Annotated in this window: 54 protein-coding genes, 1 other RNA gene and 4 pseudogenes (2 of these 59 cut by a window edge); 34 read left to right on the top strand and 25 right to left on the bottom strand. The window is 67.4% G+C overall.

Features of this window, described 5'->3' with window-relative positions; all coding sequences use genetic code 11:
* The 9 genes from F627_RS0103005 to F627_RS0102965 all read right to left on the bottom strand — a co-directional run.
* A protein-coding gene (locus tag F627_RS0103005) for an efflux RND transporter periplasmic adaptor subunit (RefSeq protein ID WP_018881619.1) crosses the window boundary here: on the bottom strand, positions 1 to 1,105 show its 5' portion. The gene continues 5 nt to the left of window position 1, outside the view; 1,105 of the gene's 1,110 nt are visible here — the first part of the coding sequence; its start codon is at positions 1,103 to 1,105; its stop codon lies off the left edge, out of view.
* A 59-nt stretch (positions 1,106 to 1,164) separates the two neighbouring features.
* Positions 1,165 to 1,938: a TetR/AcrR family transcriptional regulator gene (locus F627_RS0103000; RefSeq protein ID WP_018881620.1), complete on the bottom strand. Its 774-nt coding sequence runs from the start codon at positions 1,936 to 1,938 to the stop codon at positions 1,165 to 1,167.
* Between the two features lie 86 nt (positions 1,939 to 2,024).
* Entirely contained in the window at positions 2,025 to 2,699 is a 675-nt protein-coding gene (locus F627_RS0102995) for a type 1 glutamine amidotransferase domain-containing protein (RefSeq protein WP_026332007.1), read from the bottom strand.
* A gap of 156 nt (positions 2,700 to 2,855) precedes the next feature.
* Positions 2,856 to 3,863 carry an NAD-dependent epimerase gene (locus F627_RS0102990; RefSeq protein WP_018876244.1) on the bottom strand — a complete coding sequence of 336 codons (1,008 nt, stop codon included), beginning with the start codon at positions 3,861 to 3,863 and terminating at the stop codon, positions 2,856 to 2,858.
* 4 nt (positions 3,864 to 3,867) lie between these two features.
* Positions 3,868 to 4,125, bottom strand: a complete 258-nt coding sequence (gene minE / locus F627_RS0102985; RefSeq protein ID WP_026142882.1) for a cell division topological specificity factor MinE — start codon at positions 4,123 to 4,125, stop codon at positions 3,868 to 3,870.
* 2 nt (positions 4,126 to 4,127) lie between these two features.
* Positions 4,128 to 4,937, bottom strand: a complete 810-nt coding sequence (gene minD / locus F627_RS0102980; RefSeq protein WP_018876243.1) for a septum site-determining protein MinD — start codon at positions 4,935 to 4,937, stop codon at positions 4,128 to 4,130.
* A gap of 101 nt (positions 4,938 to 5,038) precedes the next feature.
* The gene (minC, locus tag F627_RS0102975) at positions 5,039 to 5,809 is read right to left on the bottom strand and encodes a septum site-determining protein MinC (protein ID WP_018866568.1); all 771 of its coding nucleotides are present in this window, start codon (positions 5,807 to 5,809) and stop codon (positions 5,039 to 5,041) included.
* Positions 5,810 to 5,946: 137 nt separating this feature from the next.
* Positions 5,947 to 6,708, bottom strand: a complete 762-nt coding sequence (locus tag F627_RS0102970; protein WP_196801152.1) for a DUF1295 domain-containing protein — start codon at positions 6,706 to 6,708, stop codon at positions 5,947 to 5,949.
* A gap of 15 nt (positions 6,709 to 6,723) precedes the next feature.
* Positions 6,724 to 7,761, bottom strand: coding sequence for a cyclopropane-fatty-acyl-phospholipid synthase family protein (locus F627_RS0102965; protein ID WP_019583233.1), 1,038 nt, complete (start codon positions 7,759 to 7,761; stop codon positions 6,724 to 6,726).
* Positions 7,762 to 7,906: 145 nt separating this feature from the next.
* Here F627_RS0102965 and F627_RS0102960 point away from each other — a divergent pair, with 145 nt between their 5' ends.
* Positions 7,907 to 10,063, top strand: a complete 2,157-nt coding sequence (locus F627_RS0102960; RefSeq protein WP_019583232.1) for a DUF1631 family protein — start codon at positions 7,907 to 7,909, stop codon at positions 10,061 to 10,063.
* A gap of 88 nt (positions 10,064 to 10,151) precedes the next feature.
* Positions 10,152 to 10,682 carry a lipocalin family protein gene (locus F627_RS0102955; protein WP_019583231.1) on the top strand — a complete coding sequence of 177 codons (531 nt, stop codon included), beginning with the start codon at positions 10,152 to 10,154 and terminating at the stop codon, positions 10,680 to 10,682.
* Positions 10,683 to 10,840: 158 nt separating this feature from the next.
* Here the strand turns inward: F627_RS0102955 and F627_RS0102950 are convergent, their stop codons facing one another.
* Entirely contained in the window at positions 10,841 to 14,509 is a 3,669-nt protein-coding gene (locus F627_RS0102950; protein WP_026332006.1) for a hydantoinase B/oxoprolinase family protein, read from the bottom strand.
* A gap of 95 nt (positions 14,510 to 14,604) precedes the next feature.
* Here F627_RS0102950 and F627_RS0102945 point away from each other — a divergent pair, with 95 nt between their 5' ends.
* Together F627_RS0102945 and F627_RS0102940 are read left to right on the top strand one after the other, a co-directional pair.
* On the top strand, positions 14,605 to 15,693 hold the full coding sequence (locus F627_RS0102945; protein WP_019583229.1) for a metal-dependent hydrolase: 1,089 nt from the start codon (positions 14,605 to 14,607) through the stop codon (positions 15,691 to 15,693).
* A 59-nt stretch (positions 15,694 to 15,752) separates the two neighbouring features.
* A complete protein-coding gene (locus F627_RS0102940; protein ID WP_019583228.1) occupies positions 15,753 to 16,016 on the top strand; it encodes a hypothetical protein in 264 nt (87 codons plus the stop codon).
* A gap of 281 nt (positions 16,017 to 16,297) precedes the next feature.
* On the opposite strand, the pseudogene F627_RS17195 reads toward F627_RS0102940, so the two are convergent.
* A pseudogene (locus F627_RS17195) lies at positions 16,298 to 16,522 on the bottom strand (hypothetical protein).
* A 367-nt stretch (positions 16,523 to 16,889) separates the two neighbouring features.
* Positions 16,890 to 17,453, bottom strand: a complete 564-nt coding sequence (orn, locus tag F627_RS0102930; RefSeq protein ID WP_019583227.1) for an oligoribonuclease — start codon at positions 17,451 to 17,453, stop codon at positions 16,890 to 16,892.
* Positions 17,454 to 17,580: 127 nt separating this feature from the next.
* On the opposite strand from orn, the gene F627_RS0102925 reads away from it, so the two are divergent.
* Genes F627_RS0102925 through rsgA form a run of 3 tightly spaced genes read left to right on the top strand, consistent with a single transcriptional unit; the run spans position 17,581 to position 19,147 of the window.
* Positions 17,581 to 17,901: a cytochrome c gene (locus tag F627_RS0102925; RefSeq protein ID WP_018866558.1), complete on the top strand. Its 321-nt coding sequence runs from the start codon at positions 17,581 to 17,583 to the stop codon at positions 17,899 to 17,901.
* Entirely contained in the window at positions 17,894 to 18,229 is a 336-nt protein-coding gene (locus F627_RS0102920) for a 4a-hydroxytetrahydrobiopterin dehydratase (protein ID WP_018866557.1), read from the top strand. Before F627_RS0102925 ends, F627_RS0102920 begins: the two co-directional genes overlap by 8 nt.
* 21 nt (positions 18,230 to 18,250) lie before the next feature.
* Entirely contained in the window at positions 18,251 to 19,147 is an 897-nt protein-coding gene (gene rsgA / locus F627_RS0102915; protein WP_019583226.1) for a ribosome small subunit-dependent GTPase A, read from the top strand.
* Between the two features lie 367 nt (positions 19,148 to 19,514).
* Here the strand turns inward: rsgA and F627_RS0102910 are convergent, their stop codons facing one another.
* The 6 genes from F627_RS0102910 to ffs all read right to left on the bottom strand — a co-directional run bounded on the left by F627_RS0102910 (position 19,515) and on the right by ffs (position 23,728).
* Positions 19,515 to 20,321 carry a hypothetical protein gene (locus F627_RS0102910; RefSeq protein ID WP_369771469.1) on the bottom strand — a complete coding sequence of 269 codons (807 nt, stop codon included), beginning with the start codon at positions 20,319 to 20,321 and terminating at the stop codon, positions 19,515 to 19,517.
* 30 nt (positions 20,322 to 20,351) lie between these two features.
* Complete coding sequence (locus tag F627_RS0102905; RefSeq protein WP_018866554.1) at positions 20,352 to 20,696, bottom strand: histidine triad nucleotide-binding protein; 345 nt, start codon at positions 20,694 to 20,696, stop codon at positions 20,352 to 20,354.
* Between the two features lie 37 nt (positions 20,697 to 20,733).
* Complete coding sequence (gene recR / locus F627_RS0102900; protein WP_018876232.1) at positions 20,734 to 21,324, bottom strand: recombination mediator RecR; 591 nt, start codon at positions 21,322 to 21,324, stop codon at positions 20,734 to 20,736.
* Between the two features lie 22 nt (positions 21,325 to 21,346).
* Positions 21,347 to 21,673 carry a YbaB/EbfC family nucleoid-associated protein gene (locus F627_RS0102895; RefSeq protein WP_018866552.1) on the bottom strand — a complete coding sequence of 109 codons (327 nt, stop codon included), beginning with the start codon at positions 21,671 to 21,673 and terminating at the stop codon, positions 21,347 to 21,349.
* 43 nt (positions 21,674 to 21,716) lie between these two features.
* On the bottom strand, positions 21,717 to 23,546 hold the full coding sequence (gene dnaX / locus F627_RS0102890; RefSeq protein WP_019583225.1) for a DNA polymerase III subunit gamma/tau: 1,830 nt from the start codon (positions 23,544 to 23,546) through the stop codon (positions 21,717 to 21,719).
* 85 nt (positions 23,547 to 23,631) lie between these two features.
* Positions 23,632 to 23,728, bottom strand: an RNA gene (gene ffs / locus F627_RS16190) — signal recognition particle sRNA small type.
* Positions 23,729 to 24,007: 279 nt separating this feature from the next.
* Here ffs and F627_RS0102880 point away from each other — a divergent pair.
* Positions 24,008 to 24,757 (top strand): glutathione peroxidase, encoded by a 750-nt coding sequence (locus F627_RS0102880; RefSeq protein ID WP_019583224.1) that lies wholly within the window; start codon positions 24,008 to 24,010, stop codon positions 24,755 to 24,757.
* A 180-nt stretch (positions 24,758 to 24,937) separates the two neighbouring features.
* Positions 24,938 to 26,332, top strand: a complete 1,395-nt coding sequence (gorA, locus tag F627_RS0102875; protein WP_019583223.1) for a glutathione-disulfide reductase — start codon at positions 24,938 to 24,940, stop codon at positions 26,330 to 26,332.
* A 103-nt stretch (positions 26,333 to 26,435) separates the two neighbouring features.
* On the opposite strand, the pseudogene F627_RS15530 reads toward gorA, so the two are convergent.
* The 3 genes and pseudogenes from F627_RS15530 to F627_RS0102865 all read right to left on the bottom strand — a co-directional run.
* A pseudogene (locus F627_RS15530) lies at positions 26,436 to 26,648 on the bottom strand (porin family protein); the annotation flags it as partial.
* A gap of 267 nt (positions 26,649 to 26,915) precedes the next feature.
* Positions 26,916 to 27,312, bottom strand: a pseudogene (locus F627_RS15525) (outer membrane beta-barrel protein); the annotation flags it as partial.
* A gap of 243 nt (positions 27,313 to 27,555) precedes the next feature.
* Positions 27,556 to 27,846 (bottom strand): hypothetical protein, encoded by a 291-nt coding sequence (locus F627_RS0102865; protein WP_231370126.1) that lies wholly within the window; start codon positions 27,844 to 27,846, stop codon positions 27,556 to 27,558.
* 298 nt (positions 27,847 to 28,144) lie between these two features.
* On the opposite strand from F627_RS0102865, the gene F627_RS16180 reads away from it, so the two are divergent.
* The 14 genes and pseudogenes from F627_RS16180 to F627_RS15520 all read left to right on the top strand — a co-directional run.
* Complete coding sequence (locus tag F627_RS16180) at positions 28,145 to 28,309, top strand: DUF1328 domain-containing protein (RefSeq protein WP_018866545.1); 165 nt, start codon at positions 28,145 to 28,147, stop codon at positions 28,307 to 28,309.
* Between the two features lie 188 nt (positions 28,310 to 28,497).
* Positions 28,498 to 30,375 (top strand): DUF294 nucleotidyltransferase-like domain-containing protein, encoded by a 1,878-nt coding sequence (locus F627_RS0102855; RefSeq protein ID WP_019583221.1) that lies wholly within the window; start codon positions 28,498 to 28,500, stop codon positions 30,373 to 30,375.
* Between the two features lie 43 nt (positions 30,376 to 30,418).
* Positions 30,419 to 30,682, top strand: a complete 264-nt coding sequence (locus tag F627_RS0102850) for a DUF4212 domain-containing protein (RefSeq protein WP_018866543.1) — start codon at positions 30,419 to 30,421, stop codon at positions 30,680 to 30,682.
* A gap of 7 nt (positions 30,683 to 30,689) precedes the next feature.
* Positions 30,690 to 32,459, top strand: coding sequence for a sodium:solute symporter family protein (locus F627_RS0102845; RefSeq protein WP_019583220.1), 1,770 nt, complete (start codon positions 30,690 to 30,692; stop codon positions 32,457 to 32,459).
* 249 nt (positions 32,460 to 32,708) lie between these two features.
* The gene (locus F627_RS0102840) at positions 32,709 to 34,559 is read left to right on the top strand and encodes a putative nucleotidyltransferase substrate binding domain-containing protein (protein ID WP_019583219.1); all 1,851 of its coding nucleotides are present in this window, start codon (positions 32,709 to 32,711) and stop codon (positions 34,557 to 34,559) included.
* 163 nt (positions 34,560 to 34,722) lie between these two features.
* Positions 34,723 to 35,334, top strand: a complete 612-nt coding sequence (locus tag F627_RS0102835; protein WP_026332005.1) for a 3'-5' exonuclease — start codon at positions 34,723 to 34,725, stop codon at positions 35,332 to 35,334.
* 113 nt (positions 35,335 to 35,447) lie between these two features.
* The gene (gene acs / locus F627_RS0102830) at positions 35,448 to 37,406 is read left to right on the top strand and encodes an acetate--CoA ligase (protein ID WP_018882329.1); all 1,959 of its coding nucleotides are present in this window, start codon (positions 35,448 to 35,450) and stop codon (positions 37,404 to 37,406) included.
* Between the two features lie 183 nt (positions 37,407 to 37,589).
* On the top strand, positions 37,590 to 37,976 hold the full coding sequence (locus F627_RS0102825) for a winged helix-turn-helix domain-containing protein (RefSeq protein ID WP_019583217.1): 387 nt from the start codon (positions 37,590 to 37,592) through the stop codon (positions 37,974 to 37,976).
* Between the two features lie 188 nt (positions 37,977 to 38,164).
* Entirely contained in the window at positions 38,165 to 38,965 is an 801-nt protein-coding gene (gene modA, locus F627_RS0102820; protein WP_019583216.1) for a molybdate ABC transporter substrate-binding protein, read from the top strand.
* Positions 38,966 to 38,971: 6 nt separating this feature from the next.
* Positions 38,972 to 39,664, top strand: coding sequence for a molybdate ABC transporter permease subunit (gene modB / locus F627_RS0102815; RefSeq protein ID WP_018876220.1), 693 nt, complete (start codon positions 38,972 to 38,974; stop codon positions 39,662 to 39,664).
* Entirely contained in the window at positions 39,661 to 40,767 is a 1,107-nt protein-coding gene (gene modC / locus F627_RS0102810; RefSeq protein ID WP_019583215.1) for a molybdenum ABC transporter ATP-binding protein, read from the top strand. The genes modB and modC overlap by 4 nt, the downstream gene beginning before the upstream one ends.
* Before the next feature lie 310 nt (positions 40,768 to 41,077).
* Positions 41,078 to 41,815: a hypothetical protein gene (locus F627_RS16850; protein WP_155987089.1), complete on the top strand. Its 738-nt coding sequence runs from the start codon at positions 41,078 to 41,080 to the stop codon at positions 41,813 to 41,815.
* Positions 41,816 to 41,908: 93 nt separating this feature from the next.
* Positions 41,909 to 42,592 carry a DUF5677 domain-containing protein gene (locus F627_RS16845; RefSeq protein ID WP_155987088.1) on the top strand — a complete coding sequence of 228 codons (684 nt, stop codon included), beginning with the start codon at positions 41,909 to 41,911 and terminating at the stop codon, positions 42,590 to 42,592.
* A 443-nt stretch (positions 42,593 to 43,035) separates the two neighbouring features.
* Positions 43,036 to 43,530, top strand: a pseudogene (locus tag F627_RS15520) (SEL1-like repeat protein); the annotation flags it as partial.
* A gap of 228 nt (positions 43,531 to 43,758) precedes the next feature.
* Here F627_RS15520 and F627_RS0102800 read toward each other — a convergent pair.
* Positions 43,759 to 44,814, bottom strand: coding sequence for a GlxA family transcriptional regulator (locus F627_RS0102800; protein ID WP_019583213.1), 1,056 nt, complete (start codon positions 44,812 to 44,814; stop codon positions 43,759 to 43,761).
* 134 nt (positions 44,815 to 44,948) lie between these two features.
* On the opposite strand from F627_RS0102800, the gene F627_RS0102795 reads away from it, so the two are divergent.
* Together F627_RS0102795 and F627_RS0102790 are read left to right on the top strand one after the other, a co-directional pair.
* Positions 44,949 to 45,530, top strand: a complete 582-nt coding sequence (locus F627_RS0102795; RefSeq protein WP_019583212.1) for an OsmC family protein — start codon at positions 44,949 to 44,951, stop codon at positions 45,528 to 45,530.
* A gap of 607 nt (positions 45,531 to 46,137) precedes the next feature.
* The gene (locus F627_RS0102790; protein WP_018876208.1) at positions 46,138 to 46,617 is read left to right on the top strand and encodes a cupin domain-containing protein; all 480 of its coding nucleotides are present in this window, start codon (positions 46,138 to 46,140) and stop codon (positions 46,615 to 46,617) included.
* A 134-nt stretch (positions 46,618 to 46,751) separates the two neighbouring features.
* Here the strand turns inward: F627_RS0102790 and F627_RS0102785 are convergent, their stop codons facing one another.
* Complete coding sequence (locus F627_RS0102785; protein ID WP_018866527.1) at positions 46,752 to 47,174, bottom strand: rhodanese-like domain-containing protein; 423 nt, start codon at positions 47,172 to 47,174, stop codon at positions 46,752 to 46,754.
* A 275-nt stretch (positions 47,175 to 47,449) separates the two neighbouring features.
* Between F627_RS0102785 and F627_RS0102780 the strand changes: the two genes are divergently transcribed.
* The 4 genes from F627_RS0102780 to F627_RS0102765 all read left to right on the top strand — a co-directional run bounded on the left by F627_RS0102780 (position 47,450) and on the right by F627_RS0102765 (position 50,804).
* On the top strand, positions 47,450 to 48,076 hold the full coding sequence (locus F627_RS0102780) for a hypothetical protein (protein ID WP_018876206.1): 627 nt from the start codon (positions 47,450 to 47,452) through the stop codon (positions 48,074 to 48,076).
* Between the two features lie 313 nt (positions 48,077 to 48,389).
* Positions 48,390 to 50,024 carry a methyl-accepting chemotaxis protein gene (locus F627_RS0102775; protein ID WP_019583211.1) on the top strand — a complete coding sequence of 545 codons (1,635 nt, stop codon included), beginning with the start codon at positions 48,390 to 48,392 and terminating at the stop codon, positions 50,022 to 50,024.
* 111 nt (positions 50,025 to 50,135) lie between these two features.
* Entirely contained in the window at positions 50,136 to 50,414 is a 279-nt protein-coding gene (locus tag F627_RS0102770) for a hypothetical protein (protein ID WP_019583210.1), read from the top strand.
* A gap of 87 nt (positions 50,415 to 50,501) precedes the next feature.
* Positions 50,502 to 50,804, top strand: a complete 303-nt coding sequence (locus tag F627_RS0102765; RefSeq protein ID WP_019583209.1) for a DUF3817 domain-containing protein — start codon at positions 50,502 to 50,504, stop codon at positions 50,802 to 50,804.
* Positions 50,805 to 51,091: 287 nt separating this feature from the next.
* Here the strand turns inward: F627_RS0102765 and F627_RS0102760 are convergent, their stop codons facing one another.
* Entirely contained in the window at positions 51,092 to 52,423 is a 1,332-nt protein-coding gene (locus F627_RS0102760; protein ID WP_019583208.1) for an ethylbenzene dehydrogenase-related protein, read from the bottom strand.
* A 177-nt stretch (positions 52,424 to 52,600) separates the two neighbouring features.
* Here F627_RS0102760 and F627_RS0102755 point away from each other — a divergent pair, with 177 nt between their 5' ends.
* From F627_RS0102755 to F627_RS0102735, 5 genes are all read left to right on the top strand, one after another.
* Positions 52,601 to 52,966, top strand: coding sequence for a rhodanese-like domain-containing protein (locus F627_RS0102755; protein ID WP_019558316.1), 366 nt, complete (start codon positions 52,601 to 52,603; stop codon positions 52,964 to 52,966).
* Between the two features lie 119 nt (positions 52,967 to 53,085).
* Complete coding sequence (locus F627_RS0102750; protein ID WP_019583207.1) at positions 53,086 to 53,433, top strand: antibiotic biosynthesis monooxygenase; 348 nt, start codon at positions 53,086 to 53,088, stop codon at positions 53,431 to 53,433.
* An 80-nt stretch (positions 53,434 to 53,513) separates the two neighbouring features.
* On the top strand, positions 53,514 to 53,924 hold the full coding sequence (gene mscL, locus F627_RS0102745) for a large-conductance mechanosensitive channel protein MscL (RefSeq protein ID WP_018880792.1): 411 nt from the start codon (positions 53,514 to 53,516) through the stop codon (positions 53,922 to 53,924).
* A 95-nt stretch (positions 53,925 to 54,019) separates the two neighbouring features.
* A complete protein-coding gene (locus F627_RS0102740) occupies positions 54,020 to 54,988 on the top strand; it encodes a daunorubicin resistance protein DrrA family ABC transporter ATP-binding protein (protein ID WP_019583206.1) in 969 nt (322 codons plus the stop codon).
* A complete protein-coding gene (locus F627_RS0102735) occupies positions 54,985 to 55,752 on the top strand; it encodes an ABC transporter permease (RefSeq protein WP_018866517.1) in 768 nt (255 codons plus the stop codon). Before F627_RS0102740 ends, F627_RS0102735 begins: the two co-directional genes overlap by 4 nt.
* Before the next feature lie 83 nt (positions 55,753 to 55,835).
* On the opposite strand, the gene F627_RS0102730 is transcribed toward F627_RS0102735, so the two are convergent.
* On the bottom strand, positions 55,836 to 55,954 hold the 3' end of the coding sequence (locus F627_RS0102730) for a DsrE family protein (protein ID WP_026329802.1). The gene runs 382 nt beyond the window's last position; only the last 119 of its 501 coding nucleotides appear in the window; its start codon lies beyond the right edge, outside the window — the gene reads right to left on this strand; it ends in the stop codon at positions 55,836 to 55,838.

Genomic DNA, 55,954 nt, shown 5'->3' with positions numbered 1-55,954 from the left:
GATTCGCCGGACGCGGATCGCGCTCGGCGTCGGGCTGGGCGTCCTCGGTGATCTCCACCGGCGTGTCGTTCTGCAGTTTCAGCAGCCCGCTGGCGGCAATGCGTTCGCCCGGCTCCAGTCCGTCCAGCACGCGCACGAGGTCACCCCGGCGCTCGCCGGTCTCGATCAGACGCTGCTCCACCCGCAGCTGGCCCTCGTCATCCTCCTCGATCACGAACACCGACTGTCCCCAGGGGGCGAAGCGGATCGCGGTCTGCGGCGCCACCACGGCCTCCTCCGCCTCGCCGCGATCCAGCGTGACGCGGGCGAACTGGCCGGAACGCAGACGCCCCTCCTCGTTCGCGAGTACGGCCTGCACGCGGAACATGCGCGAGGCCGCGCGAACCCGCGGCTCGATGGCCGTCACCTCGCCGGTGAAGGCATCACCGAAGGCATCCACCTCCACCTCGACCTGCTGCCCCAGGGCGACCTCGCCCAGACGCCGCTCGGGCAGGGTGAAATTCACGTACAGCGGCTGCAGGGCCTCCAGGACCACGATCGGTTCGCCGGGACCCACGAACTGGCCGACGTTCACCTCGCGTATGCCCAGCTCCCCGGCAAAGGGCGCGCGCAGGCTCTTCTGGCGAATGCGGGCCTCCTGAGCCTTCACCGAGGCGGCGGCCTGCTCGGCCTCCGCCACGCGCCGCTGGAACTCGGAGTCCGAGATGTCGTTGCGCTCGATCAATCCGCGCGCTCGCTGCAGCTCGCGCTGCGCCAGGCGCTCGGCCGCGCGCAGATTCTCCAGCTCGGCCTCGTCCAGGGTGGTGTCGAGATCCACCAGGGGATCGCCAGCCTCGACGCGGGCACCGTTCTCGAAATGAATGGCCTGCACGATGCCCTGCGCCTCGAAGCTCAGGGTCGCGCCCTGGACCGCCTCCAGGCTGCCGATCGCGCGCACCCGCGGGGTCCAGGTATCGGTCGCGACCTCGGCGGCATTAATGGTGACCACCGGCTCCGGCATGTCCTCGAAGTACTCCGCGATCTGCTGATCCACGAAGGTCTTGAAGCCGAAGATACCGCCCAGCACGATGGCGACCGCCACCAGCATCAGGATGAAACGCTTCATCGAAGTCTCCCGGGCCGGCGGGGCGACCCCCGTCGGCATCATGAATATACGCGGTCGGGTCAGTCCGCCGCGCTCAAGCCGTCCTCGGCGATCTGCTCGCCGATCCCGGCCGCGCGCAGCGACGCCCGCACACGGTCGGTCTCGGCGCGCACCACCGCGGGCTCGTCCGGATCCAGTCGCGGCTCCCAGCGCCAGCCGGTCATCAGGGCGTGGAAATGGCGGATCAGGTGGTCATAAGGCCGATGGATGTCATAGGCATCCAGCAGGCCCCGGGCATTGGCCAGGCTTTGCATCCCCACGTTCAGCGCCCAGGGCCCCAGCCCCATCTCCTCCTCGGAGATCTCCCGCGCCGGCGGCAGGTCGCCACGCTCGCGGGCCTCGGCCACTACCGCGTGGACCGCCTCGCTGATCGGACGCCCCGCCTCCAGCAACGCCTCGCGCCGGGCCACCGAGACATTCGCCCACACCACCTCGGTCACCAGGTACTGGGTAAGCCGGTAGTAGTCCGGATTCTGCGCGGCGAAATCGATATCGGTCAGAACGATCGCCAGCATCCGCGACCGCGTGCCCAGCGTCAGCCCCGGGATGACCCGGAATCGCCCGGCCCGCTCCCGGGTCGTGCGCGCCGCCACGGCCGCCAGCAGGTCCTCGCGGGACTCGAAGTGCTGGTACAGGGTCCCGGTGGCGTACTCGCAATCCGCCGCCAGCTTCGACATCTGCAGGCCCAGCAGCCCGTCCTCGCGGATCCGTTCATGGGCCCGTTCGATAAACAGCGCCTCGCGCGCCTCGCGCTCGCGCCTTCTGCGATCCTCGGTGCTCATGGCAGGCAGCATATCGAACCCAAGCCGATTTTTGAACCGGATTCACAAATCGGCACAGTAAAGGCCGGGGACCTGGCCCCGGCCCCATTGGCGGAGGGTCAGCCCGCCTCGCGCAGCAGGCGTACGATCGCGTCGGCCACACTCTTGCTGGACTGCGGGTTCTGGCCCGTCACCAGCTTCCCGTCAACCACCACGTGATCCGCCCAGTCATCGGCGGTCTCGGCCTCGCCACCCAGCTCCTGGAGCTTGTCCTGCAGCAGGAACGGCATCGCGCTGTCCAGCTGCACCGCCTTCTCCTCGCTGTTGGTAAAGGCAGCCACCTTGCGCCCCTTCACCGCCGAACTCCCGTCGGCCAGCATCGCGCCGACCAGGCAGGCCGGGCCGTGGCAGACCGCACCCACGACCTTGTCGTTCTCCAGGAACTCCGCGACCAGGCGCTGCACATGCGGGTTGTCCGGCAGATCGAACATGGTCCCGTGCCCGCCGGGGAAGAAGATCGCGGCATAGGCCCCGTGATGCATATCCTCATCAAGCGCGATCGTATCGTCCAGGGCCTCTTGGGCGGCCACGGCGGCCGCCCCCGGATGGCTGGCCTCCAGGCTCTTCGGATCCAGCGGCACCGGCCCGCCCTTCGGGCTCGCCACCTTGACCTCGAAACCGGCCTTGCGAAAGCGATCATAGGGCTCGGCGAACTCGTCGAACCACACGCCGGTCGCCTGGCCCGGGCCGATCTCGCCGTGGCTGGTGACGACCATCAGTATTGTCTGGCTCATCCCGATACCTCCTTTGCGTCCATGTCTGTGGTGGACTCACCGGAAGGTCACAGGTTCCTGGCACCCACCCGCTGCATGGGTGCGCGAAGGCTTAGGAAAGGTCCGGCGCAGGAAGGCCCTGGCGGGGCTCGCCATCCGGCAGGCCCCGCCCGGGAATCAGACCCGGTAGTACTCGCGATACCAGTCCACGAACCGGGCGATGCCGTCTTCCACGCGGGTGGCCGGGGCATAGCCCACATCCTCGCGCAGGGCCTCGACATCGGCATAGGTGTCCGGCACATCCCCCGGCTGCAGCGGCAGGAGGTTCTTTTCGGCCTTCCGGCCCAGACAGTCCTCCAGCACCTCGATGTAGCGCATCAGCTCCACCGGCTCGTGGTTGCCGATGTTGTAGAGCCGATAGGGCGCGGCACTGGTGGCGGAATCCGGCTCGGCCCCGCTCCACTCGGGGTTGCGCGGCGCCACGTGATCCAGGGTGCGGATCACGCCCTCGACGATGTCGTCGATATAGGTGAAGTCGCGCCGGTGGTGCCCGTAGTTGAAGACGTCGATCGGCTCGCCCGCCAGGATCTTCTTCGTGAACAGGAACAGCGCCATGTCCGGGCGGCCCCAGGGACCGTAGACGGTGAAGAAGCGCAGGCCCGTGACCGGCAGGTCGTAGAGGTGGCTGTAGGTGTGCGCCATCAGCTCGTTGGCCTTCTTGCTCGCGGCGTAGAGCGACAGCGGGTGGTCGACGTTGTCGTGCACCGAGAACGGCATGGTGGTGTTGGCGCCGTAGACCGAGCTGGAGCTGGCGTAGACCAGGTGCTCCACGCCGTTGTGGCGGCAGCCCTCCAGGATGTTGCCGAAGCCGACCAGGTTGGTGTCGACATAGGCCGCCGGGTTCTCCAGCGAGTAGCGCACCCCGGCCTGGGCCGCCAGGTTCACCACCCGCTGCGGACGGTGCTCGCGGAATACCCGCTCCATCGCGGCACGGTCGGCGATGTCCTCGCGCACCTCGGTATAGTTCGGGTGGTCCTGGGTGCGCGCCAGGCGCGCCTCCTTGAGCGAGACGTCGTAGTAGTCGTTCAGGTTGTCGACGCCGATCACCTCGTCGCCGCGCTCCAGCAGGCGCAGGCTCAGCGCGCTGCCGATGAATCCGGCCGAGCCGGTGATGAGCACTTTCATCGTGCTATTCCTTGTCGTCCGGCAGGGTGATGTTCAGCTCGAGGACCTCGCAGTCCCCCTCGCGATCCACGTTCATCTGCACCGCGTCGTCGTCGACCTGCACATACTTGCGGATCACCTGGAGCAGTTCCTGCTGCATCGCCGGGAGGTAATCGGGCCCGGAACGCGCCGCGCGCTCGCGCGCCACGATGATCTGCAGGCGTTCCTTGGCGACGCTGGCACTCTTCTGCCGCGGCTGGCGGAAGTAATCGAAGATCCCCATGATCACCCCTTGAACAGGCGCCCGAAGAAGCCCTTCTTCGGTACGTCGACAAAGCGCAGCGGACGTTCCTCGCCCAGGAACCGATCCACGGCGTCCTGGTAGGCCTGCCCGGCATCGGATTCCTCGTCCAGCACCACCGGCTGCCCGGCGTTGGAGGCATTCAGCACCGCCTGGGATTCCGGGATCACGCCGAGCAGTTCGATCGCGAGGATCTCGCCGACGTCCTCGATGCTCAGCATCTCGCCGCGCTCGGCACGCTCGGCCGAATAGCGCGTCAGCAGCAGCTTGCCCTCGATCGGTTCGCCGCCCTGCTCCACCCGGCGCGTCTTGCTCGCCAGGATCCCCAGGATACGGTCGGAGTCGCGCACCGAGGAGACCTCGGGGTTGGTCACCACGATCGCCTCGTCGGCGAAGTACGCAGCCATCAGGGCGCCACGCTCGATGCCGGCCGGGCTGTCACAGACGATGTACTCGAAATCCTCGGACAATTCGTTCAGCACCCGCTCCACGCCGTCCTGGGTCAGGGCGTCCTTGTCGCGGGTCTGGGAGGCCGGGAGGATGTACAGGTTGTCCACCCGCTTGTCGCGAATGAGGGCCTGCTTCAGGTTGGCGTCGCCGTTGATCACGTTGACGAAGTCGTACACCACGCGCCGCTCGCACCCCATGATCAGGTCGAGGTTGCGCAGACCCACGTCAAAGTCGATCACGGCGGTCTTGTGGCCGCGCAGGGCCAGGCCGGTGGCAATCGCGGCCGAGGTGGTGGTCTTGCCCACCCCGCCCTTGCCCGAGGTAATCACTACGATACGTGCCATGTTGGCTGCAGCTCCTTGTCGTCTTGCCGGTACCCGGCGGTGCCGGGGACAGGCGGACGGGTTCCTGTCATGTCGTGGCCGGCCGCCCTTCGGGCCGCCGTTCAGATCTCCGCGATCTTGAGGCTTTCGCCGTCCAGTGTCACCAGCCGATTCTCGCCACGCTCGGCTTCCGTGATGTCCTCGGCGATCCGGTAGTGCCCGGCGATGGACAGCAGCTCGGCATCCAGACGCCGGCAGAAGATACGCGCCGTCACCAGGCCACGCACCCCGGCCAGCGCACGCCCTCTTAACGGCCCCAGCACATGGATGTGCCCGTCGGCCAGCAACTCGGCCCCCGGCGACACCGCGCCGGTCACGATCAGGTCGCCGCCACGGGCATAGATCTGCTGCCCGGAGCGCACCGGCTGATCGACGATACGGGTCGCGCTGTGGACGGCCGCGACCTCGGCCGGCGCGCTCTTCTCCTGCGCCTCGTCGGCCCGCTCGGGCGCCGGGGTCTCGTCCTCCAGCGACACCTCGCCGGTGGGCGCACCGCCGCGCCCGCCCAGTTGCAGCACCGGCAGGACATCGAACAGTTCCGCATAGCTCTGCAGCCGCTCGGCGACCTCGCCGGCCTGCAGCCCGATCAGCTTGAAGCCCTCGGCGCGCACGCGCTCGATGGTCGCCTGCAGATCCGACTCCGGGCTCTCGGCCACCGCCTCCAGATCGAGCACGATCGGCATGTCGCGCATCAACTCCGGGGCCTGCTCGCGCCGCGCCGCCAGCACCTCGCCCAGGACCTGCGGATCGGTCTGGTACACGCGCAGCACGGAGACCAGCATCATGCGCCCTTTCAGCTCAATGGCCTGGACGGAACTCGGGGTCGCACTCATTGGATCGATCGACTCGCTCGCGGTTGGCTGCATCAATGAAGGCTGCGCCCGGCGGCGAAACCGCCCGGCGGGACGTGCGCTTTATAGCGCGGAGGGGAAAGCACGGCAAGGGATCCGGGCCCGTTGCCACCCGCAGTTCAGGGGCGTGGCGGACCCGGGATCAGCGTGTTGGTGCGCCGCACGTAGTCCGCGTACCCGGGACGCGATTTGTGCAGGCGTCGTTCCAGCAACGTGACGCCGGACACACGCAGGATCAGCAGGATCATCACCACCGCCGACGGGACGGCCCACCAGCCCCCGGCGGCCAGGGCCAGCAGGCCGAACCCGACCCAGACCACGATCTCGCCGAAGTAGTTGGGATGGCGGCTGTAGCGCCAAAGCCCGCGATCCATCACCTGCCCACGGTTACCCGGATCGCGGCGAAAGCGCGCCATCTGGGCATCGGCCACCGCCTCGAACCACAACCCGACGGCCCAGGCCAGAAGCCCGGCGACAGCCAGCGGCCACCACAGGCCATCCGCCTGTATCACCGCCAGCATCGGCAGGCCGATCACGGCCACCAGGCCCCCCTGCAGCCAGAAGATCGTCACCAGGCTGCGGGCGGCGAAGGCCGTGTCGCTGCGACCGGCGCGCATGTCGGTGTAGCGCCCGTCCTCGCCATGACCCCAGTTGCGCCAGGTGATGAAGGCGGACAGACGCACACCCCACAGCAGCACCGGGATCACGATCCACAGCCCCTGCGGCGGCCAGCCGGACAGCCCCCACCACACCAGCGTGACCAGCACGAAGCCCAGCCCCCAGTAGCGATCCACCAGGCTGGCATCGCGGCGGGCGACACTTGCCGCCCAGACCCCCGTCATCAGGAGCAGCGCCGCGACCAGCCCGGCGACGAACAGCATCCAGCCCGCCACGGGTCAGGCCTCGGGCCGCCGGAAGAGGACGTGCGACACGAACCACTCGTTGCCGCCGCGATAATCGAACAATTCGGCGCAGGCCATGTAGAACATGCGCCAGCGCTGGAACCACAGCGCCGCGTCCTGCTTCCCGTAGGTCTGTTCGAACAGCGGCATCAGCGCGTCACGCGCGGCATCCTGGCGGCTCAGCCAGGCATTCAGGGTGCGCGCGTAGTGCTGGCCGTTCACCCGCCACTGGCGGACCACCCGCAGGTCGTCCTGGAAGTGCCGCGCCAGGTCATCCGCCGGCATCAGCCCGTCGCGGAAGAAGTACTGCCCCATCCAGTCATGGGCGCCCTCGCTCTCGAAGAGGTAGGCAAACTCGCGATGGGCGAATACATGCATGAAGAACTGTCCGCCCGGTCGCAGCCAGGTCGAAATGCGCCGCAGCAGCTCCGGCCAGTTGCGCATGTGCTCGAACATCTCCACCGAGACCACCCGGTCGAACCCCGTCTGCTCCGGGGCAAAGTCATTCATGTCGGCGGTCACGATCGTCAGGTTGTCCAGTCCGCGTGCATCCCGGCGCGCCTCGATGGAGGCCCGCTGGGTCGCGGAATTGGACACCGACACAATGCGGGACTGCGGATACTGCTCCGCCATCCACAGGGACAGCGACCCCCAGCCACAACCAAGCTCCAGCACCTGCTGACCGTTCTCCAGACCGGCCCGCTCGCAGGTCAGTTGCAGCATGCCCGCCTCGGCCGCACGCAGGTCATTCACACCGTCGGGCCACCAGGCACAGGAGTATTTCAGCCACGGCCCCAGACAGCGCTCGAAATACTCGGTGGGCACCTCGTAGTGCTGCTCGTTCGCCACCTCGGTCGACAACGCCACGGGCGCCTTGCGCATCGCCTCGATCAGCGCATAGCGCCGTTCCATCGCCTCCTCGGCCGGCGCACCGCTTTCGCGCAAGCGTTCGGCCAGCAGGCGACGAATGCCCGCGCGCACAAACGTATCCGGCAGTCGTCCCTGCTCCGCCCACTCGATCATCTGCTGCATGAATGAAGGTCCCCCGCGTCGATGCAAGGTTGACCCGGGTATCCGCGGGCGGTTCCACGACCGACACACATCGAGACACCAAGGACGGTCACACCCGAAGCCGCAGGGGTGCTAGATTGGGGCCTGGACCAGATACACAGCGATCATGGCGCAACGTCACCGGATTCCGGCCCGAACCCTGCATCGCGTCTGGGGCCCCTTCTCCAAGGGCGTCCAGACGCGCCTCGAGACCTTTCTGGGCGAACTCGACGACCGCCTGATGGAGGCCTCCGAGCGCGCGATCGACTCCCAGCGCGCGGCCCAGAACCTCGCCCTGTCGCGCCAGATCCGCATGGCCAGCGCCGCCATCCTCCAGCATTTTCGTGACCGACTTCACAATGCAGTTACACCCGAGGATGCCGACAACACCGAGGCGGCGGGCGAGCACGAACTGAGCCTGATGGACGCCGCCGATACCGAGCGCGAGGTGGCCCTGCGCAAGCTGGTCACCGGCGCGCGCTCGGTGATGGCGGCGGAGATCGATGCCCTGGAGACCGTCACTCGGGATTACCACCTGGCGCCCGCGCCCGAGGACGCCCCGTGGCACCCGCATGCCCTGGGCGAGGCCTTCCTGGAAGCGCTCGAGGCCGTGCCCCTGCCGCCGGAAGACTGCCTGCTCCTGCTGCACTGGTTCGACCGCGACGTGGTCCGGGAACTGCAGCCGGAAATGCAGGCGCTGCTGCAGGCCTTCCGCGATGCGGGTTTCACGGTGCCCGAGGCACGGGCCGGCACCCGCCCCCATCCGGGCGCGGCCACGGCGACGGGTCCCGTGCCGCAGGGTGCTCCCGGCGGTGGCGGACCGCCACCTGCGGGTGCGGGTGCGGGTGCGGGTGCGACTGCGCCCGCCGCCGGCGCCGCGGGCAACTGGGCGCAGTTCGGCTACCAGGTCCCGGTCGCCGGCCAGGTCGTCGCGGCCGCCGGAGGGGCGCCAGCGGCCGGGGCTGGTTACGGCTCGCCGGCGGATGCGGTCACCACCGTGCTGAACAGTGCCTCGCCCAGCACCCTGGAACCCTTCGTGATGGACCTGCTTCAGGGCCTGTTCGACATGATCCTGAAGCGCGACGACCTCAATCCCGCGTTGCGCGAACCGCTGTCGGATCTCCAGCTCCCGCTGGTACGGATCGCCATGCGCGAGACGCACTTCTTCCGTGACCGCGGCCACCCCGCGCGGCAAATGACCGGGCTGCTGCTGAACATCGCCCTGCGCATCGACCCCGATCTGCCACTGGACGAGGCCCGCCAGTTGCCGCTCAGCCGTCTGGTCTTCGAGAACGTGGAACGCGTCCGCAACGAGGGCCTTGGCGACAGCGATGCCTACGACCAGGCGCTGGCCCGACTGCAGGACGATCTGGCCGAAGTCGAGGAACAGATCGCCCATCAGGCGGCCAGCGAACAGGCCGAGGCGCAACAGGAAGAACGCACGCTGGAGATCACCTACAGCGTGGAATCCACGGTCGAGCGCACCGTGATCTCCATGGGGCAGGACATCCCGGACGAGGCCCGCGAGCAGCTGATGGATGCCTGGGTCCCGCTGATGACCGCGCAAAAGACGGCGGAGGCAGATGCCGGGGTTGGGAGCGAAAACACCGGAGCCGAAGCCGCGGGCGACACGGAGGCCGACAACGACGGCATGGCCCTGCTGCACGAACTCCTGGCCCTGATGCAGGCCGAGCCGGATTTTCAGGCCTCGGCCCCCCTCCTGGCCCGCATCCGGGCCTTCCTCGACAAGGCTCCTCTGTCCAAGGAGGAACGGGCCCGCATCAAGCAGGACCTGGTCAGTGCCCACCTGGTGGCCGCCGGAAAACGCCGCTCCACGCCCGCCGAGTCGACCAAGCCCGACACCAGTCCCGCGACCGGGTCGCCCGATGAAACGGCGGCCGCAGACGAGCGCATGGAACAGGCCCGCAAACGGGCCGGCAGCCGGTCGAGCTCGGTGTTCGGCACCTCGCCGCGTCATGCCGACGACGACCCGTCCCTGATGCGCGATCACGACGACGAGCACGTCGAATACGCCGACAACCTGGTTTCCGGCACCTGGATCCAGTTCACCTCGCCTGCGGGCACCAAGGTCACCCGGATGAAGCTGGTCTGGCGCGGCAGTCACGCCGGTCGGTTGCTGTTCACCGACGCCGCCGGCCGCGCCAAGCGCCAGCACAGCATCCAGGGCCTGGCCCACGAGTTCCGCAGCGGGCGCGCGCAGATCATCCCCGAAGAATCCCTGTTCGACCACCTGATGGACCAGCGCCTCGGCCAGACCGCCTAAGGGCCGGCCCTCCGGGGAATCCGAACCCCAGCCGGACCTTTTTCACGCCCCCGCGGTCCATTTCCCGACGCCACCCGGGAAAATTTTGATGACACGCTCACTGGCGGCCCTTTGCGCGGGCCTGGTACTGGGGATCCTGATGACCGGATGCAGCACCCCGCAGAAGATGCCCACCGTGGATTACGTGGACCTCGATCGCTACATGGGCGACTGGTACGTGATCGCCAACATCCCGACCTTCCTCGAGCGCGACGCCTATAACGCCCTGGAGCAGTACGCCCTCAACGAGGACGGCACCATTGCCACCACCTTCTCGTTCAACAAGGGCGGCTTCGACGGCCCGCGCCGCGAATACAACCCCACCGGCTTCGTGAAGAGCGAGGACAACGCCGAATGGGGCATGCGCTTTCTGTGGCCATTCAAGGCCGAGTTCCTGATCGTCTACCTCGACGAGGATTACAGCCAGACCGTGATCGGCCGCAGCAAGCGCGACTACGTCTGGATCATGGCACGCGAACCGGAGATGGCCGAGGAGGACTACCAGGCCATCCTCGCCCGCCTCGACGAACTGGGCTACGACACCGACGAGATCCAGCGCGTACCCCAGCGCTGGGATTGAACGTGCGCTGACGCCGGGCGAGAAACGGGAGATTGCCACGGCGCCTGCGGCGCCTCGCAATGACCGACCGGACGGTTCCCTGTCATCGCACGGCCCGCCGCGTCGATCTCCAAGGGCCCGAAGGCCGAGCACCGGACGCCAAGGGCGGTGGCCGGACCCTACCCGCGACCGTAGCCGCCCCCGCCAGGCGTATGGATCTCCACTGCATCCCCCGGGCCCACCTCGCGACGGTCGCAGCCCGCCAGCGGCTCGCGGCCGCCATCCGCACGCAGGATCACATCCTCGCCCGGCGCCCCCGGCTCGCCCCCGGCCAGTCCGAACGGTGGCACGCGGCGCCGGTTGGCCAGCAGCACCACCTCCATCGGCGCATCGAAGCCCAGTCGGCGGATCACGCCATCGCCACCGCGGTACTGCCCGGCGCCACCGGAGCCCCGGCGATAGCCGAATCGCTCCACCCGCACCGGGAAACGACTCTCCAGCACCTCGGGGTCGGTCAGGCGGGAGTTGGTCATGTGCGTCTGTACGGCGCTGGCCCCTTCGTACCCGGGACCGGCCCCGGCACCGCCGGCGATCGTCTCGTAGTACTGCCGCCCGGCATCGCCAAAGGTCAGGTTGTTCATCGTGCCCTGGGCCGCGGCCTGCACGCCCAGGGCCCCGAAAAGCGCATCGGTCACCACCTGCGAGGTCTCGACGTTCCCGGCGACCACGGCGGCGGGCGGCACCGGATTCAGCAGGCAGCCCTCCGGGATCGCCAGGTCTACCGGCGCCAGGCAGCCATCATTCAGCGGGATCTCGTCTTCCAGCAACGTGCGCAGCACGTACAGCACCGCCGCCCGCACGATGGAGCCCGGGGCATTGAAATTGTCCTCGCGGGCCGGCGAGGTCCCCGCGAAGTCGATCCGCAGGCGGCGCGCCCCCGGATCACACGTGACGGCCACCCGAATCTCGGCGCCGTTGTCCAGCGCATATTGGAACGTACCGCCCTCCAGACTCGGGATCAGCCGCTCGACCGCCTCGGTGGCATTGTCCTGTACGTGCTGCATGTAGGCCGTGACGGTCGGCACGCCATACTCGTCCAGCAGCCGGCCCAGCTCCTCCAACCCCTTGCGATTGGCCGCCACCTGGGCCTCCAGATCCGCCAGGTTCTGATCCGGGTTGCGGGCCGGCCAGTCACCCGACCCCAGCAGTGTCCGGATACGCGATGTGGCAAAACGCCCGTCACGGACCAGGCGGGTCGGGGCAATCAGCACGCCCTCCTCCTCCAGCCGGTGCGAGAACGCCGGCATCGACCCCGGGGTGATGCCGCCGACATCCGCATGGTGCCCGCGCGAGGCCACGAAAAATGCCGGGGCCGCCACCTCGGCCTTCGAATCCTCGGTCACCGCGCCGCCCGGCCCGACAAACACCGGCGTGACCACCGTGATGTCCGGCAGATGGGTCCCGCCGTTGTAGGGGTCGTTCAGCACCCACGCATCCCCCGGCTGCAGGTCGTCGCCCGCGGCCGCGACCACCGCGCGCACGCTGGCCCCCATCGACCCCAGATGCACCGGCATGTGCGGGGCATTGGCCACCAGCTGGCCGTGGGCGTCGAACAGCGCGCAGGAGAAATCCAGGCGCTCCTTGATGTTCACCGAGTGCGCGGTGTTGCGCAGCGTAAAGCCCATCTGATCGGCGATCGCCATGAAGCGGTGGTTGAAGACCTCCAGCAGGACGGGATCGCGCGGGATCGTATCCGGGTCCTCGACGGCCGGTTGCCCGCGCCGCTCGGCACCGCCCTCGCGCACGAGCCGCAGCGTCCCTTCGTGCTCGACCCGGCCGTGCCAGCCCGGCTCCAGCACCAGTGTCGCGGTGGTCTCGATCACCAGCGCGGGACCCGCCAGGGTCATCCCCGGGCTCAAGTCCTCGCGCCGGTACAGCGGTACGTCGCGCCGCTCGCCCGCCACCACCATCGTGATCGTATCCGTCTCCGGGGCGGGCGCCTCGCGCGCCCCCTGTAGCGGGATCGACGTATCCGCCGGCTCACCCCCGGTCGCGATCGCCTCGGCCGCCGCAACCGCCACCACCAGTGGACGATCCGGCGGCGCGAACCCGTACCGCCCGCGCCAGGCCGTGGCGAAGGCCTCCATCAGTGCTGCGGGCGAACCGGCCGGCACCTCCAGCGCGGTATCCGACCCCGCCAGCCGCAGATGCAGACGCCGCTCGATGCGCATGGCGTCCGCGGCCACGTCCTGCTCCGTCAGAGCCGCGATCGCCGCGCCGGCCTGATCCTCCAGCGCCGCATCGATCGCCTCGGCATGCGCCTCGTCCAGCGGCCATTCCAGGCTGCGCTCGCGCAGGGCGCGCAGCTCGCCCAGCCCCATGCCGTAGGCCGACAGCACCCCGCCCAGTGGATGGAACAGGATGTGTTCCATGCCCAGCTGCTCCGCCACCCGGCAGGCATGCTGCCCGCCCGCGCCGCCGAAACAGACCAGGGCGTAGCGCGACACATCGTGGCCGCGCTGCACCGAGATGGTCTTGATGGCCTGGGCCATGTGCTCCACCGCAATCTGCAACAGCCCCTCGGCCAGCCCTTCCGGCGTCGCCGCCTCCCCGGTCGCGGAACGGACGGCCTCCACCAGCGCATCGAACTGTCGGCGGACCGGTTCCGGATCCAGCGGCCGGTCGCGCCCGGGGCCGAACACCGCCGGAAAATACTCGGGACGCAGGCGCCCCAGCAGAACGTTGCAGTCGGTCACCGTCAGCGGCCCGTCCTGGCCATAGCAGGCCGGCCCCGGCTGCGCCCCGGCCGACTCCGGCCCGACCCGCAGGCGGATGCCGTCGAAGCGACAAACCGAGCCGCCGCCCGCCGCGACGGTGTGGATGTCCAGCATCGGCACGCGCAGGCGGGCACCGGCCACCTCGCTCTCCTGGCGGCGTTCGAGCTCGCCGGCCAGATGCGCGACGTCCGTGGAAGTCCCGCCCATATCGAAAGTAATCAGGCGCTCGAAGCCGAGCGGCGCGGCGGTCTTCAGCGCCCCGACGATCCCGCCGGCCGGCCCCGAAAGGATCGCGTCTCGCCCGCGAAACCGCGCCGCATCCACCAGCCCGCCATGCGACTGCATGAAGCGCAGGGGCACATCGCCCAGTTCCGTGCTGACCTGTTCCACATAGCGGCCCAGCACCGGCGACAGATAGGCATCCACCACCGTGGTCTCGCCACGGGGTACCAGCTTGATCAGCGGGCTGGTCGCGTGGCTGGCAGCCACCTCGGCGAACCCCATCTCGCGGGCGAGTGCCGCGATAGCCTGTTCATGCGCCGGATAGCGATAGCCGTGCATGCACACAATCGCCAGCGCGCGAATCCCGTCGTCCAGGGCCGCCTGCAGGCGCGGGCGCAGGGCCTCCAGGTCCACCGGCTGGAGGATCTCCCCGGCCGCGTTCACCCGCTCGCGCACCGGTTCCACGCGGGCGTACACCGGCGACGGCAGCCGAATGGCGCGCGCGAACAGCTCCGGCCGCGCCTGGTGCCCGATCGCCAGCGCGTCCTCCAGACCCTCGGTGATCACCAGCAGAGTGCGCTCCCCCTTGCGCTCGAGCAAAGCGTTGGTGGCCACCGTGGTCCCCATGCGCACCTCGTGGATCACCCCCTCGGGGATCGGCGCGCCAGGATCGACGCCGAGCAGGTCGCGCATCCCCTGTACCGCCGCATCGGCATACGCCTGCGGGTTATCGGACAGCAACTTGCGGGTATGCAGACGCCCCGTCGGATCACGCGCGACCAGGTCGGTGAACGTCCCGCCCCGGTCCACCCAGAAATGCCAGTCTTTCGCCCCTGTGGCTTGAGTCATGTCCACCGCTCTGGTTTGATCGCCCGAACTCGCGCCCCGCGGCCCGGTCGCAGGCTCGGTAATCGTCGAGCCTCTGAATGAAGGAATGATCACGCATGGATCCCGTTACCCACGCCAGTCTCGGTGCCGTGATCGGCGGCCTCGTCCTCGGCTCCCGCCTGGGGCGCAAGGCCGTAGTGCTGGGGGCCGGCGTTGCGCTGCTGCCCGACCTGGATGCGTTCATAGCTTACGGGGACGCGGTATCCGAGTTCATCCACCACCGGGGCTTTACCCACTCCTGGCTGGTACAGCTGCTGGTGGCCACCGGTGTCGCGGGGCTGCTGGCGAAGGTCCCGGCGACGCGGGAGATCGGCTTTGGCCGCTGGTGGCTGTTCTTCTTCCTGATCTGGGCCACACACTCGCTGAACGACCTGCTGACCACCTACGGCACCCAGGTGTTCTGGCCGCTGCCGGTCGGCCCCCTGTCCACGGGCTCGATCTTCGTGATCGACCCGCTATACACCCTGCCGCTGCTGGTCGCGGCCATCGGTGCCCTGTTCTACCGTTTCGCGCCACGCCTGCTGGTCGCCGGACTCGTGCTGTCCACCGCCTACGCCGGTTCCGGTCTCGCGCTGAAGGCCTGGCTCGACCATCGCATCCAGCCCACGCTGATCGCAATGGACCTGCAGGACCAGCCGCGCATGATCCAGCCCACCCCGTTCAACCTGCTCCTGTGGCGCGTCACCGTCATCGACGACGGCCACTTCCTGGAGGCCTGGGTCGGCATCCTCGATCAGCCCATCCGGCCGGACTTCGAGGTCTTCGAGCGTGGCGCCCATCTGGAGGATGCCGCGCTGGCCCTGGAGGACGGGCAACGCCTGCAGTGGTTCGCCGGCGACTTCCTGCGTTTCCATCGTGCGGAGCGTGACGACGAACCCGACCGGCTGGTCGTCACCGACCTGCGCCTGGGCGCCCCCGGCTACTTCCCCTTCGGCTTCGAGATCGCCGAGGAACGCGATGGAGAATGGCAGCCCGTCGCCAGCCGCCAGGTCCGCGAGGCCGGCTTGCGTGGCGATGCGATCCGCGCCATCGCCACGCGCATTGTCGACCCGGAGGGTGCACCCTGTCTGATGGACCTGGCCGAGCCCGACTATGCCATCGCCCAGCCGCCGCCGCGCTGCCGCCTCCGCCAGCAGACGCCGTGAACGGATCCGGCCCTCCCGACGGCAGCCCACCGCACGGATGCGAGCTGTGCGGGCGCCGGATGGATACGCTGACACGCCACCATCTGATTCCGCGCAAGCAGCACCGGCGTAAGCGCATCCGGCGGCGCTTCAGCCGCGCGGAGCGCGAGGGTCGCATTCTCTGGGTCTGTCGTCCCTGCCACGATCACATTCACAAGCACTTCGACGAGCAAATCCTGGCCGAGCGCCTGAACACGCGCGACGCGCTGCTGAGCGAGCCGGTGATCCGCGACTTTGTCGCCTGGATCGCGCGCCATCCGCCCGGCTTCAAGCCGCGCGGCTAATCCGCCAAGCGCGAGACCTCACGGCGATCCCGGCCTGGCCAACGTCGACGTCAGGCTTCGTCTGGCCGCCTGCCTTGTAGTGACTGGTCCTGGTTCAGCATCGGGTGTGTACGGTGGCTTCGGTCCGCATACTGCCAGGCGCTGACTCGCCAGCGCGCCCCGAGGTCCTTTCTTGCTTGCCCAAGAAAGTACCCAAAGAAGGGCACCCGGATTCCGCCCGGGAACCTCGCTCCGGGCGTGCTGGGCCGGCGGCGCTGAACTCGCTGCGCCTTCGGCTCCGCTCAGACATCCAGCGCCCCGAATTTATGGAAAACGGGCCGGCCCATCACGCCCTCCGCGAGGGGCTCCATACGGGAGGCGAAGGTCAAAACCGAACGCATCACCATGTTTGCGCCTAACCATAGGCAATGCCGCTCGAAAGCCCCTGGCGCCCGCTACGCGGGCGCGGCACGCAACGGCCGCAGGCCGAGCGTGCCCAGGTGTCGGCAGACCCAGCCCCCATCCATTGGCACAAAGGTCAGAACCGCCGTTGTCTTGACCTTGACCCCCCGTTGTCGTCGCGCCGAGTGGAGAGGGTTTTCGCGGGAGAAAAGGCGCTGGATGTCTGAGCGGAGCGCAGCGTAGCGAGTTCAGCGCCGCCCGCGAAAACCCTCGGAGCGAGGGCAGCCCCGGCCCGCACAGCGGGCCGGGGTCGCGGCAGTCGGGCGTGTTTCTTGGGTACTTCTTTGCACGAGCAAAGAAGTACCTCGCGGCGCGCTGGCGAGTCAGCGCCGGGCAGGCGGCGGACCGAAGCCACCGTAAACACCCGATGCCGAACCAGGCCCAGCCACTACAAGGCAGGCGGCCGAACGAAGCCCCCGCAAACGTCGCAGATCAGTGCTGCGAGGCCGGCGGCAGCTGGATAAAGCGCTCGCGATACAGGCGGAGTTCGTCGATCGAGTCGCGGATATCCTGCAGCGCCTGATGCGAAGCATTCTTGCGCAACTGCGCGATCACATCCGGCGCCCAGCGCCGCGCGAGCTCCTTCAGCGTCGAGACATCCAGGTTGCGGTAGTGGAAGTACTGCTCCAGCTCCGGCATCAACCGCGCCATGAAGCGCCGATCCTGGCAAATCGAATTGCCACACATCGGCGAGGCCCCCTTCGGCACGTACTGCGCCAGAAACTCCAGAGTCTCCTGTTCCGCATCCCGGGTCTCCGACGAACTGTTGCGCACACGCTCGATCAGCCCCGAGGTCCCGTGGGTGCGCTGGTTCCACTCGTCCATCGCCTCCAGGACCGCCGCCGGCTGGTAGATCGCGATGACCGGCCCCTCGGCGAGGATGTTCAGTTCCTTGTCGGTGACAATGGTGGCCACCTCCAGGATGCGGTCGGTCTGCGGCTCCAGCCCCGTCATTTCGAGGTCGATCCAGACCAGGTTCTCGGCATTCACGGCCATCTTGTGCCTCCTTGGCGGACAGCCCACGCCTGCATGCTGGCTGCCCTTTCATCTGTCGCAGGAGTCTATCATCATGGTTGCAAGGCTCGTGACCACGGGCCCAAACCCCCGCCACAAGGAGGGAAGCATGCGACATACCCATACCAGCATTGCCACCGCCGCGACCGTGCTCGCGCTGAGCCTGGGCGGCGCGAGCACGGCCCTGGCCGACGACATCCGCGTAGGACAGGACCTGCACAGCGACAACTGCATCAGTTGCCATGCCGACATGGTCGGAGGCGACGGCTCCGGGCTGTACACCCGCGACAACCGCATGGTCGGCTCGCACGACGAACTGGTCGCCCAGGTCAACAACTGCAACGTCAACCTTGGCACCAACTGGTTCGACGACGAAGTCAACGCCGTGGTCGCCTATCTCAACGCGGAGTACTACCAGTTCGATGAGTGATCTCAAGAGCAAGCACTGCCAGTCCTGCGAGGGCTTCACCGACCCGATGCCGCGGGAGGACGCGGAGCGCGCCCTTAAGCAACTGCATGACGGCTGGGGCATCGACGAGGCCGGCAAGAGCATCCAGCGCAGTTTCAAGTTCAAGAACTTCCACGAGACCATGGCCTTCGTGAACGCCGTGGCCTGGATTGCCCATGTCGAGGATCACCATCCCGACATGGCCGTCGGCTTCAACCGCTGCGCGGTGGAATTCTCGACCCATGCCATCGGCGGCCTGAGCGAGAACGACTTCATCTGTGCCGCGCGTATCGATGCCCTGTTCGAGTAACCCCCGCCCGGGAGTCCCGGCTTGAGCCGGGTCGCCCGGGTCTTCGCCCGCCACAACCAGATGGCCGACATCGCGGTGGACCACGAGCCGCCGCGACGCCTGCGGCTGCACCGGCGCTTCCGCGACCTCGCCTGTGGCGACCGCGTGGAGCTGGACGCCGCGGGAGAACAGGTTGCGCGCCAGCTCGATCGCGACAACGTCCTGGTCCGGCGGGACGGGTTCGGGCGACGCAAGGTGATTGCCGCCAACATCGACTGCGTATGGATCGTGATCGCGCCGGAACCCGCCCCGTCGCGTAACTTGATCGACCGCTTTCTGGTCGCGATCCTGAACCTCCCCGCGCGCCCGCGCCTGCTGGTGAACAAGCAGGACACCGGCCCCGCCGAGCCCCCCGAGTGGCTGGCCGCCTATCGCGAACTGGATCTCGATCCGCTGTACGTCTCCGCCAGGACGGGGTATGGGCTGGACGAACTGGCGGCGGCCGCCGCCGGGCACACCAACATCCTGGTTGGTCAGTCCGGCGTCGGAAAGTCCTCGCTGGTGGCCGCCCTGCTCGATCAATACGGGATCGCCGACGCCATAGCGCCGGCCACCGGCGATCTCGCCGCCTCCGGCGAGGGCCGCCATACCACGGTCACCGCGCAGTGGTACCCGCTCGCCAACGGGGGTGCCTGGATCGACTCGCCCGGCGTGCGCGACTTCACGCCCGAGATCCCGTCACTGGATACCCTGGAGCGCGGCTTCCCGGACATCGCGGAACGGGCGGTGGCCTGCCGCTTTCGCGACTGTCGCCACCAGACCGAACCGGGCTGTGCGGTTCGCGCCGCCATCGACGCCGGCGAACTCCCCGCGGAGCGCCTGCAGGCCTGGCACGAACTCGCCACCGAAATCCCCGCCCAGACCCGCGCCCGTGGCTAAAGGCCGTTTGTTTTCACCACGAAGCGCACGAAGGCACGAAGAAGATCAAGGGCAAGGGCAAGGGCAAGGGCAAGGGCGTTTTACCACGGAGAACACAGAGGGCGCGGAGTGGACCTTGGGGACGGTAACAGCGAAAACCTAATGTCCAGGTTTCTGGGGCGTTTCACCCGGCCTTCGAGGATTCCGGCAATCGTCTTGCCATACTCCGTGTCCTTTGTGATCTCTGTGGTTACACGGTTTTGCCCTTCTTCGTGCCTTCGTGCGCTTCGTGGTGACAATCAGAGGAACGCAGGGAGGCCGCACCGTGGGTTGCGTGCAGTGAGAGTTGCGGGGGAATGGCTGGCAGGTGTCGCGGCGGGGGCCGGGATCAGAAGGTCAGGCCCATCTCGACGCCGATGACGGAGGAGGTCGGCTCGCGGCTTGCACCCTCGAACTCGAGGCGATCGGCCAGCCAGTTGTCCGCCGAGTTCAGCGAATAGTCGTCGTAGTACAGGCTCAGGGAGAGCTCGGACTGGTTCTGCAGGCGCAGGCGGCCGTCCAGGCTCAGGTAACCGGCAGTACGGCCCGTCTCGCGATAGCGCGTGCCATAGCCAAAGCCCAGGTCACGGGCCTCGCTGGACAGGGGCTGGCGCACCCCCACCCGGAACTGGCTGTCGAAGCGACCGGAGGCAAAGGTCGGACCGAAGCTGAAGTCGGTGAAATACGCGGTGGACTCGCTGGCGGGGCCGAGGTCGTTCCAGTCCGGCCGGGTCTCCATGCCCAGCCCCAGATTCAGGCCGTAGCCAAAACCACCACCCAGCTCCTGGTGGTAACCGCCCACCGCCTCGAACTGGCGCGTGCTGGCGAAGGCATTGTCGGTATCGTCGAGGATCGAGGCATCCCCGGTACTGCGGACCGACAGCCGGTAGCGCGAATCGCTGTCGCGACCGGTCTCCGGTTCGCCGCGCAGCGTGGTGATCGCCGCATCCGGACCCGCGAACCCCTGCGTCTGAGGCGACGCGAGCAGCGAATAGCGGTCGTCCGCGCTGGCCGGCGCCGCTGCGACCGCGAACCCGCTGACCAGCAGCACTCCAGCGACCAGCGAAGAACGGGGCCCACGCAGACGAACCCGCCCCAGGCCTTGCACCTGAGGCGGGTTCGTCGGGGCTGCACCGTTCAGTCCGTGTCGCGTCACAACAGTGATCCGTATTGTTGTTCTTCTTGCCTAGCCCGGGGGCCAGCTCAGCGCACGCCCGGCCAGGACATGCATGTGTATATGGTAGACCGTCTGGCCCCCGTGTTCGTTGCAATTCATCACGGTTCGATAACCGTTTTCCGCAAATCCGCGATCGCGTGCAATCTGCGCGGCCACCCGGGTCATCTGCCCGATGATCGGGGCGTCGGCCGCGTCCAGATCATTGAGCGTGGCGATGTGCTTTTTCGGGATCACCAGCACATGTTCGGGGGCCTGCGGATTCAGGTCTTCGAAGGCCAGCACCGCGTCGTCCTCGAAGACCACCTTCGCCGGGATCTCCCCCGCCACGATCCTGCAGAACACACAATCGGTCATGCCGCCACTCCCGTATCGGTCAAAATATTATCACGTATCAATATTCACGCCGACCCGACAGCGCATGCGCCAGGGTCCCGGCATCGATGTACTCCAGTTCGCCACCACTGGGAATACCCTGGGCAATCCGGGTGGTGCGCACCCCGTGGCGCGCCGCCATCTCCGCGAGGTAATGGGCGGTCACCTCGCCCTCCACCGACGTGTTTGTCGCCAGGATCAGTTCTTCCACGCCCTCGGCCTGCAGGCGCGCCTCCAGCCGGTTCAGCCCCAGCTCTTCCGGGCCGATGCCGTCCAGCGGGGACAGTCGCCCGAGGAGCACATGAAAGCGCCCGCCGAAATCGGTCGCCGACTCGATCGCCAGCACGTCCCCGGGGCTTTCCACCACGCAGATCACCCGCGAATCGCGTTCCGGATCGGCACACCGGCTGCAGGTTTCGGCCGCGGTGAGCGTGCGGCAGACGGAACAGTGCCCGATACGCTGGACCGCCTCGTCGACCGCCCGCGACAGGCGCCGCGCGCCCTCGCGGTCGCGCTCCAGCAGGTGCAGGGCCATGCGCCGTGCCGATTTCGCCCCGACCCCGGGGAGACAGCGCAGCGCCTGGACCAGTTCGTCCAGTTCCGCATCCATCAGACGCGTCCGACCCGGCCGGTCAGAACGGCAGCTTCATGCCCGCCGGCAGGCCCATGCCCTCGGTCAGGCTGCCCATGCGCTCCTGCGTGGTCGACTCGACCTTCTGCACCGCGTCGTTGATGGCCGCGGCCACCAGATCCTCGATCATGTCGCGGTCATCCTCGAACAGGCTGGGGTCGATCTTGACCCGGCGCGCCGCGTACTTGCCGGTCAGGACCACGCTGACCAGCCCGCCACCGGCCTGGCCCTCGATCTCCATCTCGGCCAGCTCGGCCTGCACCTTCTGCATGTCTTCCTGCATCTTCTGGGCCTGCTTCATCAGGCCGCCCATACCACCTTTCATCATCGGTTCGATCTCCTGCCCCGCAACGCGGCGGTTTCTGGTTCAGTTACTTGTCTGGCGTGGCGCCGCCGGTCGAGGGGGCCTCGCCGGGTTCGCGAATCCGCACGGCCCCCAGTTCGGCGCCAAATTCCTCGCCCAGCGCCTGGACCACCGGGTCCTCGCGCATGGCCGTCTCGGCGCTAGCCTGACGCTCCGCCGAGGCCGCCGCAAGCCGGGCCGCGGGGGTCTCCCCGGAAGGCTCGGACTGGTTGACGATCTCCAGGCGCAGGCTGTGGCCCAGGGCGTTCTCCAGCGCATCCTTCAGCCGGCCCTTGGCACGATCGGTACACAGTGTGCCCGGGGCCACCGCGATCACCACGCGTTCCGCGTCATGCTCGCGCAGCTCGGCGTGCCGGGCGAGTTCGCGCACCGTGCCCATGGGCAGCCCCTCGGCGAAGCGGTACCAGTCGAAAGCGCCATCCGCCGCGACGGGCGGCGCAGCCGCCTCCGGCGCGTAAGGGCCGGCCGTGGAAGGCGACGCCTCGCGCGCCTGACGCGGCGCGGTGTGACCGGCCGGTGCTTCGGCCTGCGGTACCGGCGGTGCCGGCTCGTTCACCTGTTCACGGGGGCGTGACGGCGGCGCGCTGGCGGCGCCGGCACCCCCGGTCGGGCCGGCGGCAGTTGCCGGGGGACTGGCGGAAGCCGCCGATGCCCGGGATGCGGTGCGCGTGGACGGCGCCGACGCGGTCCCGTCGGTACTGGCCGGCCGACGCGGCGGGGTATCACCGGACGCGCCCCCAGGCCCCGGAACCGGCTCCGGCCGGAAGGCCAGCAGCCGCAACAGGGTCATCTCCACGCCCATGCGCGCGTCCGGGGCATAGGGCAGATCGCGTACACCGTGCACCAGGATCTGATAGGCCAGCTGGATCGTCTCCGGGTCGACCCGGTCGGCGGCCTCCCGGGCCCAGACGAGCGCCTCCTCGCCCGCCCCGGGAGCCGTGCCGGCCACCTGCTGGACGGCCACCTGATGCACCAGCGCGGCCAGTTCATCCAGCAGCCGCGACCAGTCGGGGCCCAGGGCATCCAGCTCCGCCAGTCCCGCCAGCAGGCCGGGGCCGTCCCCGGCAAACACGGCATCCAGCAAGCCGGCCAGGCGCGTGCGCGGGAGCAGCCCGAGCATGTCGCAGGCATCGGATTCGCTCAGGCGTTCACCGCCATAGGCAATCGCCTGGTCGGTCAGGCTCAGGGCATCGCGCATCGAGCCCTCGGCCGCCTCGCCCAGGCGCAGCAGCGCGCCCGGCTCCGCCTCCACGCCCTCGGCGGCGAGGATGCGCGTCAGGTGCTCGGCGATCATCGCCGGCGGCATCGGCTTCAGATTGAACTGCAGGCAGCGCGACAGCACGGTGACCGGAAGCTTCTGCGGATCGGTCGTCGCCAGCAGGAACTTCACATGGTCCGGCGGCTCTTCCAGCGTCTTCAACAGGGCGTTGAAGCTCTTTTCGGAGAGCATGTGTACCTCGTCGATCAGGTACACCTTGAAACGCCCGGTGGTCGGCGCATAGGAGACGTTGTCCAGCAGCTCGCGGGTGTCGTCCACCCGGGTGCGCGAGGCGGCATCCACCTCGATCAGGTCCAGATGGCGACCCTCGGCAATCTCGACGCAGGAGCGGCACTCGCCGCAGGGCGTGGCGGTCACGCCGGTCTCGCAATTCAGGCAGCGCGCGAGGATGCGGGCGATGGTGGTCTTGCCCACCCCACGGGTCCCGGCAAACAGGTAGGCATGGTGCAGCCGGTCGCCGCTGAGGGCATTGGCCAGGGCGCGCACCACATGCGGCTGCCCGACCAGGTCCTCGAAGCGCGAGGGACGCCACTTGCGGGCCAGAACCTGGTGACTCATGCCTCCCCCGTCGATCGAGTCATGTGCACGCCCGGGTGCGGGCATCACCGCAGGGGTCCGGGCCGCAGGGAAATAGGGTGGTGGCCCGCACCCGCCACACCCCGGCGCCCGACGCAGCTGCTACCGTTGCTCCCTTCCGGGCCTGGCGGGGTTCACAGCCTGTCGTCGCGAGGGGACTGATACGGACCACCATAACGCGGTCCGCGATTCGGCGTTTCCGAATCGGGGCGGCAAGCTTCCGCATTTCCGGCGAACGCGTCAACCTTAGGACCAGGCAATGGAATCGCTGCAACCACCGCGACCGGCAGAACGATAGTCAGAAGCTAACGATCAAATAGAAAAGAAACACTGGATCAATCATTAGCCAGGCCTTATCTTGAGTCCCGTAGTCGGGCATCGACCCGGCCGAAAACAAAATCTTCTCTCTGGCAATCAACACTCAACTGTAAGGAGTACAACTCATGGAACTCGAAAATCGCGAAGGTCAGCGCGTACCGGAAGTCACCTTCCGCTGCCGCAAGGACAACGACTGGCACGACGTGCGCTCGGCCGACCTGTTCAATGGCCGCAACGTGGTCGTGTTCGCCCTGCCGGGGGCCTTCACCCCGACCTGCTCCTCGGCCCACGTGCCGCGTTACAACGAACTGGCGCCGGTGCTCAAGGAGCACGGCATCGACGAGATCGTCTGCATCTCGGTCAACGACGGCTTCGTGATGGAGGCCTGGCAGGCCGACCAGCAGGCCGACCGCGTGACCTTCATCGCCGACGGCAACGGTGAGTTCACCGAGCAGATGGGCATGCTGGTCGACAAGAGCGACCTCGGCTTCGGCCACCGCTCCTGGCGCTACTCCATGCTGGTGCGCGATGGCGTGATCGAGAAGCAGTTCATCGAGCCGGACGAGCCGGGCGACCCCTTCGTGGTCTCCGACGCCGACACCATGCTCGCCCACGTCGCCCCGGATGCGGCCTGCCCCGAAGACGTGGTCGTCTTCACCAAGCCGGGCTGCCCGTACTGCGCCAGCGCCAAGGAGATGCTGGAGAGCGCCGGCCTGGATTACGAAGAGATCATCCTGGGCCGCGACGCCAGCCTGCGCAGCCTGCGCGCCGCCACCGGCGCGATGACCGTCCCTCAGGTGTTCGTGGGCGGCCACCGCATCGGCGGCTCGGAAGATCTGCAGGAATGGATCTCCCGCGAGAAGAAGGCGGCGTAAGTCGTCTCTGCCCCTCGGGGCGGGTGCTGTCCCGCCCCGGGTGGTCACCCGGAACATGGGTGGCCATCCGTGTCCGGATGCCCGCACGGGCGGACGTCCGGACACGGATGGCAGATCCTGGCGCCCGCGCGCAACGCGGTCGTTATGTAACACTTTCACCGAACCCTTCGAGGAATCGACATGGAACACTACGACATCATCGTGATTGGCGGCGGCAGCGGCGGTCTGGCCGTGGCGGAACGCGCCGCCCCGCACGGCGCGCGCGTCGCCGTGTTCGATCCCAAGCCGCTGGGCGGCACCTGCGTGAACGAGGGCTGTGTGCCCAAGAAACTCACCTGGTACGCCGCGGAGCATATGTCGCACGCCCGCGAAGCCGGCGAGTTCGGCGTGGATGTCGAGATCAAGGGCATCCGTTACGCCGACCTGGCGAACAAGCGCCAGGCCATGCTGAAGGACCTGAACCAGTTCTGGTCCGGACACCTGGAAAAGCTGGGTGTGACCCACATCCCGGAACGCGCCCGCCTGACCGGCAAGAACCAGGTCGTCAGCGACAGCGGCACCGAATACACCGCCGAGCGCATCGTACTGGCGATGGGCGGCGCCCCGATCGTGCCGCCGCTGGAGGGTGCCGAGCTGGGCGCGACCTCCGACGACTTCTTCGAATGGACCGAGCTGCCGGAATCCATCGCCGTGATTGGCGCCGGCTACATCGGCCTGGAGATGGCTGGCATGCTGCGTTCCATGGGCGTGAAGACCGACGTGGTCGCCATGGAGGACCGCGTGCTGGAGATGTTCGACCCGATGGTCTCGCAGGCGCTGGAGCAGCACATGGAGTACCAGGGCATCGACCGCCACCTGGGCGTGAAGGTCGCCGGCCTGGGCGGCAAGCCCGGCGCCGTGACCGTCCAGCTCGAGGGCGGCCAGGAGCTGGGCCCCTATGAGAAGGTCCTGTGGGCTGTCGGCCGCAAGCCGGCCACCAGCGACATGGGCCTGGAAGAGGCCGGCGTCGAGATCGCCCGCGGCGGCATCATCCCGGTGGACGAGTGGCAGGCCACCAATGTCGAGGGCATCTACGCCCTGGGCGATATCATCGGCAAAGGGCCGCTGACCCCGGTGGCGATCGCCGCCGGCCGGCGCCTGGCCGCCCACTGGTATGCCCCGGAGACGAAGCCGGTACCGGTGGACTACGACCAGATCCCCACGGTCACCTTCACCCACCCAACCGCGGGCATGGTGGGTCTGACCGAGCCGCAGGCGGTGGAGAAGCACGGCGACTCGGTACGCGTCTACGAGACCCAGTTTGGCGGCCTGAACCGCGCGTTCGCCGAGGGCGAGGTGCCGCCGGTGGCCATGAAGCTGGTCTGCGCCGGGGAGGATGAAAAGGTCGTCGGCATCCACATGATCGGCGCGAATGTCGACGAGATGCTGCAGGGCTTTGCCGTGGCGGTGCGCATGGGCGCGACCAAGCGCGACCTGGACCTGACCATCCCGCTGCACCCCACCAGTGCCGAGGAGCTGGTCACCCTGAAGGAAGGCCGCCCCGGGCGCCAGGAAGGCCTGGCCCAGGCCGCCTGACCCCCGCCCCGCCCTCCCTCACGCAAAACGCCGCCCCGGAACACATCCCGGGGCGGCGTCTTTTCTTGCGCGTGCGGTCTGCCGAAGCCCGCGCGGTCGGTTGTCAGAATCGCCAGCCCAACGACGCGGTGAAGGCGTCGATCTTGTAGTCGCTGTCGAAGTCGTAGCGCTCAAACTCGGCGCGAATCAGGAAGCGGTCAAGATTCACCTGCGCACCCACTCCGTAGACCGGGTCCACGCCATCGTTGTTACGCAGCGTGAGGCTCTCATCCCCCAGGTTCCCGCGCACATCCGCATCCCACTTGGCGAGACCCGCCAAGGGAAACACTGGATAATGTACGCGTTCGCGCTCGAGTCGCTTTCGCGTGCGAACAAGGCGCGGTGACTGCCGTGCAGTCATTCTGCACAAGGGAACCGCAACGCCGTGCGCGCGCAAAAGCGGCCGAGCCCCAAGGGTTGGCACCCCAGGTTCCCCGATCCTGCGTTGCACCGCTTGCGGGTAGAACCACTACCCGCTGCACGGCGCGCCTTGCCTCGGAGAACCTGGGGTGTCAACGCGAGCGTGTACATTATCCAGTGTTTCCCTCGGCAAAGAACTCGAAGTGCTGCCCGATCGGCAGCTTGCCGAGCACGCTCGCGCCGTAGGCACTCGACTTGATGTCGGTGTGCGCACCCTGCTCGTCACCGCGCAGCTTCACCTTCCCGAGGTCCGAGTAGAACCCCTCCACCCCTACGTAGGGATTGAAGTTGTATCCAACGAACCCGCGCCAGACGTTGTCATCATCATCCAGGCGGTAGTCGGAGGCACCAGAACCAATAAAATCGGCGACCTCGTCCCGATCATTCTTCAGCGAGCTGAAACCGGTTCCCAGGCCCATGTACAGCCCCTCGCTCCGGTCGGATGGATCCGCCATCACTCCCTGCGGTACCAGAAGACCCGAGGCTGCCACTGCAACGGTTGCTAGCAGGAATTTTTTCATTTGCGCGTCTCCTTGAAACATTGTTTATCACCAAAGGCGCGCCGATTCTCCCGAACCGTCATATAACGAAAAAGACCGAACCTGTGATGGCCTCCGGATAACCGCAAGAACCCCAAAAGCGCTCCACTCACAACGCGAAGCCGCCCACAATCGGCACCGCAAAAATGCGCCGGGACGACGCTGATCCACCGACACGCGCCCCCGGATCCCGCAGGACCCGTGCCGGGTTAAGGACACCCGGTGTCAGTCCAGTTCGCGCAGCGGGTCCTCGTTCGTAGGCGCCTGCTCGCCATCGGCTTCGTCCTGCTGGCGTTCTTCCTCGCGCAGATCCTCGACCCAGCCACGCAGGTCCTCCTCCACCTCCTCGACCGTTTCGTCCACAGTCTCGCCGGCCTCCTGTGCCGGGCCGGAGTCGGAACACCCCGCCAGCAGGCCGGCAAGGCCCAGGACCAAGCCCACTGCATATACCGGATGCCGGGTCCAATACGCACCGGGGCCCACGCCCGCGTCTTTTACTCGCACGTCATTGTTCATCTCGCACCTGCCCGTGAATTCAATACTCAAGGTGTCGTCCGGCCAACCCGGGTCCTGTCGTTCACCGAACCATTCTCATGGAAACGCTGCACGCGCCGCGGGAACGGATTCACATTCGAGGACTCGCTCTTACTGCACCGCGTACCAGTTTGCAAAATGCGTCCTCAACATGCGCGCCGCGTCGCGATTCGAAAAACCGAAATGAGAACGGGTGCGCCAAGCCGGACACAAACCCCACACTGAATCAAAATTTCTGCCCTACACTGATATTTTCAGATGATCCGAAAGGAGAAAACCGATGCTGGGATGGGCCCTGTTGTTTCTGATTGTCGCGATCGTGGCGGGCGCGCTCGGCCTCAGCGGCATCGCCGGAGCCGCCACGCAGATCGCCTGGATCCTGTTTGTCGTGGGGCTGATCCTGGCCGTGGTCTTCTTCATCACCGGGCGCCGGCCCCCGCTTTAGCGAAACGCCCGTCTCCATCACCCCGGAGGCGGGTGTAACGGTAAGAAACACCGGTGTTACGCGACGTAACACGCTGACGCACCGGTCGTGCGCAAGTCACTGTTCCGCCCGGGCGGCCTGATTGGCGCGCAATTTGCAGTGGATTCCCGAAACGTGAACACGATCACCTTGGGGATGCCGCCCACGCCATGTCCGACGCGCTCGACAGCACCCGGGAGTTCCTCGGCGCCCACGCCCCGTTCGACCAGCTCGAGGCGGACGCGCTGGAATTCCTCCTTCCGCGCCTGGAGAGCCGCTTCTATGCCCGGGGTGCCCGCATCACCGACCCCGAGGCCGGCCCCGCACAGCGTTTCCACATCATCCGCCAGGGCCGCATCCGGGGCGAGACGCCCAGCGAAGACGAGCAACTCTCCGGCAAGGCCTGGGAGCTGATCCCCGGCGAGTGCTTCCCGATCGGGGCCCTGCTCGGCCGCCGCGCCGTGCACACCGTGCACCGCGCGGCGGAGGACACCGTCTGTCTGGAACTGAACCTGGAGGACTTCGACCGCCTGCGGGCACGCTCGAAGGTCTTCAACGACTTCTGCACCCGCCGCCTGGCCAATCTCCTCGACCGCCTGCAGCAGGGCCTGGACACCCTGTCCGCCCGCGACGGCGGGTCCGCAGGTCAGCTCAACACGCCCCTGGCGCTGCGCATTGCGCGCGAGCCCGTCACCTGCCGCCCGGAATCGCGCCTGCGCGAGGTCCTCGCCTCGATGCGCGACGAACGCGTGGGTTCGATCGTCGCGGTCGACGAGGAACAGCGACCGGTGGGGATCTTCACCCTGCACGACCTGCTGGCGCGCGTGGCGCTGGCGGATGTGGATCTGGACACGCCGATCGCCGCCGTGATGACGCCGGACCCGGTCGCCCTGGCCGAAGGCGCCCCCGGGTTCGAGGGCATCGAGGCGATGACCGAACACGGCATGACGCACCTGTGCGTGGTGCGTGACGGACGCCTGGTCGGGGTGCTGGGCGAGCGCGACCTGCTGACCAGCCAGCCCCTGACCCTGGACGGCCTGGTCCGCGAGATCCGCCGCGCGGACTCGGTGACGAGCATTGCCGAGCGCCTGCGCCAAGTGCCGCGCCTGATCGAGGCGGTAGTCGGCCAGGGCGCGGAGGCGGACCAGGTCCTGCGCCTGATCACCCGCCTCAACGAACACGCCACCCGCCGCGTGCTGGCGTTGCTGCGCAGCGATTACCCGGCCATCGAGGGCATCGACTTCACCTGGCTGGCGTTTGGCTCCCAGGCCCGCGAGGAACAGGCCCTGGTCACCGACCAGGACAACGGCATCCTGTTCGATGCGGAGGCCGGGGACGCCGACGCCATCCGCGAGCGTCTGCTGCCCTATGCGAAGGCCGTGAACCAGGCCCTGGCGGAATGCGGCTTCACCCTGTGCCCCGGCAACATCATGGCCGGCAATCCGGAGTGCTGCCTGAGCGCTCCGGAGTGGGACCAGCGCTTCACCCGCTGGATCGAGCAGGGCACCCCGGAGCATCTGCTCAAGAGCACGATCTTCTTCGACCTGCGCGCGGTCGACGGTGAAGCCGGGCCGGTCGAGGCCCTGCGCACCCGGCTGCTGCAGAAGACCGCGTTCAACAGCCGCTTCCGCCGGCAGATGGCGGCCAACCAGCAGATGTTCCGGCCGCCGCTGGGCCTGTTCGGCGAGATCAAGAGCGGCGCCGAGGGCGTCGACATCAAGAAGCAGGGGCTCACGCCCTTCGTCGACGCCGCGCGCGTCATCGCGCTGGCCGCCGAGCTGCCGGCGACGCGCACCCACGACCGCCTGGACCAGGCGGTCACCGCGGACGTGATGCGCGAGACCGATGCCCGCGACTACCACGCGGCACTGCGCTATCTGCAGATGCTGCGCCTGCGCGCGCAGCAGAAGGCCCTGCGCGAGGGGCGCGACGACGACAACCGAATCCGGCCGGAAGAACTGGGCGCCCTGGAGGGACGGGTGCTCAAGGAGAGTTTCCGGCAGGCCCGCAAGCTGCAGGGACAGCTTGAGGTGCAGTACCAGCTGTGAAGGATCACGGCAAACAACAAAACCTTACGAGAGGAGCATCGTCATGTCACAAGAAGACCTGAGCCGGCAGGCGTACTGGCGGGCGCACCTGCGTCTGCTGGGCATCTGCCTGGCCATCTGGTTCCTGGTGTCGTTCGTGCTGGGCATCCTGGTGGCCCAGCCCCTGAACGCGTTCCAGCTGGGGGGCTATCCGCTGGGCTTCTGGTTCGCACAACAGGGGTCGATCTACACCTTCATCATCCTGATCTTCGTTTATGCCTGGCGCATGAACGTCCTGGATCGCAAGTTCAACGTCCACGAGGAGTAAGCCTGTCATGGATCAACAGACTCTAAGCCTGCTCGTGGTCGGGGCGACCTTCGCCCTGTACATCGGCATCGCCATCTGGGCGCGTGCCGGTTCGACCAGCGAGTTCTATGTCGCCGGGCGCGGCATCAACCCGATCGCCAACGGCATGGCCACGGCCGCGGACTGGATGTCCGCCGCGTCGTTCATCTCCATGGCCGGCCTGATCGCGTTCCTCGGCTTCACCGGGGGCGCCTACCTGATGGGCTGGACCGGCGGCTACGTGCTGATGGCACTGCTGCTGGCCCCGTACCTGCGCAAGTTCGGGAAGTTCACGGTGCCGGAATTCATCGGTGACCGTTTCTACTCGAAGACCGCGCGCATCATCGCGGTGATCTCCCTGATCGTGATGTCCGTCACCTACGTGATCGGGCAGATGCGCGGGGTCGGGATCGCCTTCTCCAACATCCTGGAGGTGCCGCTGGCTACCGGCCTGATCGCCGGGATGGCGGTGGTGTTCATCTACGCCGTGCTCGGCGGGATGAAGGGCATCACCTACACCCAGATCGCGCAGTACGTGATCATGATCTTTGCCTATACGGTGCCGGCGATCTTCATCGCCATCACCCTGACCGGCAACCCGCTGCCACAGCTGGGCCTCGGCTCCACCCTGCAGGGTACGGATACCTACCTGCTGGAGGCGCTGGATCAGACCATGATCGAGCTGGGCTTCCATGCCTACACCGCAGTGGGCGGCATGAGCCTGATGAACATGTTCCTGCTGACCCTGGCGCTGATGATCGGTACCGCGGGGCTGCCGCACGTGATCATCCGCTTCTTCACCGTTCCGCGCGTGCGGGATGCCCGCAAGTCCGCCGGCTGGGCGCTGGTGTTCATCGGCATCCTCTACACCACCGCCCCGGCGGTCGGTGCGATGGCCATCTGGAACCTGGTCAACACCGTGCATCCGGGCGAGATCGGCACCGAGGAGGGCCACCTGGCCCACGCGGACCGACCGGCCTGGATGGAGCGCTGGGAGCAGACCGGCCTGCTGGCGTTCGAGGACAAGAACGACGACGGCGTGATCCAGTACTACAACGACGGCAACGAAGAGTTCGCCGCGATGGCGGAAGAGGAATACGGCTGGGAAGGCTCCGAGATCGTGACCCTCGACCGCGACATCATGGTGCTGGCCAACCCCGAGATCGCCGGTCTACCGGGCTGGGTGATCGCACTGGTCGCAGCGGGCGGTATCGCCGCCGCACTGTCGACTGCGGCGGGGCTGTTGCTTGCCATATCGTCGGCCATCTCGCACGACTTGCTGAAGGGCGTATTCATGCCCAGGATCAGCGAGAAGAACGAGCTGATGGCCGGACGTATCGCCATGGCGGTGGCCATCCTGTTCGCGGGGTATCTGGGGCTTAATCCACCCGGCTTCGCGGCCGAGGTGGTGGCACTGGCCTTCGGTCTGGCCGCGGCCTCGCTGTTCCCGGCCCTGATGATGGGCATCTTCATGAAGAAGATGAACAAGGAAGGCGCGATCGCCGGCATGCTGGTCGGTCTCGGGACCACCCTGCTGTACATCTTCACGTACAAGGGCTGGTTCTTCTTCTCCGGCACCGCCATGCTCCCGGACAACCCGGACGGCTGGCTGCTGGGCGTGAACCCGACCGGCTTCGGCGCCATCGGCGCGGCCTTCAACTTCATCACCGCCTACATTGTGATGAAGATGACCAAGGAACCGCCGAAGGACATCCAGGACCTGGTCGAAAGCGTGCGCGTACCGCGTACCGAAAGCTGATGGTCGGCCCCGTCATGCCTGGCAGCATCGGCATGGCGGGGCTCCCGTCACCATGACTGGATGGAGTTTCAGAAGTAACGACGGGGTCGGCTCGGGTGCACCGGGTCGGCCCCTTTTATCTGGCACATGTCCCGCGGGACAAGCGGCAATCGACCCGAACCCGGTCGATTGCCGGTTGCCCCACGCCCTGAACCCCGACGTATCCACGACCCGGTGTCTCCCCGGGTATATCGCCACACGGACCCGCGCATGAACGGCGAACTCGAAGAGATCCGCGAGTTTCTCGACCGCTGCCCGGATCTGGCCCCCTTGCCGGCGGCCAGCCGGGACGCGATCGTGCGTCAGCTCACCCTGCGCTACCTGCGCGAGGGCAGCCGCTTCCCGCCGGACGCCGAGCCCGGCCTGTGGATCGTGCGCACCGGCACCCTGGAGATCCGCGACGCCCGGGACACCCTGCTGGACCGCCTGGGCGAAGGCGATCTGGTGCATATCGCCGCGTCACCGCAGACCCCGCTCGGCCCCGTGACCGAGGATGCCCTGATCTACCACCTGCCTCTGGAGCGCGCCCGGCAACTGGCCGCCCGCGACGGCGCCATCGCCCAGTTCCTCGCCGACGACGCGCCGCGCCCCCTGGCCGCCGGGGGGGCGCCCCACGGCCACGGGGACGACAACCGGCTGCTGACCACGCCAGTCCGCGCGCTGATGACGCCGAACCCGGTGCTGGCACCGAGCACCCTGAGCCTGCGCGAGGCCGCGCGCCTGATGGACCGCGCCGATGTCTCCGCCCTGCTGCTGCACGCCCCGGACCGGCCGGGCGCCCCCGAAGGCATCCTGACCGACACCGACCTGCGGCGCGCCATCGCCAAGGGCATCGATCCCGGGCAACCCGTGGCCGAGTCGATGGCCGGCCCGCTGACCACCGTCCAGCGCGACACGCCTGCCTTCGAGGCCCTGCTGCGCATGGCCCGCCACGACATCCACCATCTCCCCGTCGTCCACGAAGCGGACGGGGCCCTGGCCGGCATGCTCTCCAGCACCGACCTGATCCGCCACCAGGGCACCAGCGCCGTCTACCTGGTGCGCGACCTGCGCCGAGCCGACGATCTCGACGGCCTGAAGGCCGTGATGCAGGCCCTGCCCCGGCTGCAGGCCCAGCTGGTGGACTCCGGCGCGGATGCCGTGCAGCTCACGCAGACCATCACCACCGTGATCGACACCCTGACCCAGCGCCTGATCGAGCTCTGCGAGCGTGACCAGGGATCGGCCCCCTGCGCGTATGCCTGGCTGGCCAGCGGCAGTCAGGGCCGCCACGAACAGACCGTATTCACCGACCAGGACACCGCGCTCATCCTGGCCGACGACGCACCGGAGGGGGCCGGCGCCTGGTTCGAGGCACTGGCCCGCCAGGTCACCGCCGGCCTTGATGCCTGCGGCATCCGCGCCTGCCCCGGCGATGTCGACCCCACCCACCCGGACTGGCGCCGCCCCGCCGCCGACTGGTCCCGCGAGATGGAACGCGTGCTGCATCACCCCGCCGCGCGCGATGCGATGCTGGCCACCCACTATCTCGACATGCGCGTGATCCACGGTGACGCCACGCTGTTCGAGCCCCTGCGCCAGCGGGCCCTGGAAACCGGGGCGCGCCACGAGGCCCTGCTGAGCGCCCTGGCCGACCAGGCCCGCGACCTGCCCCCACCGCTGGGCTTCTTCCGGCAGTTCGTGCTGGAGGACAGCGGCGAGCACGCGGACACCCTGGACCTGAAGAATCGCGGCCTGCTCCCGATCGTGGCCATGGCACGGGTCTTCGCCCTGCATGCCGGCAGCGAGGCGCGCAGCACCGTGGAACGCCTGCGCGCCGCCGCCCGCGCCGGTGTGATCAGCGACACTACGGCCGACAACCTGATCGATGCCTGGCGCTACATCGCCGAGCTGCGCGCCCGCCACCAGGCGCACCAGATCCGCAACGCCCAGCCCCCGGACAACGCGCTGGACCCGGCCGAGCTGTCCACGCTGGAGCGCAGCCACCTGAAGACGGCCTTCCGCCTGGTCAGCGACGCCCGCAAGACGGCGCTCGCGAACGCCGAGCGTGTCCACGGATGAACCGCTCGACTATGCCCGGCCCGGCCCCCGTCAGCTGATGGTCTGCCCGCTCAACCATCCCGACTGGCGCCGACCACCCGGGCACTGGCGTTTCTGCCGGGCCCGCCGGCGCGCCGCGCGCCGGGCCCCGCCGGGCCCGCTGCGTACGTCCCTGGAGGCCCCCCTGCCGCGCGCCGGCCAGGCCGTCGCGGCCAGCCGCTTCCTCGCGGTCGACCTGGAGACCACCGGGCTGGATCCGGAGCACGACCGCATCCTCAGCATCGGCTGGGTGGCGATGGACGGCGCCCGCATCGACCTGGCCACCGCGGACCAGCGCCTGGTGCGCGCCGAGGGCCCGGTGCCGGAGGCCAGCGCGGTAATTCACCGCATCACCGATCAGCGTGCCGCCGGCGGGGTCCCGCTGGACGCGGCGCTGGACGCCCTGTTCGAGGCCCTCGCCGGACGCGTCATGGTGGCGCACCATGCGGCGCTGGAGATCGGCTTCCTGGAACAGGCCTGCCAGCGGCTGTACGGCGTGCGCCCGCCACTGGCGATCGTGGACACCCTGCGCCTGGCGGAGACGGCCCTGCGCCGCGCGGGCCAGCCGATCCCTGCCCACGGGCTGCGCCTGCACACCCTGCGCGCGCGCTACAACCTGCCGGCCTACCGCGCGCACGACGCGCTGTTCGACGCCATCGCCGCGGGCGAACTGTTCGCCGCCCTGCTGAGCCGGCAATCGCCGGACGGAAAGCTGCCGCTCGCGCGCGTGCTGTTCCGCCCCGCATGGCTCTGGTAGGCGCGGCCAGCACCCGGTTCGCATGCTATCCTCGCACCCACCAAACAAACCCGGATGGGGCTGGCGGTTGGCCACTCCCGAACTCTGTACAAACAATCGATCTGGAGGCCCTGATGAGTGACAACATCGAGTCCACCCTCACCGAGACGCGCCACTTCGCGCCGCCGGCGGAGTTCACCGCAAACGCCCGCCTGAAGCCGGCCGACCTGGAGGCCCTGCACCAGAAGGCCGAGGCCGACTACGAGGGCTTCTGGTGCGATCTCGCGCGCGAGCAGATCGACTGGCAGACTGAGTTCACCCAGGGCCTGGACGAGTCCAACGCGCCGCACTACCAGTGGTTCGCCGACGGACGCATGAACGTCTCCTACAACTGCATCGACCGCCATCTCGAGGTGCGCGGCAACAAGACCGCCCTGATCTTCGAGGCGGAGAACGGCGACACCCGCCACCTGACCTACCGCGATCTCTACAACGAGGTCGGCAAGCTGGCCAATGCCCTCAAGGGCATGGGCGTGGAGAAGGGCGACCGCGTCATCATCTACATGCCGATGAACGCCGAGGCCGTGATCGCCATGCAGGCCTGCGCCCGCATCGGCGCGATCCACTCGGTGGTGTTCGGCGGCTTCTCCGCGGACGCGCTGCGTGACCGCGTGGTGGATTCCGGCGCCAAGGTCGTGATCACTGCCGACGGCGGCGAGCGCGGCGGCAAGGTCGTGGGGCTCAAGGCCAACGTCGACAAGGCGCTCGACTCCAACCCGGGCGATGTCGAGAAGGTCGTGGTCTGCAAGCGCGCCGGCAACGACGTGACCATGCACGAAGGCCGCGACGTCTGGTGGGAGGACGCGGTGGACGGCGAATCCGTCGACTGCGAGCCCGAGTGGGTGGAATCCGAGCATCCGCTGTTCCTGCTCTACACCTCCGGCTCCACCGGCAAGCCCAAGGGCATCCAGCACTCCAGCGCCGGCTACCTGCTGGGCGCGATCGTCACCAACCAGTGGGTGTTCGACCTGCAGGGCGACGATGTCTACTGGTGCACCGCGGATGTCGGCTGGATCACCGGCCACACCTACGTCGCCTATGGCCCGCTCGCCGTGGGCGCCACCCAGGTCGTCTACGAAGGCACGCCGACCGTTCCGGACGCCGGGCGCTGGTGGAAGATGTGCCAGGACCACGGCGTGACCGTGTTCTACACCGCCCCCACCGCGATCCGCGCGCTGATGAAGGCCGGCCCGGACCTCCCCAAACAGTACGACCTGTCCAAACTGCGCCTGCTGGGCACGGTCGGCGAGCCGATCAACCCCGAGGCCTGGATGTGGTACTACACCACCGTCGGCCAGGAGCGCTGCCCCATCGTCGACACCTGGTGGCAGACCGAGACCGGCGCCAACATGATCGCCCCGATCCCCGGCGCGACCACGCTGGTCCCCGGCTCCTGCACGCGCCCCCTCCCCGGCGTGGCCGCCGACGTGGTCGACGAGCAGGGCAACAGCCTGGGCGCGGACCAGGGCGGCTATCTGGTCATCAAGAAGCCCTGGCCGCACATGCTGCGCACCGTCTGGGGCGACGACCAGCGCTACAAGGACACCTACTGGCCCAAGTTCGGTGGCAAGTATTACCTGGCGGGCGACTCCGCCCGGCGTGACGCCGAAGGCAACTTCTGGATCATGGGCCGCATCGACGACGTGCTGAACGTCTCCGGCCACCGCATGGGCACCATGGAGGTCGAATCCGCCCTGGTCGCGCACAAGGCAGTGGCCGAGGCCGCCGTGGTCGGCCGCCCGCACGACGTGAAGGGCGAGGCCATCGTCGCCTTCGTGATCCTGCAGGGCGACCGCCTGACCGGCGACGAGGCCGACGCGATGATCAAGGAGCTGCGCAACTGGGTCGCCGACCAGATCGGCCCGATCGCCAAGCCGGACGACATCCGCTTCGCCGACGGCCTGCCCAAGACCCGCTCCGGCAAGATCATGCGCCGCCTGCTGCGCTCCATCGCCAAGGGCGAGGAGATCACCTCCGACACCTCCACGCTGGAAAACGAGGCCGTGATCCCGCAGCTCCAGGGCAAGGCCTGAACCGGAGGCCGGGGTATCGCACCCCGGCCCTCAACGCCCCCCGTAGGAGGCCAGCCCCCTGGCCGATAGGACGCCGGATCGGCCCCCATCGGCCAGAGGGCTGGCCTCCTACCATTCCGGGTATCATTCGTCATCACACGCCCTTCCCGTAGCCGCATCGGTAAACCCCAGGCCAGACCCCGCATGAGCACCCAGCATTCCGACGAGCACAAGGACCCAACACAGGCCCCGCGCCTGCGCGTACTGCTGGGCGAGGTCACCGCGATGGGCCCGGGCAAGGCCATGCTGCTGGACGCCATTCGCGACAAGGGCTCGATCTCCGCGGCCGCGCGCAGTGTCGGCATGTCCTACCGCCGCGCCTGGGACCTGGTCGAGACCATGAACCAGAGCTTCCGCGAACCCGTGATCACCACCGCCAAGGGCGGCTCCGGCGGGGGCGGGGCGCAGATCACCGAATTCGGCGAGACCGTACTGGCGCGCTACCGCGACATGGAACGCAAGGCCTGCGAGGCCCTGCGCGACGAACTGCACGCCTTCGCCGACTTCCTCGCCGAAGACCACAAGCCGTAACCACCACCCAAGCCTTGACGGCCCTCCCCCGGCCCCGCATCATTGCGCCAGTCGATATGCAAGCTGAAATATAACGAACCGCATATCCTCAGCCTCACCGTCACTGCGAGGAGCACCGCGACGAAGCAGTCGCCGGACAAACCACCCGAGCCAACCGCAACCCGCACCCACAGGGAACTCTCCCCACCATGCACCTGCGCGCCCTCCTCCTGACCCTGCTCCTCCTGCTGCCCGGCCTGGCCGCCGCCAACGGCCCGCTGACCATCGCCGCCGCCTCGGACCTGCGCTTTGCCCTGGACGAGATCCTGGACGCCTACCGCGAGGCGCACCCGGACGACGCGGTACGCGTCACCTACGGCTCCTCCGGGCGCATGACCACGCAGATCATGAACGGTGCGCCGTACGACGTGTTCTTCTCCGCCGACATCGCCTACCCGCAGAAGCTGCGCGCCGAGGGTCACGCGGTCACCGAACCGGAGGTCTACGCCATCGGCCGCATCGTGCTGTGGAGCAACCGCATGGATGCCTCCACGATGACGCTGGAAGACCTGACGCGCGACGATATCCGCCGCGTCGCCATCGCCTCGCCCACCCACGCCCCCTACGGCGTGCGCGCGATGGAGGCGCTGCAGGCCGCCGGCGTCTGGGAGGAGCTGCAACCCAAGATCGTCAACGGCGACAACATCGCCCAGACCGCGCGCATGGTGCAGGCCGGGGGCGCGGACATCGGCATCATCGCGCTGTCGCTGGCCGAATTTCCCGATCTCGCCGAGCACCCGCACTACCTGATCGACGACGCGCTGCACGAACCCCTGACCCAGGGCTTCGTGATCACTCGGCGCGGAGAACACAACGAGACCGCGCACCGCTTCGCGGACTACATGAACGCCGACACCGCCCGCGAGATCATGCGTCGGTACGGCTTCGTGATGCCCGGCGACGACCTCGCCGAAAACCGCTCCGCCGAAGCCACCACGGCCACCCCGTAAGCACCCATGTTCGACCTGAGCCCCACGGACTGGATGGCGATCGAGGTCACCCTCAAGCTCGCGCTCTACACCACGCTGATCCTGCTGGTGATCGCCACGCCCATCGCCTGGTGGCTGGCCAACGGCCGCGGCTCCCCCGGCGTACGCACCGCGGTGCAGGCCCTCGTCGCCCTGCCGCTGGTGCTGCCGCCCACCGTGCTGGGCTTCTACCTGCTGGTCCTGCTTGGCCCGGCCGGGCCGGTCGGCAGCACGCTGGAGAGCTGGGGCCTGAACCACCTGGCCTTTACCTTTCAGGGCATCCTGATCGGCTCGGTGATCTACTCCCTGCCGTTCGCGGTGCAGCCCCTGCAGCAGGCCTTCGCCAACCTCGGCCGCCGCCCGGTGGAGATCGCCGGCTCGCTGGGCGCCGGGCGCATCGACCGCTTCCTGACCGTGATCCTGCCGATGACCCGCGGCGGCTTCATCGTCGCCGCCACGCTCGCCTTCGCCCACACCCTCGGCGAGTTCGGCGTGATACTGATGCTGGGCGGCGCGATCCCCGGCGAGACCCAGGTGCTGTCCATCCTGATCTACGACCACGCCGAGGCGATGGACTTCGACTCCGCCCACCGTCTGTCCTTCGGGCTGCTGGTCTTCGCCTTCGCCGTGCTGTTCATCGTCTACGCGATCAACCGCCGCTTCGACACGGTGCGCCTGTGACCCGGCCCGAGCCCGACACGCTGCGCATAAAGGCCCGGCTGGAACGCCCCGGCTTCGCGCTGAACGTGGACACCGCCTTCCCGTTGGACGGCGTAACCGCCCTGTTCGGCCGCTCCGGCTGCGGCAAGACGACGCTGCTGCGCATCATCGCCGGGCTGGAACACCCGCCCGGCGGCGAGGTGCACTTTCGCGATACCGCGTGGCAATCCGGCAAGACCTTCGTCCCGCTGCACCGGCGCCGCGTCGGCCTCGTGTTCCAGGAATCCACCCTGCTCCCGCACCTGTCCGTGCGCGGCAACCTGCTCTACGGCTACAAGCGCACGCCGGAGCCCCTGCGCCGCCTGCACCTGGACGAGGTCGCCCGCCTGCTCGGCATCGACGACCTGCTTGAGCGCCGCGCCGACCAGCTCTCCGGCGGCCAGCGCCAGCGCGTCGCCCTCGGCCGCGCCCTGCTCACCAGCCCCGACCTGCTGCTGCTCGACGAACCCCTGAACGCCCTGGACACCCAGACCAAGCGCGAGATCATGCCCTTCCTCGCCCGCCTGTCGGACAAAACCGGCATCCCCACGCTGCTGGTGACCCACGCCCCGGAAGAAGTCGAACGCCTGGCCCACCGCGTCGCCTTCATGCACGACGGCCAGCTCGAACGCCTGGAACCCCTGCGCGACGCCCTCGCCCGCGCCGACTCCCCCCTGTTCCGCGACGAAGGCGCCGTCTCCGTCCTGCAAGGCGAACTGGGCCCGGCCGACGCCCACGGCCTGCACCCGTTCGGCCCGCCCGAGGCCCGCTACCGCGTACCGTCCACCCCCGGCGCCGCCAACGGCGCCGGCCGCCCGGCCCGCCTGCGCATCGACGCCCGCGACGTCTCCATCGCCCTGTCCCCGCCCCAGGACGTCTCCATCCTCAATATCATCCCCGTCACCATTGAGTCGCTGGATGAGGCGCCTGGGCACCATGGGCCAGCACGCGTACTTGCCGTGTGCCGGCAGGACGATGGGCAGACGTTGATGGCGGAGCTGACGCAGTTATCTACCGATCGCCTTGGTCTACAGCCCGGTGTTCGTGCCCACGCCCTCGTCAAGTCGGTAGCGTTTCTCGACTGAACGGCGCTCGCGTACGCCGCGAAACCGACCATCCACCGACCGGCTCGCACACCCACAACGCTCGTGCCAGAATCCAGCCAACTGCCATGCAATACGGCGCAGACCCAACCTACCACCTCCCGCAACCTATCCACGCCGCAACATATCCAGGATCCATCGTCGCGCATGCACCATAACCCGCTGAATAAACGCCCATTCATGCCGCCGCCTCATCCGGGATATATAGCGCGCACCTTCAACCAGTATCCGTGCGCGCTATCTAATCACTGTTAAGTGTACTAAGAGTGAGAATCGCGAAGGAGTCGAGCGTATGGGTGTAATTCTATTTCGGGGAATGCAGTGCGGCTTCCTTGAAGGCGATTTCACGATCACCGCAATGCCTGACGGATCTATTGAATCCAAAGCCATCCTGTCTACCGCATATAACGTCTTGCCGATCTGGTTGCGGATCGCTTCTGACAATCTGAAGCAGGCAAAAAGATCTCATAAAAGGCTTTTGGCCGAATGGTCAACGGACGGGGGGAGGCAAAAGCGACTCCTGATTTCAGAGCTTGAGTATTCGATGCAGGTAATCGTTTCCTGCGGTATCGCGTTAGACGCGCTGTACGATCAACTTAAGCCTTATGCCAATCTGCCGGAAAGCCAAGTCCAAAGCTGGCGAAAGAACAGAACTGGTCGAGCGAAGCAAATAGTGGAGGTGGTGCGCAGAGTTTATAACCTCCGCAAAGACACGTTGGCATCTTTCAAAAAGGGCATCGGAGAAATAATCCAATATCGAGACTGGGCAGTACATCCTTCGTTGGTGCTCAAAAACGCGTGTAAAAGACCGGACATCACCGAGGGGGTCGATTGGAAATTTGCCGCGTTTCGGTGCGCTAACGCGGAGGCCTGCTTTACGTCTACAATGAATATTCTCACCTACCTCAAAGCGACGCAATGCAAGCAAGAAAAGGTAAACGAACAGATTGGCCACGTATTCGAAGCGCTACTGGAATTAAAGGTAGTCAAGAAGAAAGACATCCCGGAAACTCTAAAACGCAAACAATGATAAATACACCTAACAAACAGCTGCAGCGGACCAATTTACGCTGCGCTCCAATTGCCCGCTGAGCTGCGCGTTACTGAGAGGGGAAGTCGGGCAATGTCTTTGGACGAAACGCTGTTTATAGGGAATCCAAAACCTCGGACGGCGTTGCCCTTGGATAGGATCCTTGAGCACTACGCAATTATCCGGGATGCAATCGCGACCACAGAGCATGTTGTACCCGAAGACTTACCCAGTTTTGTGGTCAATCAATCCTTTATCTACGCCTTTAATTCGTACAAAGCCATCAGCCTTCTTCTTCCCGAGCTTTGCCATGAGTCTGCCGCTGCAGTCATGCGCCAACTCTGGGAAGGGTCGCTTAATCTGCATTGGGTGGGCGTAAACCCTGGCGAAAGGTCACGGGACTTCTGCAACTATACCGTCATGGAATACCGGAAGCTGCTCAAGAAAGCAGAAGCGAACGAACAAATCGACAACTTCGATGAAGCTACCGCACGTTTTCAGGGGAGGTTCAAATACCAAGACAAGAAGAAAATTTGTGGGGGCAAATTTGTGGGGGTCAGACCTTGCCTTTTGCCCCTGTGGTGGTACGGAGGGCAAAAGGCAAGGGCTCTCGCGCATCGTCCCGAGACGCACATCGAACGCAAGCGCGGCACCGTGTCGAATAGAACAGGGTCGGACCTCAGTAAGTCGCTGAATGTAATGCGCAAGCTCCCTGTTCTGAGGCTCCACAGGCGCTTAAACGGCCAATTTTCGGGCAGAAAACGGCAAAGTGCGTAACGGCGGCCCAGGAGGACACTCGCCTTCGATGGACAGTCGGGAAGAACGAGCAGGTGATGCGGACGCGATCGAAGGCCAGAACGGGGTCGGACCTCGGGAAGCGGCTGAAACACCGATCGTTAATGAGCTCTCCTTGCCCAGATAGAGCCTTAGACGTGCAGTTTCATGGGTGCAAATGGCCGACTAACGGGCAAGCTAAGAGGACACGCATCTTCCGTCGCGATTTCAACGGCTACCGTGGGCTGTGAGGACAACATTGATGACCATGCACAACCCTCCGCACCCTGGCGAGTTCATTCGCGGGGTCTATCTGGAGCCGGGGGCACAGGGGTCAGACCTTGCCTTTTGCCTCCCTGCCACGACAGGGGCAAAAGGCAAGGCCTGACCCCTTAGGTGCCTGCCACGACAGGGGCAAAAGGCAAGGCCTGACCCCTTAGGTGCGGGAACAGGGCGACGGTGTGGCAACGGACATGGCCGGGGCCGCCCACTGGTATCGGCAAGCCGCCGAGGCCGGAGACCCGGACGCCGCCGCCCGCCTGGGCAACCTCTGCCGCGACGGCAACGGCACGCAGGAAGACCTGACGGCGGCGGCCCACTGGTATCGCGCCGCGGCCGAAGCCGGGCATCCCCAGGCCCAGGCGAACCTGGGTGTCCTCCTGGAACGAGGGCTTGGGGTGACTCAGGACGAGTCGGCCGCGGCCGCCTGGTACCTAGCCTCGGCGCGGCAGGGGCTGGCCCCGGCCCAGTACAATATGGGCATCGTGCTCGCCGAGGGCCGTGGCGTGGAGGCCGACCTGCCCGGCGCCTGGGTCTGGTTCGCGCGCGCCGCCGATCAGGGCCACAAACCGGCCGCGGAGGCCCGCGACTACGTTCACCAGCAGCTCACCCCGGAGCAACGCCGCGACGCCGAGGCGCGCAAGGCCGAGATCTCCCGCTAGACCACCAGCGCGGGCAGCCGAAGCGCAGCAAGCAGAGGCCGACCAGCTCGCCCCCCCGCCCCGTCATGGCGAGGCCCCGCAGGGGCCGTGGCCATCTCCAAACGCAGCCCCCGACGTCCGCCTCGGCCAGCGCCCGGGCATCCCGTCAGCGATCGCCACGGCGCTGCGCGCCTCGCGATGACGGTGTCGGCCTGCGAAGGGGACACCCATCTTGACCCTATCCAGTCTTCAGCTCGCGGCCTTGTCCGGATGGGCCTGCCGGGCATCCAGGTCCGTGCCGGCAAAGAAGAGCCTGCGATAACGCCCCGGGGTGGTGCCCGTCAGCCGCCGGAACAGCTCCCGACAAAAAGATACGTCCTCGTATCCGACAGCAAAGCTGATCTCCTCGATGGACATCGTCGTAGTCTCGAGCAGGTGTTTGGCCCTTTCGATACGCAGGTTCTGCAGGTAATGCACCAGGGATACGCCGGTGGCCTGCTTGAAACGCCGCTTCAGGGTGCGTTCGGCCAGGCCGGATTCCTCGGTGAGCAAGCGGATCGCGGAGTGTTCGGCAAAATGCTGGCCCAGCCAGTCCTCGCACTGCCGCATTCGGGCGTCGGTATGGTCGGATTTCAGCACCAGCGGGGTATAAGGCCCCTGGCCTTCATCGTGCCACTTGAGTAGATACACCTTGGCGATGCGGATGGCCTCCACCGGGCCCAGATGGCGCGCGATGATATGCAAGGCCAGATCGTGCCAGGACGTGGTACCCCCGGCACTGACCATCCGCCCCGATGGGTCCGCCAGGACCAGATTGGGTTCGGGCAGGAATCGTACTTCCGGATAGTCGCGCCGGAACAGGTCCTGATACCCCCAGTGCGAGGTGGCGGCACACCCGGCCAAGAGGCCCGTTTCCGCCAGCATGATGGTTCCGGAGCAGGCCGAGTAGATGGATTTCCCGCCCTCGTAACAATCCCGAACCCAGCGCATCAGTTCCGGGTACCGACCATGGAAGGATTCATCCGGGCCCAGCCACAGCTCGGGCAGGATCACGATGGACGCCTCCGGCTGGTCGCGAATCGCGCAATGCGGCTGCACCGGAATGTCGTTTCCGCACAGAAAAGGCTTGCGTTCGCGGGCGACGATGCGCACCCGAAACCCGGCCTGGCTGACGGGCTCATGGCGAAGGCGTTGCCAGAGATTCCCGGCGGCCGACAGCACGTCCACCATGCCGTACAGCGCGGAACCTGCGGTTTCGGGGACGGCAACGATCAGCACCTCGACAGGCATGTCCGCGCGGCTCATCTGCGTCCTCCGGTGGCACGAACGCCACGCTTCTGGCTCGTCTGCCGCTTATGCGGTCGATTCCCCGGTTATAGCCTAAAGCTGCGTCACCATCCGATGGCGCGCAATGGTCCCTTCTCAAACGGAGAACAGCCATGAACACGCAAAACACGATGAACGGCCTGAACGTGGATCAGATGACCACGACCGTGCAGGCCCTGCAGGACAACCGCGAACTCGCGCAGTTCGAGTTCCGCGCCCGCAACACCTGGATCAGCGGAGGTGAGAACCGATCGACCATCAAGGACTTCTATGGCGCAGGTGCCGAAGACACCTCACGGAGTACCGGGTGGGAATTCACCAACGGCGAACCGCCGGTACTACTCGGCAACAACGAGGGCGCCAACCCGGTTGAATACCTGCTCCATGCACTGGCGGGATGCGTCACCACGACGACCGTGCTGCATGCCACCGCCCGGGGTATCCGTATCCGTTCGCTTTCGACTGAGCTGAAAGGAATGATCAATCTGGAAGGTCTCCTGGCGCTCAATGACGAGGTCCCCGCGGGCTATCAGGACATCGCCATCCAGATGCAGATCGACGCGGACTGCAGCGAGCAAGAACTGGACGACCTGCTCGGGTTTGCGCAGGACCACTCGCCGGTCTGCAACACGGTCTGCCGACCGGTCCCCGTCAGGATCGAACGGGTCTCTCATGCCGGGCGGTCGGCGGCCTGACGTCAGCGCCTGGGTGAACGCGCCCCTTGCAAGCGACCCGGTTTACAGGGTGACGGCGGCGCCAGCAGTACGCGCCGCCGTCTGCTGCGAAGGCCAAGGCTGGACCAGGGACGGTCCAGCGCTATAGCGAAGGCGCGAACGTGAGACCCATCTTCGCTCCCCACCGTTATTCGAGGCTGGCGCGATCCGCAGAATCAACGGGTCCGACCTTGCCTTTCGCTTCATGCCAACCCATTGAGGCTCTGGCCCCTGCTACATCCAGCACGGGCAGGAGCTTCGCCTGCAAGCAGGCTCCCACGGGCAACCGGGGGGGCAGACCTTGGCTCTTGTGCCCGCAACACGGGACGGGCAAAAGGCATGGTCTGACCCCTTCGGTACGGCCCCCTCGGTGCGCGCGTACGGAACCACTGCCGCAGTAGCGAAGGTGCGACGTGGTAACCGCAACATCCGCTCCCCCGCCGCAAGATTGTGGAAGCCACCCCGACCGGGCCAAGCCAGAATCCTGGATAAAGGCCGCGCGCACGCATCCCTGTGGCGGGGCCCATGACGGAGAAAAGGCTACGCCCGGCCCGCGGCCGGCCAAGCCATGGACCCCAGGAGGTGCCTCATGTACGACCACTCGATCCGGCCCACGGGAACGCTTCGCCGCCTGGCTGCATGGGCCGCCGCGCTCGCCCTGGCCGCCCCCTTGGCGAGCCTGGCGGCCGACGACGGCCAGGCCTTTATCTGGGCGCCGGACGCCCCCGATCTCGAATGGAACCCCTGCCCGGCCTTCATGCCCGACGACTGCCGCCTGGCTGTCCTCCAGGGCGACCCGGCCGAGCCCAACGCCGATGTGTTCTTCCTGCTGCCCGGCAACAGCACCGCGCCCCACCACTGGCACACCAGCGCCGAGCGCATGGTGCTGGTCCAGGGCGAGATGCAGGTGGACTACGACGACCAGGAACCGGTGGTGCTTCGACCCGGGACCTACGCCTATGGCCCGCCGCGCCTGGCACACACCACCCACTGCATCTCGGACGAGGACTGCATCCTGTTCATCGCGTTCGAAGAGCCGGTGGACGCGCACGAGACGCACGGTCACTGAGGGCAGCCGATCCCTGCCATTCGGGCTTGACGCCCCGGGCTCGTTCCAACGGGCGGGCAGAACGACAAGCCTTTGCGCAATGCGCCGGGTCTCGGCGCATTGCCGTCAACGAGGTAGGCAGGCGAATACGCGCCTTATTCGGTAGCGGCGTCGCGGGGCCACTCGCGAAAGCCTTCGCGAACCGAAAGGCAGCGGGTATACCCCAGGTCCCGCAGCAGCTCGGCGGCGCGCAGGCTGCGCCGGCCGCTGTTGCACAGGCACAGCAGGATCTGGTCCTGGGTGACGTGATGCCGGTTAATCAGGGAGATGAAGTGCTGGAAATCGCGATCGTCCGGCTCGTCCGCGTCCAGCAGCTCCTGCTCTTCCTCCGACAGGCCCCGACCCAGTAGCTGCTTCAGGCGGAACAGGGGCACCGGGACCGCCCCTTCCACCTCGCCCTCCAGTTCCAGCTCGAAGGGCTGACGGATATCCAGCAGCACCGCCAGACCAATATCCACCAGTTCGCGGGCCGCGTTGACGCTGATCTCCAGCTTTGGATCGTCCGTCTCGTTCACCATGCAGGCTCCTTTTGCGTCGGGGTTGTGAGGGCGCACGGGGTTCGCTTCAGCAGGCGCCCCTAGTTCCGATAGATTTCGCGAAACACCGCATGATTGCAAAAGGCCCGAAGCCCGACGCGCACGCGCGCTGGCCCTGCAGCGCCTCCACACACCAGTCCATGCCGCATGCATTGGGCCCCGTGGTTGTACGCGCCGGCCGAATCACCGGTCTCTCGCCTGCTCGAAGCGATTTTCGGGCACTATCGCAAGGGCAATCGTCCCCCATGGAGGCCCCCTTGACCGACGAGACTACCGGTGGAACCGAAGGCACGCTTCCCCTGCAACGCCTGGCCGGCTGGGCGCTTCGCGGCATCGCCGCCCTGACGGGCCTCGGCGGACTGCTGGCCTCGCTGGCCTTCTGGATGCTGGCGCAGGAGACACCGGAGCTCCCATGGCCGCACGTCTCCCTGATCCTGCTGCAGATCCTGTTCGGGATAGCCGTAGTCGCTTGGGTCGCGTTGTTGTGGCGACGCGCCCGGGCACTGGGAGCACTGGATACCCGGGACTATCCCGCCATCACCTGCGTTGTCGTCTGCATGCGGCTGGCGGGCGAGTTGCTGGCAACCGGCGTGGCCCTGTTCGCGCTGGCCCTGTCGGTGATCTCCCTGACGGCCGCAGAGCCCTTCGCGGGCGCAGCCGTTGCCGCGTTCGGGCTTGAAGCGGAACAGGTGGAAGCAATCGGCTGGGCACTGGCCGTGCTTGCAGCCCTCCTGTGGCCGCTGGCCGGGCTGTTTGCGGCCGGGATGATCCTGTTCGGGGCCTACCTGTTCGCCGACGCCATGATGGCCATGCTGGAGTACGTACGCGACCTACGGCGGATCCGCGAGACACTGGCATCGACCAGCGGGCGCGACCCGGAATGAGATGGCGGCCGGGCCAGGACCGCGGGTACCGGCCCGACCGGCGACCCACCACCTTGGGCGACCCTCGGCGCGGTTGATGTGGCTCAAGGTTTGGCGCGCGGGGCCGTTTCATCTGTCATCAGGGTAATGCCGCCGCCGGTGGCGTCCGCTGCCATGCGCGCGAACAAGGCGCGGCACCTGCCGGTAACACCGCAGCCGTCCGCGCACGACGCCCGCCCCCGGAATACCCGGGGCACGGACGCCTGCATGGATCGGCATTCCCCCGGCCCGGTACCTCGGGCTTACCCCTTCCAGGCCATACAAGGACCCGCCCATGAACCTCCGCTCGCTCTCCGTTCGATCCAAGCTGGTCATCACCATCGTGGTGCCCGTGGCCGCACTCCTGCTGCTGACGGCCCTGGCCGCCCGCGGCACGGCCAATATCGAAGAAGGCGTGCAGAACATCTACCACGACCGGGTCGTGCCCCTGCAGCAACTGAAGACCATCGCGGACAACTACGCGGTGCTGGTTATCGATGCCGTGAACAAGGCCGATGCCGGGCGCATGACCGCGGAAGAGGCCCTGGCCGACGTGCGCGAGGCGCGCACGGAGATCGCCACAATCTGGGAGGCCTACCTGGCCACGACGCTGACGCCCCGGGAACAGGAACTCGCCGATGGCGCCCGCTCCCTGTTCCGCGCGGCGAACGCGGACCTGGATCGTCTGGAGGCGGCGCTGGGCGGGATGTCGGGCGATGTGCAGGGCGAGCTCGATGCCTTCAACGGCCCGCTGTACGACAGCATCGACCCGATCAGCGACCAGATCACCGAGCTGGTCGACCTGCAGATCGACGTGGCCGGCGCGGAGGCCGAACGGGTATCGGAGTTCTACACCCAGGTGCTGGTGCGCAGCGGCGCCCTGATGCTGCTGGTCCTGATCGGGGTCGTGATTACCGGGGTGTGGACCTATCGCTCGGTAGCGCTCCCGATCGCGCACATGCGCCAGACGCTGGAGGGGATTGCTGGCGACCATGACCTGTCGCGCCGGGTGAATGTCGGTGCGGACGACGAGATCGGCGCGACCGCGACCGCCCTGAACAGCATGCTCGACCAGTTCCAGGACTCCATCCGCGAGCTGCGCACCCTGACCGACCAGATGGCCTCGGCCGCCGAGCAGTTGTCCGCGGTCAGCGCGCAGACCGACGGCAACATTGACCAGCAGCGTTCGCAGACCGAGCAGGTCTCGACCGCGATGAACGAGATGGCGGCGACGGTTCAGGAGGTCGCGCGCAACGCCTCCGATGCCGCCTCCTCCAGCCAGGAAGCCGACCAGGAGTCGCGCGCGGGCGGCGAGGTCGTGCGTACCGTCGTCAGCGACATCGGCCGCCTGTCCGGCGAGGTCGCCACCATCGAAGAAACCGTGCGCAACCTGGACGAGAAAGGTCAGCAGATCGGCTCGGTGCTGGACGTGATCCGCGGGATCGCGGAGCAGACCAACCTGCTGGCCCTGAACGCGGCGATCGAGGCCGCCCGCGCGGGCGAACAGGGCCGCGGCTTTGCGGTGGTCGCCGACGAGGTCCGCACCCTCGCCTCGCGCACCCAGGACTCCACCGCCGACATCCAGGCGATGATCGAGGCCCTGCAGGCGGGCACCCGCAATGCGGTCACCGCCATGGGTCGCGGACGCGAGATGGCGGAGGCCACCAGCAACGATGCCGAGCGCGCCGGCCAGGCGCTGGAATCCATCGTCCAGGCCATCGGCCGGATCAGCGACATGACCACGCAGATCGCGAGCGCCGCGGAAGAACAGAACGCCGTGGCCGAGGAGATCAACCGCAACATCTACGCGATCAACGACATCACCGGCGACACCGCCAATGGCTCGCGCCAGACCGCGACCGCCAGCCAGGAGGTCGCGGATATCGCCTCGCGGGTACGCGACCTGGCCTCCGCCTACCGCATCGCCTGATCCCCACGCAGGCGACCCAGGCGCGGCCCGCGCCACGGCGGCCACCGGACCCGGCTTCCGGGCACAACGATCGCGACGGTATAGTCGTGCGGCGTTTTCCCGGGAGGTCGCATGAGACTCTGGTCGAAATGGAAAAAAGGCGGCACGCTGCTGGCCGATGTGCTCAAGCGCAACGGGGTCGACCCCAGGGCGGCCGCTGCCAGGGAGGTCTTTCGCCAGATCCTGGACGATGCGGAGGCGGCGGCCGATGCCCGTCTGAAAGACGAGCAGGCCGACGGCTCGCTATCCCCGGACGAGCGCAACACCCGCTGGGAAGCGCTGTTCTTCGAGGAGATCCGCGCCCGGGCCAAGGACTACGCCCAATCCGCGCGCAACCAGGGCAAGAATTAACCCGCCCACACTGCCGGGTCCATTTCGTGGCGCCCGTCGCGCTTCGTGCTACCCTCCGCCGCGTTTCCCGACCCACCGGTCCCGCCCATGAAATTCTTCCGCCTGATCAGCGTCCTCGAGGGTTTGTCGCTCATTACCCTGCTGTTTATCGCGATGCCGCTGCGCACCTACGCGGACATGCCCCTGGCCGTCACCTATGTCGGCTGGGTCCACGGCATCCTGTTCATCGTCTACGGCGCGGCGTCGGTGATGGCCAGCCACCTGAGCGGCTGGCCGGTTTGGAAATGGCTGCTGGTGCTGTTCCTCGGCGTGGTGCCCTTCGGCTTCCTCTACGTGGACTACCTGATCCGCCGCGAAACCGCCCCCACCGGCAACGCCGAGACGGCCTGACGCGCGGCACAGCCCCACACGGCGTCATCCCGGCCTCAGCGAAGCGCAGAGCCGGGAGCGCCAACGCCGCCCTTGCCACCGACCGCGCCCGCCCCACCGGCGGAGACCCCGGATCACCGCTGCGCGGCGTCCGGGACGACGGAGCGCAGGAGACCCGACGTCAGGCTTTGTGCCTTGCCCTGCACGTCTGGTGGCGCAAGGGCGTCGGGCGCACCCCTTCCACGGCCGAGAGTGTCGACACCAGACGAGTCCGGGCCTGAGCGCGCGTGGTGCCGACCCGCGCCGGCTCAGTCTGCGTCGCGCAGGAGCTGCTGCTCCATGTCGACTATGAAGCCCGGCAGGGTGTCTAGATCGTGCTGATCACGCACGCCCTGCTCGCCCTCGCGCACCAGCGTGCCGCCCGGGTGGTCGTCGCTGTGCAGGAACTGATAGGTGATCTGACCCGGGTAGAACACCTCCACCTCGGTCCATTCCAGGTCGGCTTCGTCCAGATCCCCATCGACGCGGCGGGCGACGATGTCGGCCTCCCCGTCTTCCAGCCCCAGGGTCATCGGCAGCGAGACCAGGTGCCAGCGCGCGCCCGCGGCACTGTGAACCGCGAAGGCGACGTTGTAGGACGCGCCATGTTCCAGGGTCTTGCTGTCCCGGGCGTTGGGGGCCTCCAGCGTGCGGGTGAGTGCAATCCGCCAGGCGCCGTCTTCGTAGCCACCATCGGCACGGATCGCACCGCGGCTGCCGCTCGGCTCTTGCAGGAACCGCTGCGGGATCACGTCGCCTTCCTGCCAGTCGTGGTCCGGATCGAAGGCGATTGCGTTGCCCTCGTGGATGTAATAGGCGTCGTCCTGGCCGTACTCGCGGGCGATCAGGGCCTCCCACTCCAGGGCGGGGGCTCCGAGCTGCTCCGGATCGAACATCCAGGCAGGCTGATCGGCGTCGTCATCCCAGTTGGTCGTGAACATGCTGGTGCCCTCGGACGACAGGCGGTAGTGCAGCACGTAGTTGTTGTCCGCGTAGCCCATCGGGTGGCTGCGGTGGGAGCGCCACTGCCACAGGTCGAGGAACACACCGTCGGACTGCAACTGTTCCAGGGCCTCGTCATCGATGACCTGATCCCAGGAGACCTCTTCCGGATCCTCCGTGACGCGGGTCTGCGGGAGGTACTTGCGCACGTCGCTGCGCCCGAGGTCGCCGCCCAGCTTGGGATGCTCGCGAACGGCATCCGCGTCCACCTCGGAGGTCAGGCTGCGCATACCGTCGTGCGCGGTCATCCATCCGCCCATGCGGTCGAAACCCTCCACCTTGCCGTCGTCCAGCATCATGGAGATCCGGTCCTCGTACAGGCCGTGCTCGTCCGGCCCCGGGCCGCCGGATCCGTAGCGCACCCACTCGCCATCCTCGTAGCGCCAGACCTGGTGATACCAGCTGGGCGTATCGGTCTCGTACTCGTAATGGATGCGGAAGTCTTCGTCGTTATAGACCGCGGCGACCCGCAGAACCGCGCGGGCATCCTCTTCGGCGGGAATAAAGACATTACGATCGGTGTCCACGACACGGGGTTCGGCCAGTGCCAGAGCCGGGCAGGCGGCGGCGACCGCAAGGGCCATCAGCGTTTTCTTCATGTGGCTCTCCCTATATATGGCTTTGAAGATATTTTGAACTCCCTACGACCACAAGGGAATTAGCCAGTTCCTGCCGGGTGTCCCGACAGAGATCACGGCCAGAGGCCGTGCAACGCTGGCACCCGCACCCGGCAGGAGCCGCACACCCTCAACAAACCCTCAACGAAGGAGACCTGGATGGATCACCACGACGAAGCGTTTCTCCGACGCGCACAGGCCGCGCGCGAGCGCATCGATGAAATTGAACCGAAACAGGTAGACGACCACCTGGCATCCGGTGCCATCGCCATTGATGTGCGCGAACCGGAGGAGTACCAGAAGGGCAGCCTTCCGAACGCCCGCAACGTTGCGCTGGATTCCATCACCCGCCAGATCGAGGGGGTGGTGCCTGACAAGGGCGCGCCCCTGGTCTGCTTCTGCAATGGTGGCAACCGCGGGGCACTGGCGGCGGCCCAGCTGGTGGATATGGGCTATACCAATGTCCAGTCCATCGCGGGCGGACTGCGCGCCTATCAGGACCCGGATGACACCACGGAAAAATGAGAAAGCCCCCTGATCGATGACAGGCCGTGCGCCCGAGCCTCCGCGGGCGGGCGCAGCTTCCACCTTGCGCCTGCGCGCATGGTTAAATCGGCCCTCGTCTTTCTGATAGCGAAACCGCCATGATTGCCGTGATCTTTGAAGTCGAGCCCCATTCCGAACGCAAGCAGGACTACCTGGATGCGGCCGCGAGCCTGCGCGAACACCTGAAGGACGTCGACGGATTCATCTCCATCGAACGTTTCGAAAGCCTCAGCACGGCCGGCAAGGTGCTGTCGCTGTCCTTCTGGCGGGACGAGGCCGCGGTGCGGGAATGGCGCAACCTCGAGGAACACCGTCAGGTGCAGGCGGCCGGGCGCGCCGGCATCTTCGCCGACTACCGCCTGCGCGTGGCCGAAGTCGTGCGCGACTACGGCATGCACGAGCGCGACCAGGCCCCGCGCGACTCGCGCCGCGCACACGGAAACTGACGCTCTCCGCCCTGCCCGTCGCGCAACTACCCCCGTGCTGGACTATAGCTTCAGGGTTACCCACTGACGGGAGATAGGGCATGGGCATCGTGAGCGAATTCAGGCAGTTTGTGGCGCGCGGCAACGTGGTGGATATGGCCGTGGGCGTGATCATCGGGCTGGCGTTCGGCCAGATCGTGTCGTCGCTGGTATCGGATGTGGTGATGCCGCCGATCGGCCTGCTGATCGGCGGGGTCGACTTCTCCGATCTGGTGATCGTGCTGCGCGAGGCCGAGAATGGCGTGGCGGCGGTCACCATCAATTACGGAGTGTTCATCAAGCGCGTGGTGGACTTCCTGATCATTGCGGCCGTGGTATTCGCCGCCATCAAGATGATCGCGCGCCTCCAGCACAAGGAGGAGGCCCGGCCCGCGGAACCCCCGGCCCCCAGTAACGAGGAGAAGCTGCTGGCCGAGATCCGGGACCTGCTGAAGGCGCGCCAGGACGGCTAAGGGGAAAATCTGGGGTGCCAACCCCCCGGGGCTGTCCGGCGGAACCCGGTCGCCCCGCCCGCGTCCGAGCGTGGAGAGCCGATCAGGAGACAGGTTTGGACAACGCCATCGAGGTACAGGGACTGGTACGGGACTTCGCCGCCACGCGGGCCGTGGACGGCGTCGATCTGCGGGTACCAACCGGACAGGTCCTGGGCCTGCTGGGGCCGAACGGCGCCGGCAAGACCACCGTGGTCCGCATGCTGGCCACCCTGCTCGCGCCCACCGCCGGCACGGCCCGCGTGGGCGGGTTCGATGTGGCCCGCGAGGCCGCGCGGGTTCGCGAGATTATCGGCCTGACCGGCCAGTACGCCTCGGTGGACGAAAAGCTGACCGGCCGCGAGAACCTGATCCTGATCGCCCGCCTGCTGGGCCTCAAGCGCGCCGATGCCCGGGCCCGTGCGGACGCGCTGCTCGCGGACTTCTCGCTGCAGGAGGCCGGGCGACGCCCCGCGCAGACCTACTCCGGGGGTATGCGCCGACGCCTGGACCTGGCCGCCAGCCTGGTCGGACGGCCGCGCATCCTGTTCCTGGACGAGCCGTCCACCGGCCTCGACCCGCGCGCCCGCCGCGACCTGTGGGAACGGGTGCGCCAGTTGCAGGCGGCGGGTACCACCGTCCTGCTGACCACCCAGTACCTGGAAGAGGCCGACGCCCTGGCCGACTCCATCGTGGTGCTGGACCAGGGCCGCGTGATCGCCGAGGGCACGGCCGCCGAACTGAAGGCCCGGGTCGGGGCGCGCAGCCTCTACGTGACAGTGGCGGACCCGGCGACCAGCGACCGCGCAGCCGGGATCGTCACCGGGCTCGCGGGACGCCCGGCCCAGGTCGAGGGGGCGCAAATCAGCGCGCCGGTGCAGGATGCCGGGCTGCTTCCCGCCGTGTTGCGGCGCCTGGACGACGCCGGGATCGAGGTGGTCGACCTGGGGCTACGCGGCGCCAGCCTGGATGATGTGTTCCTGTCCCTGACCGGGCGCAGTGGCGCCGGCCACGCGGAACCGGGCGCCGGGGAGGACGCGGCATGAACGCCATTGACCAGACCCTGGCGCTGGCCTGGCGCAGCCTGGTGCAGGTACGCCGCAACCCCTGGGAACTGGGCGACTACTCGATCCAGCCGATTCTGTTCCTGGTGCTGTTCCTGTTCGTGTTCGGCGGGGCCATTGCCGGTTCGCCCGAGAACTATCTGGCGTTCGTGCTGCCCGGGGTGATCGTGATGAACATGCTGTTTGTGACCGTGTACGTCGGCCACGGCCTGAACACCGACCTGACCCGCGGTGTGTTCGATCGCTTTCGCGCCCTGCCCATCCCGCGCTGGGCGCCGCTGGCTGGACGCATCCTGGCGGACGTGGTCAAGCAACTGCTGTGTATTGCCCTGTTGCTGATCGTCGGGTTCCTGCTCGGCTTCCGCCTGGAGACTTCGTGGGCGCACCTGCTGGCGATGGTCGCGCTGGTGCTGAGCTTCGCGGTGGCCTTTTCCTGGGTGATGGTGCTGGTCGGCGTGATCGCGCGCGACCCGGAGCATGTGCAGCTGTTTGGCTTTACCGCGCTGTTCCCGGTCACCTTCGTCAGCTCCGCGTTCGTGCCCGTGGACACGATGCCGACCTGGCTGCAGGGCTTCGTACAGGCCAACCCCGTCTCGCTGCTGGCGGAGGCCGCCCGCGCCCTGATGAACGCCGACGGCCCGGCCCTGCAGCCGGCCCTGTGGTCGCTGGCCTGGGCCCTGGGCATTGCCGGGGTGTTCGCGCCGCTGTCGGTCTATGCGCTCAACCGGCGACTGGCGCGCGGCTGAACGTGGCACCCGTCGGCTGACCAAAAAAGGGCCGCCGCTTCCCGCGACGGCCCGGCAGGCCCCGTGTGAGGGGGGTTACGGGATCAGTAAACCGGCACCAGCGCGTAGCCCTGGTTCTGATAGCCCATGACCGCGATGAAGCCGCTGCGTACCGGCTGGATCGGATCCAGGATGGTGTCGTTGTCCACACCATAGGCCCGCG

This window comes from Thioalkalivibrio sp. ALE16 (assembly GCF_000381305.1).
Classification (GTDB): domain Bacteria; phylum Pseudomonadota; class Gammaproteobacteria; order Ectothiorhodospirales; family Ectothiorhodospiraceae; genus Thioalkalivibrio.
The sequence above is the reverse complement of the archived record's forward strand: the minus strand, read 5'-3'. Positions and strand labels throughout refer to the sequence as shown.

Bases quoted from the DNA above. Each gene is read 5' to 3' on its own strand.
- F627_RS0102995 (WP_026332007.1), bottom strand. From the start codon at position 2,699: ATGAGCCAGACAATACTGATGGTCGTCACCAGCCACGGCGAGATCGGC.
- F627_RS0102925 (WP_018866558.1), top strand. From the start codon at position 17,581: ATGCGACATACCCATACCAGCATTGCCACCGCCGCGACCGTGCTCGCG.
- F627_RS0102920 (WP_018866557.1), top strand. From the start codon at position 17,894: ATGAGTGATCTCAAGAGCAAGCACTGCCAGTCCTGCGAGGGCTTCACC.
- F627_RS0103000 (WP_018881620.1), bottom strand. From the start codon at position 1,938: ATGCTGCCTGCCATGAGCACCGAGGATCGCAGAAGGCGCGAGCGCGAG.
- F627_RS0102800 (WP_019583213.1), bottom strand. From the start codon at position 44,814: ATGAGCCGCGCGGACATGCCTGTCGAGGTGCTGATCGTTGCCGTCCCC.
- F627_RS0102865 (WP_231370126.1), bottom strand. From the start codon at position 27,846: ATGAACAATGACGTGCGAGTAAAAGACGCGGGCGTGGGCCCCGGTGCG.
- F627_RS0102855 (WP_019583221.1), top strand. From the start codon at position 28,498: ATGTCCGACGCGCTCGACAGCACCCGGGAGTTCCTCGGCGCCCACGCC.
- F627_RS0102905 (WP_018866554.1), bottom strand. From the start codon at position 20,696: ATGACCGATTGTGTGTTCTGCAGGATCGTGGCGGGGGAGATCCCGGCG.
- F627_RS0102770 (WP_019583210.1), top strand. From the start codon at position 50,136: ATGAGACTCTGGTCGAAATGGAAAAAAGGCGGCACGCTGCTGGCCGAT.
- F627_RS0102965 (WP_019583233.1), bottom strand. From the start codon at position 7,761: ATGCAGCAGATGATCGAGTGGGCGGAGCAGGGACGACTGCCGGATACG.
- F627_RS0102735 (WP_018866517.1), top strand. From the start codon at position 54,985: ATGAACGCCATTGACCAGACCCTGGCGCTGGCCTGGCGCAGCCTGGTG.
- gorA (WP_019583223.1), top strand. From the start codon at position 24,938: ATGGAACACTACGACATCATCGTGATTGGCGGCGGCAGCGGCGGTCTG.
- F627_RS0102765 (WP_019583209.1), top strand. From the start codon at position 50,502: ATGAAATTCTTCCGCCTGATCAGCGTCCTCGAGGGTTTGTCGCTCATT.
- F627_RS0102840 (WP_019583219.1), top strand. From the start codon at position 32,709: ATGAACGGCGAACTCGAAGAGATCCGCGAGTTTCTCGACCGCTGCCCG.
- F627_RS0102760 (WP_019583208.1), bottom strand. From the start codon at position 52,423: ATGAAGAAAACGCTGATGGCCCTTGCGGTCGCCGCCGCCTGCCCGGCT.
- F627_RS0102880 (WP_019583224.1), top strand. From the start codon at position 24,008: ATGGAACTCGAAAATCGCGAAGGTCAGCGCGTACCGGAAGTCACCTTC.
- F627_RS0102825 (WP_019583217.1), top strand. From the start codon at position 37,590: ATGAGCACCCAGCATTCCGACGAGCACAAGGACCCAACACAGGCCCCG.
- mscL (WP_018880792.1), top strand. From the start codon at position 53,514: ATGGGCATCGTGAGCGAATTCAGGCAGTTTGTGGCGCGCGGCAACGTG.
- F627_RS0102970 (WP_196801152.1), bottom strand. From the start codon at position 6,708: ATGCTGTTCGTCGCCGGGCTGGTCGCGGCGCTGCTCCTGATGACGGGG.
- minD (WP_018876243.1), bottom strand. From the start codon at position 4,937: ATGGCACGTATCGTAGTGATTACCTCGGGCAAGGGCGGGGTGGGCAAG.
- F627_RS0102785 (WP_018866527.1), bottom strand. From the start codon at position 47,174: ATGGTGAACGAGACGGACGATCCAAAGCTGGAGATCAGCGTCAACGCG.
- minC (WP_018866568.1), bottom strand. From the start codon at position 5,809: ATGAGTGCGACCCCGAGTTCCGTCCAGGCCATTGAGCTGAAAGGGCGC.
- F627_RS16850 (WP_155987089.1), top strand. From the start codon at position 41,078: ATGGGTGTAATTCTATTTCGGGGAATGCAGTGCGGCTTCCTTGAAGGC.
- F627_RS0102940 (WP_019583228.1), top strand. From the start codon at position 15,753: ATGGATACGCTGACACGCCACCATCTGATTCCGCGCAAGCAGCACCGG.
- orn (WP_019583227.1), bottom strand. From the start codon at position 17,453: ATGGCCGTGAATGCCGAGAACCTGGTCTGGATCGACCTCGAAATGACG.
- recR (WP_018876232.1), bottom strand. From the start codon at position 21,324: ATGGATGCGGAACTGGACGAACTGGTCCAGGCGCTGCGCTGTCTCCCC.
- F627_RS0102795 (WP_019583212.1), top strand. From the start codon at position 44,949: ATGAACACGCAAAACACGATGAACGGCCTGAACGTGGATCAGATGACC.
- F627_RS0102755 (WP_019558316.1), top strand. From the start codon at position 52,601: ATGGATCACCACGACGAAGCGTTTCTCCGACGCGCACAGGCCGCGCGC.
- F627_RS16845 (WP_155987088.1), top strand. From the start codon at position 41,909: ATGTCTTTGGACGAAACGCTGTTTATAGGGAATCCAAAACCTCGGACG.
- modA (WP_019583216.1), top strand. From the start codon at position 38,165: ATGCACCTGCGCGCCCTCCTCCTGACCCTGCTCCTCCTGCTGCCCGGC.
- acs (WP_018882329.1), top strand. From the start codon at position 35,448: ATGAGTGACAACATCGAGTCCACCCTCACCGAGACGCGCCACTTCGCG.
- F627_RS0102955 (WP_019583231.1), top strand. From the start codon at position 10,152: ATGACACGCTCACTGGCGGCCCTTTGCGCGGGCCTGGTACTGGGGATC.
- F627_RS0102845 (WP_019583220.1), top strand. From the start codon at position 30,690: ATGGATCAACAGACTCTAAGCCTGCTCGTGGTCGGGGCGACCTTCGCC.
- F627_RS0102790 (WP_018876208.1), top strand. From the start codon at position 46,138: ATGTACGACCACTCGATCCGGCCCACGGGAACGCTTCGCCGCCTGGCT.
- F627_RS16180 (WP_018866545.1), top strand. From the start codon at position 28,145: ATGCTGGGATGGGCCCTGTTGTTTCTGATTGTCGCGATCGTGGCGGGC.
- F627_RS0102950 (WP_026332006.1), bottom strand. From the start codon at position 14,509: ATGACTCAAGCCACAGGGGCGAAAGACTGGCATTTCTGGGTGGACCGG.
- F627_RS0102750 (WP_019583207.1), top strand. From the start codon at position 53,086: ATGATTGCCGTGATCTTTGAAGTCGAGCCCCATTCCGAACGCAAGCAG.
- F627_RS0102850 (WP_018866543.1), top strand. From the start codon at position 30,419: ATGTCACAAGAAGACCTGAGCCGGCAGGCGTACTGGCGGGCGCACCTG.
- F627_RS0102960 (WP_019583232.1), top strand. From the start codon at position 7,907: ATGGCGCAACGTCACCGGATTCCGGCCCGAACCCTGCATCGCGTCTGG.
- F627_RS0102990 (WP_018876244.1), bottom strand. From the start codon at position 3,863: ATGAAAGTGCTCATCACCGGCTCGGCCGGATTCATCGGCAGCGCGCTG.
- modB (WP_018876220.1), top strand. From the start codon at position 38,972: ATGTTCGACCTGAGCCCCACGGACTGGATGGCGATCGAGGTCACCCTC.
- minE (WP_026142882.1), bottom strand. From the start codon at position 4,125: ATGGGGATCTTCGATTACTTCCGCCAGCCGCGGCAGAAGAGTGCCAGC.
- F627_RS0102775 (WP_019583211.1), top strand. From the start codon at position 48,390: ATGAACCTCCGCTCGCTCTCCGTTCGATCCAAGCTGGTCATCACCATC.
- dnaX (WP_019583225.1), bottom strand. From the start codon at position 23,546: ATGAGTCACCAGGTTCTGGCCCGCAAGTGGCGTCCCTCGCGCTTCGAG.
- F627_RS0102895 (WP_018866552.1), bottom strand. From the start codon at position 21,673: ATGATGAAAGGTGGTATGGGCGGCCTGATGAAGCAGGCCCAGAAGATG.
- F627_RS0102945 (WP_019583229.1), top strand. From the start codon at position 14,605: ATGGATCCCGTTACCCACGCCAGTCTCGGTGCCGTGATCGGCGGCCTC.